27 protein-coding genes and 1 tRNA gene are annotated in these 43,845 nt (G+C 42.5%); 18 read left to right on the forward strand and 10 right to left on the reverse strand.

The features are described from left to right. The first annotated feature begins 471 nt into the window (after positions 1 to 471). The 5 genes from RCH20_RS10995 (at position 472) to acnD (ending at position 8,793) form a co-directional block, all read left to right on the forward strand. Complete coding sequence (locus RCH20_RS10995; protein WP_327193609.1) at positions 472 to 1,518, forward strand: LysR family transcriptional regulator; 1,047 nt, start codon at positions 472 to 474, stop codon at positions 1,516 to 1,518. A 266-nt stretch (positions 1,519 to 1,784) separates the two neighbouring features. After that, positions 1,785 to 3,074 carry an NRAMP family divalent metal transporter gene (locus RCH20_RS11000; RefSeq protein WP_327193610.1) on the forward strand — a complete coding sequence of 430 codons (1,290 nt, stop codon included), beginning with the start codon at positions 1,785 to 1,787 and terminating at the stop codon, positions 3,072 to 3,074. 530 nt (positions 3,075 to 3,604) lie between these two features. Beyond that, positions 3,605 to 4,498 carry a methylisocitrate lyase gene (gene prpB, locus RCH20_RS11005; protein ID WP_327193611.1) on the forward strand — a complete coding sequence of 298 codons (894 nt, stop codon included), beginning with the start codon at positions 3,605 to 3,607 and terminating at the stop codon, positions 4,496 to 4,498. 96 nt (positions 4,499 to 4,594) lie between these two features. Then, a complete protein-coding gene (gene prpC, locus RCH20_RS11010; RefSeq protein WP_209957427.1) occupies positions 4,595 to 5,725 on the forward strand; it encodes a bifunctional 2-methylcitrate synthase/citrate synthase in 1,131 nt (376 codons plus the stop codon). Positions 5,726 to 6,147: 422 nt separating this feature from the next. Then, positions 6,148 to 8,793, forward strand: a complete 2,646-nt coding sequence (acnD, locus tag RCH20_RS11015) for a Fe/S-dependent 2-methylisocitrate dehydratase AcnD (RefSeq protein ID WP_327193624.1) — start codon at positions 6,148 to 6,150, stop codon at positions 8,791 to 8,793. Between the two features lie 226 nt (positions 8,794 to 9,019). Here the strand turns inward: acnD and RCH20_RS11020 are convergent, their stop codons facing one another. Both RCH20_RS11020 and RCH20_RS11025 read right to left on the reverse strand, forming a co-directional pair. After that, positions 9,020 to 9,310 carry a type II toxin-antitoxin system RelE/ParE family toxin gene (locus RCH20_RS11020; protein ID WP_209957429.1) on the reverse strand — a complete coding sequence of 97 codons (291 nt, stop codon included), beginning with the start codon at positions 9,308 to 9,310 and terminating at the stop codon, positions 9,020 to 9,022. Between the two features lie 17 nt (positions 9,311 to 9,327). Continuing rightward, on the reverse strand, positions 9,328 to 9,549 hold the full coding sequence (locus RCH20_RS11025; protein ID WP_209957431.1) for a TA system antitoxin ParD family protein: 222 nt from the start codon (positions 9,547 to 9,549) through the stop codon (positions 9,328 to 9,330). Positions 9,550 to 9,696: 147 nt separating this feature from the next. On the opposite strand from RCH20_RS11025, the gene prpF reads away from it, so the two are divergent. From prpF to RCH20_RS11050, 5 genes are all read left to right on the forward strand, one after another. After that, entirely contained in the window at positions 9,697 to 10,929 is a 1,233-nt protein-coding gene (gene prpF / locus RCH20_RS11030; protein WP_327193612.1) for a 2-methylaconitate cis-trans isomerase PrpF, read from the forward strand. A 215-nt stretch (positions 10,930 to 11,144) separates the two neighbouring features. Then, a complete protein-coding gene (locus RCH20_RS11035; protein WP_209957435.1) occupies positions 11,145 to 12,998 on the forward strand; it encodes an ABC transporter ATP-binding protein in 1,854 nt (617 codons plus the stop codon). A gap of 136 nt (positions 12,999 to 13,134) precedes the next feature. Then, positions 13,135 to 13,728, forward strand: coding sequence for a GNAT family N-acetyltransferase (locus tag RCH20_RS11040; protein WP_327193613.1), 594 nt, complete (start codon positions 13,135 to 13,137; stop codon positions 13,726 to 13,728). Between the two features lie 27 nt (positions 13,729 to 13,755). After that, complete coding sequence (locus RCH20_RS11045; protein ID WP_209957441.1) at positions 13,756 to 14,319, forward strand: GNAT family N-acetyltransferase; 564 nt, start codon at positions 13,756 to 13,758, stop codon at positions 14,317 to 14,319. 227 nt (positions 14,320 to 14,546) lie between these two features. Further along, a complete protein-coding gene (locus RCH20_RS11050) occupies positions 14,547 to 16,061 on the forward strand; it encodes a bifunctional 2-methylcitrate dehydratase/aconitate hydratase (RefSeq protein WP_209957443.1) in 1,515 nt (504 codons plus the stop codon). A 99-nt stretch (positions 16,062 to 16,160) separates the two neighbouring features. Here the strand turns inward: RCH20_RS11050 and RCH20_RS11055 are convergent, their stop codons facing one another. Both RCH20_RS11055 and RCH20_RS11060 read right to left on the reverse strand, forming a co-directional pair. Next, positions 16,161 to 16,901, reverse strand: a complete 741-nt coding sequence (locus RCH20_RS11055; RefSeq protein ID WP_209957445.1) for an SDR family oxidoreductase — start codon at positions 16,899 to 16,901, stop codon at positions 16,161 to 16,163. A gap of 261 nt (positions 16,902 to 17,162) precedes the next feature. Continuing rightward, entirely contained in the window at positions 17,163 to 18,671 is a 1,509-nt protein-coding gene (locus tag RCH20_RS11060; RefSeq protein WP_209957447.1) for a nucleobase:cation symporter-2 family protein, read from the reverse strand. Between the two features lie 604 nt (positions 18,672 to 19,275). Here RCH20_RS11060 and RCH20_RS11065 point away from each other — a divergent pair. Then, complete coding sequence (locus RCH20_RS11065) at positions 19,276 to 20,658, forward strand: DUF2868 domain-containing protein (RefSeq protein WP_327193614.1); 1,383 nt, start codon at positions 19,276 to 19,278, stop codon at positions 20,656 to 20,658. A gap of 288 nt (positions 20,659 to 20,946) precedes the next feature. Continuing rightward, entirely contained in the window at positions 20,947 to 22,731 is a 1,785-nt protein-coding gene (locus RCH20_RS11070; protein ID WP_327193615.1) for a DUF3482 domain-containing protein, read from the forward strand. 80 nt (positions 22,732 to 22,811) lie between these two features. Here RCH20_RS11070 and RCH20_RS11075 read toward each other — a convergent pair whose 3' ends face one another. The 3 genes from RCH20_RS11075 to RCH20_RS11085 form a co-directional block, all read right to left on the reverse strand. Beyond that, positions 22,812 to 23,819: an ArsA family ATPase gene (locus RCH20_RS11075; RefSeq protein WP_327193616.1), complete on the reverse strand. Its 1,008-nt coding sequence runs from the start codon at positions 23,817 to 23,819 to the stop codon at positions 22,812 to 22,814. 134 nt (positions 23,820 to 23,953) lie between these two features. Continuing rightward, positions 23,954 to 24,268 (reverse strand): cory-CC-star protein, encoded by a 315-nt coding sequence (locus tag RCH20_RS11080; protein ID WP_327193625.1) that lies wholly within the window; start codon positions 24,266 to 24,268, stop codon positions 23,954 to 23,956. A gap of 287 nt (positions 24,269 to 24,555) precedes the next feature. Then, the gene (locus tag RCH20_RS11085) at positions 24,556 to 26,235 is read right to left on the reverse strand and encodes a carbon starvation CstA family protein (RefSeq protein ID WP_327193617.1); all 1,680 of its coding nucleotides are present in this window, start codon (positions 26,233 to 26,235) and stop codon (positions 24,556 to 24,558) included. A gap of 693 nt (positions 26,236 to 26,928) precedes the next feature. Between RCH20_RS11085 and RCH20_RS11090 the strand changes: the two genes are divergently transcribed. Both RCH20_RS11090 and RCH20_RS11095 read left to right on the forward strand, forming a co-directional pair. After that, entirely contained in the window at positions 26,929 to 27,600 is a 672-nt protein-coding gene (locus tag RCH20_RS11090) for a hypothetical protein (protein WP_209957456.1), read from the forward strand. A 109-nt stretch (positions 27,601 to 27,709) separates the two neighbouring features. After that, positions 27,710 to 28,273, forward strand: a complete 564-nt coding sequence (locus tag RCH20_RS11095; RefSeq protein WP_209957458.1) for a hypoxanthine-guanine phosphoribosyltransferase — start codon at positions 27,710 to 27,712, stop codon at positions 28,271 to 28,273. Between the two features lie 96 nt (positions 28,274 to 28,369). On the opposite strand, the gene recD is transcribed toward RCH20_RS11095, so the two are convergent. From recD to RCH20_RS11110, 3 genes are all read right to left on the reverse strand, one after another. Then, entirely contained in the window at positions 28,370 to 30,694 is a 2,325-nt protein-coding gene (recD, locus tag RCH20_RS11100; RefSeq protein WP_327193618.1) for an exodeoxyribonuclease V subunit alpha, read from the reverse strand. 99 nt (positions 30,695 to 30,793) lie between these two features. Beyond that, positions 30,794 to 35,335, reverse strand: coding sequence for a UvrD-helicase domain-containing protein (locus tag RCH20_RS11105; RefSeq protein WP_327193619.1), 4,542 nt, complete (start codon positions 35,333 to 35,335; stop codon positions 30,794 to 30,796). 101 nt (positions 35,336 to 35,436) lie between these two features. Continuing rightward, positions 35,437 to 39,930 (reverse strand): exodeoxyribonuclease V subunit gamma, encoded by a 4,494-nt coding sequence (locus RCH20_RS11110; protein WP_327193620.1) that lies wholly within the window; start codon positions 39,928 to 39,930, stop codon positions 35,437 to 35,439. A gap of 674 nt (positions 39,931 to 40,604) precedes the next feature. On the opposite strand from RCH20_RS11110, the gene RCH20_RS11115 reads away from it, so the two are divergent. The 4 genes from RCH20_RS11115 to RCH20_RS11130 all read left to right on the forward strand — a co-directional run bounded on the left by RCH20_RS11115 (position 40,605) and on the right by RCH20_RS11130 (position 43,126). Next, entirely contained in the window at positions 40,605 to 41,114 is a 510-nt protein-coding gene (locus RCH20_RS11115) for a hypothetical protein (protein ID WP_327193621.1), read from the forward strand. Between the two features lie 65 nt (positions 41,115 to 41,179). After that, a complete protein-coding gene (locus RCH20_RS11120; protein WP_327193622.1) occupies positions 41,180 to 42,010 on the forward strand; it encodes a hypothetical protein in 831 nt (276 codons plus the stop codon). Positions 42,011 to 42,074: 64 nt separating this feature from the next. Further along, positions 42,075 to 42,150: transfer RNA gene (locus RCH20_RS11125), tRNA-Arg, on the forward strand. Between the two features lie 220 nt (positions 42,151 to 42,370). After that, entirely contained in the window at positions 42,371 to 43,126 is a 756-nt protein-coding gene (locus tag RCH20_RS11130) for a tyrosine-type recombinase/integrase (RefSeq protein WP_327193623.1), read from the forward strand. The last annotated feature ends 719 nt before the right edge of the window (positions 43,127 to 43,845 follow it).

The following is a 43,845-nucleotide window of genomic DNA, read 5'->3' on the forward strand; positions in this document are numbered from 1 at the left end:
TGATCCTCTGTCGGGTACAGTCTGATTTTATGGGCTTTAAGGATTTGTTTGCTCATATAGAAGTTGTTTGTCATTGGCGGTATAATTATTAATTATTATAACAAATACACCAAATAGTAACCCAAAAATACGCATTCATCCCACTACTTTAGAAGTAGGGGAATTCTGCGCCGAGGTGTTAAAATTACGTTATGATACTGATTTTTTGCTAAAGTGTAACGGCACTGTACTTAGATAATATAATTGGCTGGTCGCTTACCTTCAAGCATAAACAGTATCAACAGCTGTAATTATGCGATAAGCAGCAAAAAATAGTACTAATTATAGTCAATAAAAAATAATATCGATACATGACCTACTGCTGGCATACGTTTTTCTTGCTTGCTGTGCCTACGCAGACAGAGGCTGCAAAAAGCTTGTACCAGCAGTACCGTTGCGTTTTTAAGGTATTTTAACTATAGGTAGTAATACATGGATTTAAAGCAACTTAATGCCTTTATTGCCATCGCTGACTTAAGAAGCTTTAGTGCTGCGGCAACCACAACGGGTTTATCACAACCTACCCTGAGCCGTTTGCTTAAACAGCTTGAGACTGATATGGGCGTGGTACTGGTCGATCGCTATCACAGACCACTACATCTAACAGCAGCGGGGGTTTTCTTCTACGACAAGATCAGCGCGGTACTAACAGAGCTTGAAACTATTACTAGTATGACGCAGAGGCTATCCACACCCAGCACCGTACTAAATATTGGCTTTGTACCATCCGTGCTATATGGCTTACTGCCAGAAATCATTGCAACCTTAAAACTGCATAACGCCAATCAGAACACAGATCTTGAGGTCAACCTCAAAGATATCAGCTCCTACCAACAGATTGATGCGCTTAAAACGGGTGAAATTGATGTCGGTTTCGGTCGTTTTGCACATCAAGATCCCTGGATACAACAAATACTGTTGCGCCACGAGCGCTATGTAGTCGCACTTCCTAAAGCCCATCCCCTTGCCCATGTTGGGGAACAACGTTTGATTGACTTGGCAAATAATCGCTTGATCTTATATCATCAAACGCACTTGCCAGCGCATAGTACGACTGTTAATGCACAGCAAATACAGACCGCTCAGATCAATAGTGCTGTTAATGAAAATAAGCCTAGTCTGGATAATGAGTCAAACATAACAAATACCAATTTAGCAAACGCAGTCACAGAGCCCTTACTGTATTTATTTGCTCAATACGGTATTGCGCCCCTGATGACCTCTAAAGTTAGTGATTTACAAGTCGCCCTTGGCTTGGTTGCCGCAGGTGAAGGCATTACCTTAGTACCTGCCAGCCTACAAACCGTTCGGACAGATCAGATTAGCTATCAGCGACTGGTTCACGAAAACGTCACCTCCCCTATTTATTTACATACCCTAAAGGACTTTGTGCATCCTAAAGTTCCTGATCTTCTCAATGCCATCTACCAGGTATATGAAAAGCGTGGCATTACCTACCGTCAGCAGCAATTTGTTTAACCAATATAAACATAAACTATTAAGTCAACATAAGCTTATCAAGTACTGCTAACAGATACTTTAAACCCTAAAATAACGATTAATGATGACATTAAAAAACGCTAATAATAATGCAAATAATCATTATCTCGAATGGCATCGGTATGCTAAAGTCAGGCCGTAATTAATAGCTCCGTAGCCATTAGTTCATAATTTTGCTGTACTGATTACTGGCGAGCGCTCACAGGTAAGTGACAACATGCCGCTTTAACTATTTTGAGGTATTCATGACCACACAACAGCTCAACAAATCTAATAATAGCGCTGACCACTCAACTGGCGCCGCACAAGAAGGCTTCAGTTGGCGCATTTTTGGCCCTGGTATCTTGATGGCAACGGCTGCTATTGGCGGCTCACATTTGATTTCATCGACCCAAGCAGGCGCACTTTATGGCTGGCAGTTGGCCATTATGATTATTTTGGCCAACCTTTTTAAATATCCGTTTTTTCGTTTCGGCACTGATTATGTGTACGATACTGGCGAAAGCTTGATTGCAGGCTATGCCAAACGTTCTAAAGCTTACTTATGGATCTACTTCATCCTGTCTATGTTGTCAGCAGTGATTAGTACTGGTGCGGTATCGTTAATTGCAGCGGTAATCCTAGGCTTTATGTTACCGGCTTCCGTCGGGCTTTCAACCATTACTCTAGCGCTAATAGTCACTGCCGTATGTTGGGTGTTTTTAATAGCCGGTCATTACAAGCTCCTTGATGGAGTGACCAAATGGATTATGATTGCGCTGACTACCACCACAGTTGCGGCAGTCATTATTGCGGCTGGTAAGCCTACGGTTATGGCGGTTGACTTTGTGGCAGCCTCCCCCTGGAACTTAGCTACTTTAGGTTTTATTGTGGCACTAATGGGCTGGATGCCGGCACCGCTTGAGTTTGCTGCTATTACCTCGATGTGGACCTCAGCAAAAAGAAAATCTGACAATACTACCAAACGTCAAGGTCTACTAGATTTTAACCTTGGTTACTCAATCTCTGCTATTTTGGCGTTATTTTTCTTAGCACTGGGTGTTTTTGTACAGTATGGTTCAGGTCAAGAGATTCAGATTGCTGGCGGTGCTTATATCGATCAGCTCATTAGCATGTATACCAATACCATTGGTGAGTGGTCAAGGTTGCTGGTCGCCTTCGTGGCCTTTATGTGTATGTTTGGCACTACCATCACTTGTGCTGATGGTTATGGGCGTGCCAATGCCGAATGTTGGCGCTTGTTAAAAGGTCAAGATGAGATCAATAAAAAGCAGATCGCTTTTTGGACCACTTATGCCATTGGTGGCGGGCTGATAATCATCACTTTCTTTACTGGACAGTTAGGCACTATGCTCAAGTTTGCTATGATATCGGCATTTCTTTCGGCCCCTATCTTTGGTTGGTTAAACTACTCGTTAGTAAAAAGCCATCAAAAACTTTCGGTAGGCATGAATGCATTGTCAATTGCCGGTTTAATATTCTTAGCGAGCTTTGCGTTATTATTCTTAGCCAACCTTGCCGGGCTGTTTGGTTAAAATTTTTCAAATTAAGTGCTTTTTAGTTGAGCTCTTGTTGGTTGAACAACTGATTTCTTAAAAGCATAACCAACAACCGCATAGTTTAAGGCCTCAATAGCTCGGTTATTGAGGCTTTTTCATTGTCGATATTTCTTTTGAATGTTTTACCTATGAGTCTTGTTTCAGGATGCCAGTTCGGTGTGCGAGTAGAGTCAATTAACCACAAATTCGTTATGGCTATAGATTAATTTAAGGTTATGAAATACGTATTAGCTTTATTTTCTTGCCTCTAATTGTAACCAAATGTAAAAATAATGGCCTAATATAGTGGCTTATTTTATGTATATGAATAATGGGCCGGCTGAGCTACACATTAATGGATATTGCTATTCAAATAATAAATAGTTTAATTATAACTATATTGAGTAATTAATTATAATAATTAGTAGAACTGAAATGCTTCTTTGAAGTTCCAAGTAATTAGGTATAATCAGAGTCAACAAAGAATTAATAACGATAAGACAAACCCTCTACAAAAGGATTTTTACATGACATCGCAATCAGCTGGTGCTCGTTTTCGCAGCGCACTTACCCAACAAAATACTAACAATCAACCGCTACAAATTGCCGGTGCTATTAACGCCTATACGGCCATGATGGCGACTCAAGTGGGTCATCAAGCCTTATATCTTTCTGGTGCTGGCGTGGCTAATGCGTCATTTGGTTTACCTGACTTGGGTATGACCAGTCTTGATAACGTCTTAGAAGATGCTCGCCGGATTACTGATGCCGTTGATACCCCACTATTGGTTGATATTGATACCGGTTTTGGTGGCGCGTTTAATATCGCCCAAACCGTTAGAAAAATGGAAAAAGCGGGCGTTGCAGCAGTACATATTGAAGACCAAGTGGCACAAAAACGCTGTGGTCATCGCCCTAATAAAGAAATCGTTAGTATTTCAGAGATGGTTGATCGTTTAAAAGCAGCCCTTGATGCCAAAGTTGATAAAGACTTTGTGGTTATGGCGCGTACTGATGCGTTATCTGTCGAAGGTCTTGACGCTGCTGTTGAGCGCGCGGTTGCCTTTCAAGAAGCCGGTGCTGATATGATTTTTGCTGAAGCATTAACCGATATTGAAATGTACCGTAAGTTTACAGATGTGCTAGATATTCCTGTACTGGCCAACATGACTGAATTTGGCCAGACTGATCTTTACACCACTGATCAGCTATATGGCGTTGGTGTGAACATGGTGCTGTACCCGCTATCTGCATTCCGTGCGATGAACAAAGCCGCGCTCAATGTTTACCAACATATCTTATCTGATGGCACGCAAGACAAGGTCGTCGATACCATGCAGACTCGTATGGAGCTATATGACTTTTTGAACTATCATGAGTTTGAGCAGACTTTAGACAAGCTGTTCGCTGGTAACAAGTAAACCGTATCTTTTACAGCTTTACAGTTACCTCTATTACTTAGCATCATGGCTTAAAACAATCACTTAACAACACGCTACCACCAAAAGGAATTTATCATGGCAGCAGTACAAAAAGAACTCTCAGGCGCAGGCCTACGCGGTCAAGTCGCTGGCAAGACCGCTTTATCTACCGTTGGCAAATCAGGCTCAGGTCTAACTTACCGCGGTTATGATGTGTCAGAACTAGCAGACAAGTGCATCTTTGAAGAAGTCGCTTATCTTTTACTCTATGGCAATCTGCCTACTCAAAGTGAGCTTGATGCTTATCAAACCAAGCTTAAAGGTTTACGTGGACTATCACAGCCGCTAAAAGATGTGCTTGAACGTATTCCTGCTGACGCACATCCGATGGATGTATTGCGTACGGGTTGTTCTATGCTGGGTAACCTTGAGACTGAAATGAGTTTTGACGAACAAAACGACCAAGCAGATCGTATGTTGGCGGTTTTCCCATCAATCATTAACTACTGGTATCGCTTTACCCATGATGATGTGCGTATCGAAACTGAAACTGACGATGACACCATGGGCGGACATTTCTTACATCTGCTTAAAGGTGAGAAGCCAAATGAGCTACATACCAAGGTGATGAACGTATCCCTTATTTTATACGCTGAGCACGAATTCAACGCCTCAACCTTTACTGCACGTGTTTGTGCCTCTACCCTATCTGATATCCATTCTTGTATTACCGGCGCGATTGGCTCACTACGTGGTCCTTTACATGGCGGCGCTAATGAGGCGGCTATGGATATGATTGAAGGCTTCAGCTCACCTGATGACGCTGAAAAAGAAATGATGGCCATGCTGGCGCGTAAAGATAAAATCATGGGCTTTGGCCATGCTATCTACACTGATTCTGATCCCCGTAACGTGGTTATCAAAGGTTGGGCTGAAAAACTAGCGGCAGATGTTGGTGATGATGTACTTTACCCAGTATCCGTACGCTGTGAAGAAGTCATGTGGCGCGAGAAGAAACTGTTCTGTAATGCCGATTTCTTCCATGCGTCAACGTATCATTTCATGGGTATACCCACCAAGCTGTTCACGCCAATCTTTGTTATCTCGCGTCTAACAGGTTGGGCTTCTCATGTATTTGAGCAACGTGCCAATAACCGTATCATTCGCCCAAGTGCAGAATATATCGGTGAAGAATTACGCTCAGTACCAGATATGAGCGAGCGTTAATATATAGAATTTTATCTGCGCTAGAACAAGCGATTGTTTCACTATAATCTGCTTGTTCTAGTATTTGGTTTGAAAAGTTTAGCCTTGTAGGGTGAACTCTATCATATCAATAATAAAATTATAACCAACGTCAGAAAATCCTATTTAAAGGATTTTCCTTGCAAGTCTAACAAAGCAATGCTTTGTTTTAACGACTTTCAGGTGTGCTCTGCGCACCCTACACTTACTTTCAATTTTCAAAAAGTTTTTTTAGCAAAGCCTGCCAGCGTGACTGATGACTATCACGTTAATGACAGCAACATTTAGAACAACAACGGCATAACAATGATTTTGCTAAAAGAATCACCCTTTCTTATTGAACTTAACCCTCAGTTTAACCAGCTAACCGCCAAAGGTAACCTATGGACAACCTAATTCAGCCCATGAATGAGCAATTTAAAAAGCCACTACCCGGTACTGACCTGTATTACTTCGATACCCGCGAAGCCGTCGAGAATATCGAAGTGGGCGCATATGACAAACTACCATACTCATCAAAAGTACTGTGCGAAAACTTGGTTCGTCGTTGTACGCCAAAAGACTTGACCGCCGCATTGACCCAGCATATTCAGGGCAAGCAAGATCTTGATTTTCCTTGGTATCCTGCTCGTGTGGTTTGTCATGATATTTTAGGTCAGACCGCCTTTGTTGACTTGGCTGGACTGCGTGATGCTATTGCTGAGCGAGGTGGTGATCCCTCTCAAGTTAACCCTATCGTTCCCACCCAATTGATTGTTGATCATTCGTTGGCAGTTGAACATGCCGGCTTTGAAGAAAATGCCTTCGAGAAAAATCGGGCGATTGAAGAGCGCCGTAACGATGACCGCTTTCACTTTATCAATTGGTGCGAATATGCCTTTGATAACGTCAACGTCGTACCGCCTGGTAACGGCATTATGCATCAAATTAATCTTGAGAAAATGTCGCCGGTCGTACAAGTGGCACAAGGTAAAGACGGCTATAAGGTTGCCTTTGCTGACACGCTAGTGGGTACTGACAGTCATACCCCCATGGTTGATGCCCTAGGTGTCATCTCTATCGGTGTTGGCGGTTTGGAAGCTGAAAGTGTGATGCTAGGCAACCCCTCATATATGCGCCTGCCAGATTTCGTTGGGGTTAAGCTCAGCGGTAAATTGGAAAAAGGTGTTACCGGTACTGATTTAGTCTTGGCCATGGCTGAGTTCTTACGCAACGAAGGCGTGGTTTCTACCTATATCGAATTCTTCGGTGATGGTGCACGCCAGCTGACGGTTGGTGATCGTGCTTCTATCTCTAATATGACCCCAGAATATGGCGCCACAGCAGCGATGTTCTATATCGATGAGCAGACCATCGATTATTTACGCCTAACAGGTCGTAGTGAACCGCAAATAAAATTAGTCGAACAGTATGCCAAACAAACGGGCCTATGGGCTGATGGCATGGAAAACGCCGAATACGCGCGCGTGCTTGAGTTTGACTTATCAGCAGTAGTCCGTAATCTGGCGGGTCCTTCGCGTCCCCATGCACGAGTTTCAACCACTGATTTGGTTGCCAAAGGTATTGCTCACGGCGCTGATGACAAGTTACCAGAACCAAAAGAAGGCATGATGCCAGATGGTGCGGTTATCATTGCTGCCATTACCAGCTGTACCAATACGTCTAACCCACGCAACATGGTTGCGGCTGGCTTGGTTGCCCGTAACGCCAATGCGAAAGGCTTATTACGCAAATCTTGGGTAAAAACATCACTGGCCCCTGGCTCTAAAACCGTAAAAATGTACCTAGAAGAAGCAGGTCTGATGTCTGAGATGCAGCAAATAGGCTTTGATGTGGTCGGCTTTGCTTGTACGACCTGTAATGGTATGAGTGGCGCGCTAGATCCTGATATCGAAAAAGAAATCATTGATAATGATTTATTCACTACTGCTGTATTATCGGGTAACCGTAACTTTGATGGACGTATCCATCCTTACGCCAAGCAAGCATTCCTAGCGTCACCGCCCCTGGTTATCGCTTATGCTATCGCCGGTAACATTCGCTTTGATATCGAAAAAGATTCATTAGGCCAAGACCAAGAGGGCAATGAGGTTTACCTAAAAGACATTTGGTTCGACGATGACGAAGTCGATGCTATCGTGGCAGAAGCAGTGAAGCCTGAACAGTTCAATGCTGTTTATATCCCAATGTTTGATGAGGCCAAAAAAGACACTGGTAAAGCCTTAAGCCCATTATATAACTGGCGTGATCAGACTACTTATATCCGCCGTCCGCCCTATTGGGAAGGAAAGATGGCCAAGAAAAATGCGCTAACTGGTATGCGCCCATTAGCGGTACTTGGTGATAACATCACCACTGATCATATGTCACCATCGAACGCTATCTTGGGTGATTCAGCGGCTGGTGAATATCTTGACACCATGGGTTTACCTGCCGAGGATTACAACTCGTATGCGACTCATCGCGGTGATCACTTAACCGCTCAACGTGCAACTTTTGCCAACCCTAAATTGCTCAATGAAATGGTACGCGATGGCAATGACAGCAGAAGTGGTGAGGTGATTCAGGGCTCACTTGCTCGTGTTGAGCCTGAAGGTCAGGTTATGCGTATGTGGGAAGCGATTGAAACCTACATGAACCGCGAACAGCCTTTAATTATCATTGCAGGTGATGGCTATGGTCAAGGCTCAAGCCGCGACTGGGCTGCCAAAGGTGTACGTTTAGCTGGTGTGGAAACAGTGGTTGCTGAGGACTTTGAGCGTATTCATCGTCAAAACTTAGTGGGTATGGGCGCCCTACCGCTACAGTTTGAGAAAGGCGTAAATCGTCATACCTTAAATATTGATGGCTCAGAAGTGTTTGATGTGACCGGTGAAGTGTCTGCTGGCGGGCTTATGACTTTAGTCATTAACCGCACTGATGGTAGCAAAACTGAAGTACCAATCATTTGCCGCTTAGATACTGCTGATGAAGTCAAAATGTACAACGCTGGCGGTATGCTCCAACGCTTTGCCAAAGAGTTTATCGATGGTACGTTAGATATTGCTTAAGCGTTTAGTTTGCTAGTAATGTAAACAATAAAAGAGCTGGCGTTGTATATATGGTTTATATGACACTGGCTCTTTTTTAACTTTAGTTGCAAACAAACTAATGGCTTAATGGAAACACTTTACTTATTAAAGTCGCCTGCTAATGTCGCGCATCTTGCTAAATCTATCGATCAAGCTATTGTACATGCGCCATCTGATATTGACATTAATCATGAATAAATAAGAATCATAAAGATAATTTTAGATCACGATAAAAGTTTTCATGTGTACCTATTAGCAATAGAGTTAACACCAGCTGGCCGTTGTCAATTTGATATGCTAGTAGTGTCAACTGCTTCATCATCTTAAATTTATAGACCTGTACAGTGGATAGGTCACCAGTTTTTTGAATTCCTAAACTAGGATTGCCAGCGATGGCGCGCACGGCATCATCAAGGTCTACTTTTTGATTTTTATGCAGTTTTTTGACTGCTTTTTTGAAGCTGCTAGATTGAACAATACGCAAAGGTTGGCTCATGATTTATCCAAAATAGTCTATCCAAACTCGTAAGGCTCGACCATATCAGCATCAACCTCTGCTTGAGCTATTAATAATTGGCGTACGAACTCATAAGATAGATCAGGATTGTCTTCCATAATTTGGCCGATAGTTGCCCAATGTTCGATTTGTTTAGGGGGTGTTCGGTGATGTGCCTTTGCGATTGCCGATGCTTTATCGACCAATGCTCGGTCAAGTCGAATGCTTGCTGTTGCCATGATGCTCTCCTAAATTAGCTAGGTTAAGTTTAAAAAATAAGCAAATTCAACGGCTTATGCTTTTGTGGTATTTTACCACAGATGTCAATTATTTACGAATCTCATCAAGAAAACAGGTTAATAAACCCATAAAAAGGACTTCTTCTAATGACCCAATCAAATAATAACCCAAACACCAATTTCGCCCCGCAAATATCTGTCTCTGCCACCTATATGCGTGGAGGCACGTCAAAAGGCACCTTCTTTAAACTCTCTGACTTACCTGAGCGTTGCCAAGTCGCTGGCGAGTCGCGTGATAATTTCTTATTACGTGTTATCGGCAGCCCTGATCCTTATGGCAAGCAAATCGACGGCTTGGGTAATGGCAGTTCTAGCACTTCAAAAACCGTCATTCTATCTCCAGCAGATAGCAATGACTATGATGTCAATTATCTGTTTGGTCAGGTCAATATTGCCAAGCCCATGATTGACTGGAGTGGTAACTGCGGTAATCTAACGGCAGCGGTGGGCGCTTGTGCCATTAATATGGGTTTAGTAGCTGCTGACCGTATTCCTGAAAATGGTATTTGTGCAGTACGTATCTGGCAAGAGAACATTGGTAAGACTATTATTGCTCACGTTCCTGTCTATACAGACGACAATCAAAAGGTTCAAGTACAAGAAACCGATGATTTTGTGTTGGATGGCGTGACCTTCCCTGCTGCTGAAGTCAAAGTTGAGTTTATTGATCCCGTAGATGGTGACAGTGCTATGTTTCCTACTGGTAACTTAGTCGATGAATTTACCGTGCCTAATATTGGCAGTTTTGAAGCGACTTTCATTAGCGCCGGTATTCCCACTATTTTCTTAAAGGCCGAAGATTTAGGCTTAACCGGTACAGAGCTGCAAAGTGATGTTAATAGCGATACTGACTTACTGACCAAGCTTGAAACTATTCGCGCCCATGGCGGGGTGGCGATGGGCTTATTTTCTGATATCAGTGAGGCGCAAACTCGTCAGCATACCCCAAAATTAGCATGGGTAGCTCAAGCTAGCAGCTATACGGCCTCTAGTGGCAGTGAGGTCTCTGCGGATGAGATTGATTTAGTAGTTCGGGCGATGAGTATGGGACAGTTGCATCACGCTATGATGGGCACAGCAGCAGTAGCGATTGCAGCAGCAGCAACGACCCAAGGCACCCTAGTCAATCAAGCAGCAGGTGCTGGCCAATCCGAAAAACAGCTGTCTGAAGTGCGCTTTGGTCATCCGTCAGGAACGTTATTGGTTGGCGGAAAAACAGAACAAGTTAATGGGCGCTGGCAAGCTAAGAAAGTCTCTATGAGTCGTTCTGCGCGTCGTATCATGGTTGGACAAGTTTTTGTACCAGCGGACTGCTTCTAAGCTGGGACTAAGTTGCAATAAGGTCTTTTTTATTAGCCAAAAATTCAGTAGGAATATCTAAAACAGGCATTCTTACTGAAGACCGTATTAAATATGATTAATAGAAGATTTTAAACTCTAAATCGAACACACCAGCCAAAAAATTTAACAAGTTTAACGCTTCAAAATCGTTAGATTTGTTTTAACATAACCATCTAATTTTTTATATTACGTTTATGCCAAACTCTAGCCAACCCCGACGTATACATCTAGACAAAAAGCCACCAGTCAAAAAAACTGAGCGGAGGGCCTTGCTGTGGGATATTCTCAAAAAGCTGGCGGTATTTGCCGCGCCTTACAAAACTTTAATTATCTTCACGCTGATTTTGACAGTGCTTGGCTCCTTTACCGCCCAAGTCAATGCTTTTGTATTGCGTTATACCGTGGATACCCTGACTGAGATTGCGACCCTACCCGACCCTTGGGAGGCAGGTTTGCGAATGCTAGGCATCATCAGTGTTGTCTTGCTAACTAAAGAAGTGTTATCAATATTCATCTCTTTTGGACAGCGCTACTTTGGTGAAAAAATTCGTATTAACCTATCACGCGATTTATCACAGCGCATTATCGAGCGCATCCTTACCTACCGCATGGCGTTTTATACCAGTAGCGAAAATGACAGTGGCAAGTTACAAACCCGTATCGATTACGGTGTCAGTAGTCTCACAAGCTTAGTGCAAAACTTCTTTATTGATATGTTACCTTTGTTTGCCAGTGCCTTTGTATCGCTGATTATTATGTTTTCGACCAACTTTTGGATTGGTCTAGTTGGTCTTATTATCATACCGATATATTTCTTTATCAGTCAAAGACAAGCGCGGCGCTTACAAGGCTTTCGGCGGCAGATGCGCGGCTTTAGGGAAGCCAAAAGTGGCTTGGTAATCTCACTTATTAACTCTATCAGTGTGGTTAAATCTTTCGTTCGCGAGGTGATTGAAGCGGATAAGCACTTAAACATTCAAAAAGACATGACTGAAAACCAGCTTAGGATTCGCAGTATTGGTTTCATTTATGACGCGGTAAAAACCTTTATTGAGCAAATTGGTATCGTGGTTATTATCCTACTGACCGCCTACTTTGTATTAAAGGGCGAAATGACCATCGGTATGATTTTATTTCATGTGATACTTTTTCAGAACGTCGCGGCGCCTATTCGCCAATTACACCGTATTTATGATCAAATTAATAATGCTTTGACCTATGCTGAAGGCTTTTTTGAGATTTTAGAAGACGACCAACAAGTTGAAAATATAGCAGGGGCGAGTAGCAAAGGCTTAAAAGGTCACATCGAACTCAAAAATGTCGACTTTACGTATCCTAACGGTACTCAAGCTTTGCAAGATGTTAGCTTTAGCATCAAACCCAATCGTATCACAGCGCTTGTGGGCTTAAGTGGCGCTGGTAAGAGCACTATTATTAGCCTGTTGGTTAAATTTTATGAGCCAAACGCTGGCAAGATATATCTAGATGGACGCGATCTGGCAGAATACGACACCCATGAATTACGTCAGCAGGTTGGTTTGGTACTACAAAAAAATCATATATTTTCAGGTACGATCGCTGAGAACATCCGCTATGGTGACATGCATGCTAGCGATGATGAAATCTTCACTGCCGCAACCAAAGCCTCAATTCATGAGCAAGTCATTAAGTTGCCTGACGGCTATGAGAGCGAGGCCAATTCATTATCTGGTGGTCAACAGCAGCGTATTGCCTTGGCAAGAATGTTCTTAAAAGATCCACCGATTGTGTTTTTGGATGAACCGACGGCTAGCCTGGATGCGATTGCCAGTCAACAGATTAAAAGAAGCCTCGATTTGATTAAAAAAAACCGCACGGTGATTATGGTCTCGCACAATATTGCCCAAATTATTGATGCCGATGACTTGGTAGTAATAGAAAACGGCCAAGTGGTCGAGACTGGAACGCACGAAGAGTTATACGCACAACATGGCAAGTATTTCGAGATATTTAATGCCATGTCTGATAGTTTGAACTTAGATAAAATCACTCAAACCTTAAACGGTTAGCAAGCACTTAAGTCGTTATAATGGCTGCTTATCATATTATCATGCCGAGCTATGTATTCAGTTATATATCTAGCTATGTATATTCTATCTATATCTATTATCCACTATCCACTAAGTCGTCAGAAGCTATTTAACTATGACCTATGAATTTTCTATAAAAACTTTTGATGAGCTGACGTCAGTCGACCTTTATCATATTTTAAAATCTCGCTCGCAGGTATTTGTGGTCGAGCAAAATTGTGCTTATCAAGATATTGATAACCTTGATCTTGATTGTCTGCACTTCATCGCTCATAAGGATGAGGCGCTTATAGGCTATTGCCGGATTATTGCGCCTGAATTTAATACCATGGTTGCTCATAGCTCAGTGAGTGCTCTAGGATCAATGTCTGCAATTGGCAGAGTGTTAGTATTGCCAGAATATCGAGGTGATGGCTTGGCACGCGCAATCATGATCCATGCCATCAAGTATTGCCGTAAAAAATACGCTAAGAAACCGATTGCCATCTCAGCACAGACCTATTTAATCAACTTCTATGAATCTCTAGGGTTCGTTCCCAATGGTGAGTTTTACCTTGAAGATGGTCTTGAACACGTTAATATGACGCTACACCTACTCAAAAAAGTCAAGGTAGAAAAGCCGGGTTCCCCTGTGACCAGCATCTTAACTTTTCTGCTTTTAGTGCTCGCTCTTTCGTTCATCGCAGGTTTGGTTTATTTAATGCTTTAGTCGTCTAATTAGTGAGAACCCAAAGCTATGCCAAGTACTACCACTCCAAACACGAAACCTTTATTACTATCACCACCATCATTATTGTCAGTCGTATGGCAATTAACCTCCTTTGCTGAGCTGAGTGCTTATCAGATCTATAACATCATTCAAGCGCGTGAACAGGTCTTTGTCAAAGATCAGGACTGTTCTTATATTGATGCTGATGGTTTAGATTTTGAGGCGCTGCACTTATCCGCTTATCAAGGTGATGCTGAGAGCGAAAGTATTGCCCCACAGCTATTGGCTTACTGCCGAATACTGATGCCAATAAACTTTGATAACCACGATATACAGCAGCATTCAAACACAAGCCATCCACGTATCGGTAGAGTATTGGTATTAGCGGATTATCGCGGTTATGGGCTGGCACGTGAGCTTATGATTAGGGCAATTGACTATTGTCACCTTCAATTGCCCAAGCAACCGATTCATATTTCGGCCCAAACCTATCTAATCGAATTTTATCAATCGTTGGGTTTTATCTGTGATGGGGTAGCCTTTGAAGAACAAGGCATCGAGCACATTCATATGAGTTTAGACAGTCTATAAGCTTATAAGGCTGAACAAAATGCCTAGCAACTCAAACGCTCACCATACTGCTGGCTAACCGTCAACAAACTGAGCCTAGTTGTACACTCTCCTACTGTTGTTTTATAGCGAGTGTGTTACCTTATTAGGTAGTAATGATTGCCAAGAATGACGGTAAAGTGGTAGCTGTAAATTAACAATCATAAAGCAGTAGGTAGGATACCTCACTTAAGACAAAGGACATGACTATGACAAACGCCCAAAGGACTACTGTAGAAAGTAACGTCCGTCCAGAATATGACGACGAAATTCAAAAAATCGCTGACTATGTCCTAAATTACTCTATAGATGAGGACTCTCCAAACAGAGAGGTGGCATGGAATACTGCGCGTCATTGTCTGATGGATACCCTTGGTTGCGGCCTACTTGCGCTGCGATTCCCTGAATGCACCAAACATTTAGGACCAAGTTGTGCCGATCAAATCACCCCTAATGGTGCGCGTGTCCCCGGCACCTCCCATCGACTTGATCCTATTAAGGCCGCTTTTGATATTGGTTGCATGGTGCGTTGGCTCGATTACAATGACACTTGGTTGGCTGCTGAGTGGGGACATCCATCAGATAATTTAGGCGGTATTTTGGCGGTTGCAGACTATATCAGTCAGCAAAACGTCAGCCAAGGACGTGCGCCACTAACTATGAGAACGGTACTTGAGGCCATGATTATGGCCCACGAGATTCAAGGAATATTGGCATTAGATAACTCCTTTAACCGTGTTGGTCTCGATCATGTATTCTTAGTCAAGCTGGCCTCAACTGCAGTGGTGGCCAAATTATATAACTTGCCACGCGAACGCATTATGGCGGCTTTATCGCAAGCTATTGTCGATGGCCAAGCACTACGCACCTATCGTCATAGTCCCAATGCCGGTAGCCGAAAATCATGGGCGGCAGGTGATGCCACTAGTCGAGCGGTGCGCTTGGTAGACTTTACTAGACGGGGCGAGATGGGAATACCTAGTGCCTTGACCGCACCGCAGTGGGGATTTTATGATGTACTATTTAGCCATACCAATAAGGACCTAGCCCCTAAGTCTGCAAGCGATCGACACTTTACCTTTCAACGAGACTTTGGCAGTTATGTGATGGAAAATGTCTTATTTAAGATAAGTTTCCCAGCTGAGTTTCATGCACAGACCGCCTGCGAGGCCGCCGTAATTTTGCATCCACAAATCGAAGGTAGAATTGATGATATCGATAAAATTGTACTGACCACTCATGAATCAGCAATTCGAATCATCTCAAAAGAAGGCCCGCTAGCCAATCCGGCTGATCGTGACCATTGTTTACAGTATATGGTTGCTGTGCCGTTGCTTACCGGTGATCTTATGGCAGAAAACTACGAGGATGACTATCATGCTCAGCATTCATCAATCGATGAATTGCGGCGCAAAATGTTTGTAGAAGAAGACGCTCATTATTCAATAGATTATCATGACCCCAGCAAGCGCTCAATTGCTAATGCCATCCAGATATTCTTTAAAGATGGTAGCAGCACGGACAAGGTAGCGGTTGAATATCCTCTCGGCCACAAACGCCGCCGTGAGGAAAGTATTCCGATATTAGAAGCCAAGTTTCATGCCAGTCTTGCCACTCGGTTTATAGACAGTCGTTGTGAAGCCATTGCCAGGCTATGTGACGATCAAGCGCAATTAGAGCAAACGCCAGTGAATGAGTTTATGGATATGTTTGTCATTAACTGATTAGTATTCATAAACGCTACTGGCGCACGAGCCACTCTTTGTTTGGTGAGTGTTATGGAATGCTTGGGCTGTATAGACATAGACCCAAGTTATCAACATTTACCAGGGTATCGACTCACCTGACCAATCAACGAAACTTCCTGATTGGTCAGCGGTCATGCTGGCAAGTACTTCTAATAGGCATTCAGCGCTATAGGCTGGCGAGAACAGGTGTCCATCCGCGACATTACTTTGAAAGGGAGCAGACAGCTGGGTATTTACTGTACCTGGTTGCATGACCACTACACAGACATTTTTGAGTGAACGTCCCCATTCGATACTTAGGTTTTTCATACCCATATTTAGCGCCGTTTTACTCATCCGGTAGCTATACCAACCGCCCATTTGGTTGTCACTGATACTGCCCACGCGTGCTGAGATAGTCGCAAATATTGCAGGCTTGTCAGCATCGCGCTCAGCCTTAGTTAATAAGGGTTTTAAATGCTTAGCAATGAGTAATCCAGCTAAAGCGTTCACTTGCATGTTGTATAAGAAAAAGTCAGTCTCAACTTGTCTGAGCGCTTTTTCTGGCTGTGAGTGCTCGGTATGGAGTAGCCCCACGCAGTTAATCACCCAATCAATATGCGGGCTCTGTTGTTTAATAACATCGGCTGCCTGCTTGATGCTGTCTTCATCGCTTACGTCCATTTTTAGCCAATGTAGATTGTCCGCTTCAAAATCAGGGACACTTCTATGATAAGTGGCAAAGACCTGATTACTGGTGCTGTTTACCAGTTGCTTAACCATTGCTTGGCCGATACCGCCGGTACCGCCAATGATAAGATACGTTTTATTGCTCATACTAACTCCTTGTCTTAAAACCAATTATCAATTAGTAACTCCATCAACCACTACTCTCATACTAAGCGTAATAAGCCAACTGACCATTCATTCTAAGTTGCATTAATGTGCTGGTTATTTATTATGGCTACTTTTTTACATCTTTACCAATTTAGTTTAGTCAACTGGCCCATAAAAAAAGCCACCTAATGAGGCAGCTTTTTTGTTCTGAGTGTCGATCACATTTTCATATAATTATTTTTCACTACTGGCAAGCAAAAGTTAATGGTGAGCCGCAGCTTTTGGTGGTATCTCTTCACCTTCTAATGCCACTACCGCAATCTCATTGCCTTCAGCATCATATAGCTTACCTTCAGTGAAGTAATCACCTTCAGTCAAATCTAAGAGCACAGCATGACGTACTGAGCGGTCTTCTGTTCCTGCCACAAATACGGACTGATTTTCTGAATTACCTATCTTTAAATGGTTGAATAATAAGTTTAGGGCGATGGCCATAATCGCAGCAGAGCTGATGCCTGAATGGAAAATAGTCGCAAACCAGTCTGGGAATTGATCGTAAAAAGATGGCGCGGCAATCGGTAACATACCAAAACCGATAGAGGTAGCCACAATGATTAGGTTCATATTATTAGAGTAGCTGACTTGTGCTAACGTACGTATACCACTGGCAGCAACTGTACCAAATAATACAATGCCTGCACCGCCTAAAACAGCAGTCGGAACGGTGGCAATCACCCGTCCCATAATAGGCATCAAGCCTAAGACTACTAAAATAATACCGGCATAGGCTACTACGAAACGGCTTTTAACACCCGTTACCGCAACCAAACCCACGTTCTGTGCAAAAGCACTTTGAGTAAAAGAGCCGAATATTGGGGCAATCATACTTGCTGCCATATCGGCACGTAGACCATTACCTAAACGTTTTGAGTCGACCTTAGTATCAATAATATCACCAACTGCCAAAATATCTGCTGAGGTTTCTACTAAAATAACCAACACTACAATAAACATAGAGATGATGGCGGCCAGCTCAAAGGTAGGTGCGCCAAAATGGAAGGGTGTGGGAAAGGCAAAAATAGAACCGGTGGTAATACCAGAGAAATTGACTAGGCCGAAAGCCCAAGCCGCAGAGGTGCCGATGACCATAGCCAGCAAAATTGATAAGCGACTGATGGCCGCATTACCCAACTTGCTTAGCAGTAATACCATCAACAAGGTAAAGCCTGCCAGACCAATATTAGTCACGCTACCAAATTCAGGTAAGTTACTATTGCCACCCATTGCCCAGCGCGCCGCTACCGGCATTAAGGTCAAACCGATGGTGGTAATGACCGTACCAGTTACCAGGGGTGGGAAAAACTTAATAATTTGGGAGAAAATAGGGGTAATCAAAAAGCCAAGGGCAGAGGCCGCAATTACCGCACCAAATACCGAAGATAGCCCGCCCCCTGAGGTCACAATCGCCACAACAGTCGCGACACTGGCAAAAGACACTCCCTGTACCAGTGGCAGCTGACAACCAAAGAATGGTACACCTAGGGTCTGTAATAATGTTGCAAGACCACCAATAAATAAAGAGGCGGCAATCAATAAGCCAATTTCAGCTGGTAGTAATCCAGCCGCTTGTCCAACAATTAGTGGTACAGCAATGATGCCACCATACATGGTGAGTACATGCTGAAAGCCATAAGCAATATTGGCGACAACACCCAGATTTTCATCTTCTGGCCGTGCAAATGTCGGTTGAGAGGTGGGTTTCATATCCATGAATAAACGTGCTCCCTGCATGTTATATTTTTAATATGTCTGACTGACACATTATTAGTAGTGTAGAAATAAATACGAATAGTTTGAAAATAGCTTAATACTTAATACATAAGAAGAATTTTTTCCGGCGTTACTATAAAAAGAGCAACCGTAGTTCCCAATCAGGAATAGGATGCAACATTGATTGATGATTAGGATTTAAGGTTATAGAGAGTGTAGATAGCCCGCTATTTATGATGCTTTTTCTGTGTAAATGGTCTGAATGTCACGGACAGCTGATACAGGAGCATCAAAACCGTGTGCTACTATTATTGTAAATCTTGAGTTAACACGTGAGTTATTTGCGGTTACTATTTTTTTAGTTATGATAGTCGGCTTATCTCGCACTTTTAGCATAGCGCGTATTTATAATAACTGCTAGTAATTTTTTGACCAAATGGTCAGGTTTTTGTTTTCTTTGTCAAATTACATCCATTTACACATAGGTATTAGCAAAAAATATGGACATTCTGTAATGATTATTTACTTTAGATCTGCAATATTATAGCCGTTAAATAGTCACTTACCATTCAACCTAACGCTTTTATACGGACATTAACCTACCATGCTATCACCCCAAGACCAATTGACTGAGCTGGTACGAGCCCTTGAGACTCAGCAGCATGTCTTTGCCACTGATCCACTACTAATCACTGAAAAGCTGCAAACAGAAAAAGGCACGCCTACCCAAAAGTTGCATCGCCGCGCATCAGGTATTGATAGTAATGGCGCACTGACAAGGGTGCTAGGTAAGATTGATGGGCGTATCAAAGGCATCATAACGGTCATGAGTATCGTATGGTGTGTGTCAGGGTTCTTGGGTTTGTTTACCCTGCTACAGGCCAATGTGATCAACTTTTTTTATGTGTTGGTGTGCTTGCTCGGCTTTCATACGATTATGCTAGTTAGCTGGCTAGTATTAACTTTGGTTAATCGAGGTAAACAATCTTCAAACTGGTTTGCAAGTTTTGTCAGCCCAAGCCACCTTATTCGTGGTAAAGACGATATTACCCAAGCGGCGGTGGGCCTATATGAACGACAACTTCAGCATAGTGGCATGCGCTGGTATCTGGGTAAATTCAGTCATCAGCTGTGGCTTGCCACCCTAACCGGCATGTTGTGCGCGATTATATTTTTGTTGATTGTGCGCCAATATAGTTTTAGCTGGGAATCGACTTTACTATCGGATCGAGCACTGATTACACTTACCCATTTGCTCGGCTGGTTGCCTAATATGGTAGGATTTGATGTGCCGGATAATGCCGCTATTGTACAAAGTCGGTTGGTGACGGATGCCCTGCCTTTATCAGTGGCTAGGCAGTGGGCAAGTTTATTGGTCGGTAGTCTGCTGATGTATGGCATCGCACCGCGTGCCATCGCATGGTTGTTTTGTGCACTAATATTTAGCCGTAAAAAAATGCGTTTAGATATCAAGCTACCCTATTATCAAAAGATTTTGAACTTTTGGCAGCGTCAAGTGGTGGATGCGGACGACTTCACCGAGATCACCGCACCTGTGGCACCAAAAGCGACCGTAAGTGCAGGCGAGAAGTTGGTCGCCTTGCTAGAATATCCTTCTGATATAGAGCAATGGTGGCAGATAGGTGTTGAGCATTTAGATAATAGTGATCATAAAATAGAAGACTTTGGTATCGTCGATGATCGCGATGATATGATGCGTTTAATAACTTATCTAGATCAAAATCCCGTACAAGTACTACTCGGAATTAATAACAAAGCGTTGCCTGATCGAGGTACGTTGCGCAAACTGGATCAAATTGCGACTCATGCTAGGCACGGCCTGATTGTGCAACTACTCAATGATAAAAATACTGATACTTCTGCAGCAGAAGGGTCTCTGATCCCAACCTCACCACCGGCAGTAAGGCAGCAACAATGGCAAACCGTACTCGCTGCTCGGAAAATAGGCTTGGTCAATAATCAATAATTTTTTGATGATAAACTTTTAATTTATTATTAAGTTAGCGCTAAATTGTCGTCAAATGACTGGTATTTAAAATATTATAGACACTACTAAGTAACATGTGCATACAACAAATGTTAATTAATCAAAGCTTTAGCCTTATATTAAGGGAGCGAAGATGTAAAACAACAGCAGACAAGTGACGATAAGTTATGGCAATATCAGATGATAGCAATAGCTCAATGAATTTAGGTGAGTACAGTCAGACCTTAGTTGAATAAAATTTCAATATTAATAACGTAAGACACCATTATGAATCATGATAATAATAAAAATATTGACGTCAATAACCCCAATCTGCAAAAAAGTCTTTTTGCAGATAAAGCTTACGATGCACCCTCTGAACCAAGTCAGGTATTATTGGCATCGGGAGATACAGATACCCTCAACCAAAAGCCCTTTAACCAAGAGCCCTTAAGCCATGAATCGACTGTTAGTATTAACAAAAACCAAGATAAGGTCTATACCATTGATAGTAGTTATTCTTCATCATCAATAACTGAACCTGTGGCGCGCAATAAAAAAACGATTGCCAGTGGTGAGCCATTAAAACTAGCGGTTGTTGGACATACTAATACTGGCAAGACTTCAGTATTGCGCACCCTACTACGTGATGTTTATTTCGGTAAGGTTAAAAATGAAGCAGCGACTACCCGCCATGTTGAACGTGCCCAACTGACTGACAGTCAAACGGGTGAAGTATTGGTGGCGTTATATGATACACCTGGGTTAGAAGATGCTTCCGGTCTGATGGATTGGCTGGAAGATAATACGGCCAGTCGTCGAGACGGTATTGAGCGTTTACAACAGTTCTTGGCAGCCGACATTGCGTCTGGTATTGCGTCTGGGTCTACAGGTATTGATACATTGGATACTAATGACGGTTACGGCTACCACGATTATAGCCAAGAAGCTAAGGTCGTTAGGCAACTGCTGGCGAGTGATATGGCTATTTATGTGATTGATGCGCGTGAGCCGGTACTTGGTAAGTATAAGGATGAATTGGCTATTTTGTCGTGGGCTGCGATTCCAGTGATGCCTGTATTCAACTTCACAGATAGCCAAGACGCCAATATCGATCAGTGGCAGACCATGCTGGCACGTCGTAATCTACATATTTCAACACGTTTTGATTCGGTGGCGTTTGAATTTACCGATGAGATAAGACTGTGGCAAAACTTGGCTGCCATGCTTACCCATGCCGAAATGCTCGAGCAGCTAATGCAACGCCGAGCTGAAGACTGGGCACAGTTATATGATGAGGCCAATATTATCATTGCAGATTTTTTATTAAATATTGCCGCCTTTGTGCGTGAGATCAACAATGACGACGACCCATTACCCGTATTACAACAAATGCAAGAAGCGGTACGCCAAAGCGAGCGTACCATGCAGCATCATTTATTAAATCTATACAAGTTTTATGACAATGCCGCGGCAGCAACGCCGCTTGAATTGCCAGCTTATCAGCAAGACCCCTTTGATCCTGAGTTGCTCAAAAGTTATGGTATTCGCACTACTTCAGGGGCGGCGGCTGGCGCGTTATTGGGATTGGGGTTTGATGCTGCAGCCTTAGGGACTACCTTAGGACTGGGTGCGATATTAGGCGGTATCGCCGGCGGGCTATTGTCCAATACTAGTAGTCTCGCCGATAAAATAACAGGGGTAAAGCGCTTATACATTGACCCTGCTACTTTAACGTTACTGGCCACTCGTGCTATAGATCTACTTACCGCCCTACGTCACCGTGGCCATGCGGCTACTGATGCGACCCAAATGTTATATAGCACTGAGCAAGCTGACGCTCAGAAAACCAGTGGCCATGACGATACTCACTATATTGATGGTAGCGCGACTCAAAAGACTCTCTGGCCAACCCATAAGCTACCAAGTGAGCTCAAAAGAGCGCGCGGCAAGCCGCAATGGTCCTCATTAAATAGCGGTAAATCTGAACAAGCACAAAGCTTACGTATGGACGCGGCCTGGTCGCTATCACACCAGCTAGAAACCTATGAGCTAGAAACTCATGAGCTTTAGACCTACAAAATTGAGACCACTATGTTTGAACGCCCATAAGTTGACGAGTTGATACTAGAGTAATAACCCAGTCCAACACCTTAGGTTAACAGAGCACTTAGCGCCTCAATACCACGCACATCTGTTTGCTGCAAATAAATCGGATATGTGGGGTAGTTGTTAAAAGTTTGTTCAATGTCACCCATGAGCTGCTGTTGTCTATCAGCACGTTGCCGCCAAAACTCGTCTGTTTGTGTTGGGGTGATAAGCTGATTCACTATGATTGCCGCTGGCGTGAGCTTGGTTTCTTCTAACTGCTCTATAGCGCGTTTGGTTTCAGCCAAAGGTAATACATCAGCGGTCATAACCTGTACGATGGCCGTTTTCGTGCGGTCATGAAGCAATAATCCTGCCTGACGAAATAACTCTTTGCGCTTTTCAAGCACGGTAACTGCCTGCTCCCAGCGATCTGGTTTGTGCTTAGCAAACGGGTTTGGCACGTCATTTTTATTATCTGTATGATTGCTGGCATCTAAATGAGTAGCAACTGAACGTAGCTTCGCTTGTCGCCGTTGCTGTGCTAAGAGCCCATCCGTCCACGCACCCATCATTTCAGGTAATACCAGTAAACGTAAAGTATGACCTGTAGGCGCGGTATCAAAAACAATATGATCGTAGCCGGTATCGGCAGCCGCCACTAAATGCTGACACATCGACTCTAGCATTGCTGCTTCCTGTGCCCCAGGAGCTGACTTTGATAGACGCAGATGCTCACGAATCTTGGGCATCATATCAGGATTGGTGTAGCCTGAAATAGTGCGTTCTACTTGTGCAAAGTGAGCATCGACGATGATCTCAGGATTCAACTCAATAGCATCAAGGTACGGGGTGATCGCTGTTTTTTCATTGCTTAGCGCTACATTCAGTACATCACCTAAGCTATGTGCAGGATCGGTCGAAATGATGAGGGTTTTCTTTTTCTGAGCAGCATAATAGCTGGCCAGTGCTGCTGCTGCAGTGGTCTTACCCACCCCGCCTTTACCACCAACAAATATAATGGGCTGCGAGCCCAGTTGCTTAACTAACGAGCTTAAGGGTTGTAGTGCCATATTTTTTCTCAGTATTTTTTTCTCAATTACTGTGTCAATAATTGCTATTTTAATCGTTACTATTTTTGCTAGTCAGTAATACTATTACTATTAATGTTACTGTCTACAGTGCTGGGCTACGATTATAACTATGGTTAGCAGCAGCCAACGTGATCAAACGGGCATCTGTCCATTCCCATACGGGTATGCCACTCATGAAAGTTCTCTAAGAATAACGGCTGTAACTCAAGGGTATAAAAGCTCGCTGGATTATCGATACCTAAACTCTCAGCAAACATCAGCAGCATAAAGAAATCTTCTTCATCACGAGCGGCACGTGCCATCGTTTGTCGATAAGGGGCATGATAGAACTCATTAAGACCCGCTGCAAAACGCTGCCACCATGGTGCGATATTTTGTGCTTGTGCTTGTACCTGGTCATCCTTGCCAAGGTTATCTGGCGTTTTCATTGGAAGCACTGAGCCATCTAATAGCTGGTTTAACAGATTGTTATTACCTTGATTGTCCATAGTTTGACCTAATTTTTTGGTAACACTCATGTGGAACTGATATGGAATGATAGCTAAAACATAGCATACTTAGCTAGTATAGTGATAAATGGGTCACGATAGTTATTGTTTGCTTTTCTTTGCAAAAATCAGTCATCACTTAATGACATAAAAAAACGCCAGCGATTGCTAGCGTCTTCTTCTAATTTAACCGTTAGTTTTAATGATTACTCTTGATAAATGGTCAGTTAAGTTCTATCTTTCCCTTTATGCTCTGACCATTCACGGCGTAAGACCGACAAACTCTCGAAGGTGACCAATATGGTAGCAATCAGGATAATGATATCCATGGTAATGAGCAACCAATTGCCATCAACGTAGAAGGTTTTAAGCTGGATTAATAACGCAAACACCGTCATCACTAATAAGAATGATAAGGGTGCTAAGGTATACCAAACCGGCTTGCCTTTACGCAACAAAATAACAGTCACAATCATTAAGGTTAATGCCGCCATTAGCTGATTAGTAGTACCGAATAAAGGCCAGATAATCATACCACCTGCACCATCGATACCGCCGGCACCAAACGCCAATAGTAAACAGGTTCCTACTGCTAACAGCGTAGCCACTACACCTTTAGTCAATATTGGAATGTTATAAAACTCGCCAAATTCTTGGAAAATATAGCGTTGCAAGCGTACCCCAGTATCCATGGTGGTACCCGCAAATAGTGCGGCCATAACCGTTAGCATGGTTTGTGACAATACCATATCAATACCTACGCCGGCATTCAATATCGCAGCGCCGCCGTCAATAAAGGCACCGATAGAGCCGTCACCGAATTTTTGATAAACGGCTTCCCAATCACCAAGTGTGGCAAAACCTGCGGTCGCCGCAAGAATCGCACCTAACGCTAGCATACCTTCACCAAGCGCACCGAAGTAACCAACGAAACGCGCGTCTTCTTCTTTATCAATCTGCTTAGAGGTTGTACCTGTTGCAACCAAACCATGGAAGCCTGAAATGGCACCACAAGCAATAGTAACAAACAGCAATGGCATGATTGAAGGTGTGTCCATTGGTAAATTGGTATTAATCGCCGGTGCCACAATAGTAGGTGTTGAGATAAAGATGGCGGCATATAATAAAATCAAACCAACGAATAACTGTAAGCCATTAATATAATCGCGTGGTTGCAATAACATCCATACTGGCAATAATGAGGCAACTGCCGCATAGGCAAATAAAATGATAATCCAAATGGCATTATCAGGCAGACCAAAAACCGTCTCAGGAAAGGCGAATGGGAACATAGGGCCAAGGTAAATAAGCCCATATAATGCACTTACCCCAATTATTGACACCCAGACTAAATTCATCTTATAGCGATAAATACACTGACCGATGATAAGGGCAACAATTAACGCGCCCCATACTGGCAATACAGCTGACGGGGTTTTAATCATCATATTGGCAATAGCAACGCCGAATACAGCATTAACCATGAGCAATAGTAAAAAGATAACGACCATCATTAAACTACGTACGCGCGTACCCATAACCGTACCGGCAATGGAACCAATGGACTGACCCCGATTACGCATACTGGCCCATATGGCTGACATATCGTGAACGCCCGCCATAAAAATCGTACCAAAGACTACCCAAATTACAGCGGGTAACCAACCCCAAATTACCGCAATACCGGGACCAATAATCGGTGCGGCACCCGCAACTGAAGTAAAGTGATGCCCCCACAATACATATTTATTGGTGGGAACATAATCTACCCCATCTTTCATGGTGTGTGCTGGCGTGGGACGGCTATTATCTAATGCTAAAATTTTGGTGGCGATAAACTTCGAATAAAAAATATAACCGCAGAGCATCGCGGCGACGCCAAGTAACAATACAATGGCACTATTCATCTTATCTCTCCCTAGATAAAGTGAGCGCGGTCAATACTCTCACCTTGTTATCCTTGTTTTTTATTTCATAGTTTTTGTTTCATAATAAACGCTGGCAAGATACCAGTATTAGTCTATAGTCAAACTTATACAAATCCGCTGTGGCGTTACCCTTGTGTGGCTCAATTTCTGTGCTTGGCATCACATTGAGAGTAATCGACATCAAATGATATGAGTTCGACCCTACTCTCATATTATCTATTTTTAACTGAGGCTTTATATGCTGTTGAATGCAAGCTGCTATCGTCAAACGCTTGCGATTGTGCTAAGTTAGAATACCAAGCAGAAGTTTATATTTATTAAGTGTAAACAAAGAATGTTATGCTTAAGTGATTATAGAACTACCCTAGTGTTATATAAAACTGAGGCATAAGATTTACCTAAAAATCGATGGTCTGCGTCAATTGTAGCTGATTTGACATCAAATGTAACGTTTAATGTCTACTTTGTAATATTTAAGTATCAATACTGGAAAATTGTAAGAAAAACTGATGCTTGTACTTCATAAATCTTTACTATTGTTTATCAGTTTGGCGTATTTATTAACAAATATGCATTATTATCTTATATCTATCAGTAATATTTCAGCGGTAATATTTTTTCTACACTACCATCACTAGTGACAATAAATAAATTTTAAATAAAGAGACTGTAATGGCACACTATTTTGGATTTATACCCTCAGATAAACTCACTGACATGATAGACGAAGCAGAACGCATTATTACCTCAAATGAGAAAATCGACTACTATCCTTATCGTAATGAGCTTACACAACAGATTGCTAGTGAACTTATTGATAGTTTATTGGTCAGCTTAATAGATGTAATTCCAAACCCTGAACGCCAAGCGTCTATGCGTAAAATTATTGGAACTATTGAGCGCGCGACTGAAACACTACTTAACGCCTTGCTTGGTAAAGATACCAATGAGGACGTTATGCCTAGCTTTAACTTTTTAAAAAGCCAGTCGATGTTTATAGATAATGAAGGGCTACGCCGTGTAGGATTTAAACTCTCTAAAGACTCGGCACAAAAAATTAATGAAGGTTTTGCATCAGTCACGCCAGATACGGTTAATAAAGTAAAGTTCAAAACAGCGCTTGAAACTATGAACGAAGAAGCATTAACTCATTTCATTAGCCACTTTACTGAAACACTGAAACTTGGCATGATCAAACGTAAGTCTATTCCTGTTGCCAAAGCGGCTATTAATAAAGGAATGAGTATGGCGATCAATAAACTACTGCCCCAGCTGTCTGATGCAGGACTGAATCGTTTGGCAAGTTTCTATCGCCCTTTTCTTATAGAATTACCGGATGAATAAAGCATTGATAACAATATCAGATTAATTTTGTCTTAAAAGTTATATGGCATTGGGAAAATTTGGTAAAACTTGCTAAAATAAGCAGCAATTTTTACCGAAGGCGCAACCTATGACTCAAATCAGTAATCAAGAAATTGAAAAAACGTTACGTAACTCAGAGTGCCTTATCAGTAGTATTGAAGTGGCCGCTGCTTATGAGCGTCTTGCCGCGCAGCTAAATCTACATTATGCTGGCTTAAATCCAATTGTCATGGTCGTTATGAATGGTGGGTTGATTCCAGCTGGTCAGCTACTTACCCATCTTACGTTCTATCATCGCATGCACTATATCCACGCTTCGCGCTATCGTGACAACGAAGGCACCAATGAATTGGATTGGAAATTTAAGCCCGATGTTAATATCGCCGGCGAGCATGTGTTATTGATTGATGATATTTTTGATGAAGGGATTACCCTAAAAGCCATCGTCGAAGAATTAAGTAAAGAGAAACCCGTTTCTATTGAGTCTTGTGTATTACTCAATAAACAACACGATCGTAAAATAGAAGGCTTTGATGTTGATTTCGTAGGTATCGATGTTGCTGATCGTTATGTTTATGGTTGCGGTATGGATTTCCATGGTTACTTACGTCATTTACCCGGTATCTATGCTATTAAAGAGAGCAAAATATAGTTTTTAACGTTTACTTTACTCTCAATCTGAAATAAAAAAAGCATCCTAGTTGGATGCTTTTTTTATTTCTCTATTTTGCTATAAATAAGTTCCTGACTAATGATTTTCAGAGGCATTATTAAGTGCTAAGAATTGTAGTCCTAGCCCAGTTTGCCTTTTAGTTGGTGTGGACAGTGCATGCGTAAAGGCGGAAGCGGTGCTAAAAATAGAGACTTGTTTCTTAGCACGCGTAACAGCGGTATAGATGAGTTCCTGACTAAGTAAACGTCCATTGTGAGCATCAAAGGCAATCGCTACATGGTCAAATTCTGACCCCTGCGACTTATGAATAGTCATCGCATAGGCGGTTGCAATCATCTCATCATTAAGCATGTTAGTAGCTAAGCCCTGCGTTTTGTTCTCAAAAAATACTTGTAAATGCCCCTTTTCTGTCTGCAGACAAATACCAATATCACCGTTAAACAAACCCAGCTCATAATTATTCTGTAAGACCATCACTGGGCGTCCGTGATACCAAGGAGATTTAGACAATGGTAGCTTGAGCTGCTTCCGATGCTGTTCGCTTAGATAACGATTAATATAATGGTCACCGCAACGGCCATGATGACCAGCAGTAAGCACTCTAAATTGATTAAGCAAAATTATTAGATCGTTAAAGTGGCTGACATATTTTTCTGTTGGCACAGAATTTGCTTTTCCCAGGCTTGCCAATATTTTCCGAGCTTTCTCTATATACCCGTGATATTTACCCGAGAGGTGCTTTAAAAGATCATAACTACTTAGGCTATTTTTTATTGCATTATCAGTAGCAGAGGTTACTTCATTATTATTTGAACTGTCAGGTATATCATTAGTTAAGTGATAAAAATTTAATGCCTCATCATCCTGCAACAACTTCCAAACTGCAGTCATCTCATTTTTATCCGTAGGCCGTTGTAGGTTTTCTTGATTAATCAACCGCGCCAATTTACCAATCCCAGAGTCCTCAGTAAAACGCCGACTCATCTCAAGACGCTTATGAACGTCCTGTAGCGCAGGTATACGGCATAGATCGGCCAGTACCGCTCCAGCATCCACCGCCGCCAATTGATTGGCATCTCCTAATAGAATGAGTCGCGCATTAGGCTTGATTGCGCCGACTAAATAGTTGGCCAATTCCACTCCTAGCATAGACGCTTCATCAATAATGATAATATCTTCACTCAGCGGGTTTTTATCATTATAGCGTGGTTGACCCCCCTGCCCGATACCAAGCAAACGATGAATAGTTTTTGCTTCTGGCAACTGTATAGACACGTCAGCCTGTTGTATCGCTTTTTGTAGCGACTCTTGCATACGCTGGGCCGCTTTACCTGTTGGGGCAGCTAACGCTAAGTTGGCACTAGTTGTGTTCCCTACTCCTGCTTCGTCAGGCTGTGCCTGTTGTAGAGCAATCACTAACTGGGCGACGGTAAAGGTCTTTCCAGTACCTGGACCGCCAGTGATGATACTAAAAGCGGATTGATTCGCCATATGAATAGCATCTTGTTGCTCAGTATTCAGTAGTGGATTAATGGCTATTGGTAGCTCAGTAACTTTCTGATCTCTGATGCGAATAATATGACGAGCGAGCGCATGTTCAGCCTGCCAAGTACGATGTAGCCATAGGGTCATTATGGCATTAACAGAATTCGGGCGACTGTCTAAATGAAAAATAATCGGCTGATCAGTTTTATTTTTAGTGTTGCCGTCGTTCCTTCCAAATAGTGGACGACTAGTCAAAACCTTTGAAAAATTACTTAGGCTATTTTCTTTAGGGCTAGAAGTTGCCGCCATCTGCTGTAAATAGCGATAAAGTTGACTACATACGTTGTACCGCTGCTCTAATATTAGCTTTTCATATTCAGGCAAAGTGGACTGGCGCATCGCTATATCCCATAATGCCCTTTGCTCTAGGAGTTCAGTAGCAGTTACCGACTCCAATGTACCCTCTAATAGTATGAGTAGCGGTTGTAGTAAAGGATGTAATAACTGCTGTTGCCATCCGAAAAGCTCACCATTACTCTCTCTCACATCAGCACTGTCGTACATATCCGTACTAGAGTGATTGCCCTCAAGTACCAATACGGTATGCCCCTCTTCCAAACGCTGTACCAATAGCTCAAATACGGCCTCAAATAACCAATCCTGTGTATCGTCATCTTCAGCATGTACCACGTTAGGTTGTAGTTGAGCATGGTAGGCAAGCTGGGTCTGCTCGCGCCTTTTTACAATGTACTGGCTAACGGTGGTCGCCCAGTTGCTGACCTGATTGGTGGTAGCACTGTCTTGATTACCAGTTACTGCAGGTTGCGGACTTGCTGCATTTTTTATCACTGGCTGGCCTGATCCTTGAATGGCTTTTTTAGCAGCGCCTTTTTCAGTATCACTATTACTATTCATTGATTATCCATTTATTATTTTTGCACGACTGTTATGAAAGAGATCTATAAACACTATAGGTTTATTAGCCCAACTATTTATTTTATTCTTCTTAAGTTACTAAGCGCTGGGCGTACCAAACATTTCATCCAAGGCTTGTACCAATGCGAATGGAATTTGCCATTGTATACGCCCATAATCGTGTGTCCTCTGAGCACTAATGCCCCGTAAGAACACGTACTCTACTGCGCCTAAATATTGCGTTTCATTACCTTCATAGTCAGGCAAACGTAAACCTAGAAAACGGTGTAAAGCAACTTGGTAAATAGCAGCTTGCAACCAGTAGCCTGCTTTATTCATCGCAGCACTTAAATTTTTATCATTATAATCGCTTAGGCTATTTCCTAAGTAGTTGCTTTTATAGTCCACCACATAGTACTTGCCTGCATATTCATAGACCAAGTCAATTTCACCACGTAAATAGCGATAGATATGACCAGAGTATTGGGCGGTGAGCTGAATATGCTTTTCAGGTTCATCAGGCAGATATGTCGTAAAAACGTCATTAATACCTTCAGGGGTAAAGTCTTCTGACAACCCCATATTAAATCCCAGCTCGGCAATACGCTGTTTAATTGGTATTGCTTGTAGTGGCTGGCCCGATGCTAGCAACGGTGCGCTCAGGACTTCTGCTATCCACTCTATCACCTCATTATGGTCGGTTGCTAACTGATTATCGGCAGTCGTTAGTAACTCAGTATCGTTATCTAATACTTCCTCATTCTCTGATAACCCTATTGGTGATGATAAAATCGGCGTTTTATTTTTCGCTAACCGTTGTTGATAGTCAGCACTGCTATAACTAACAGGCAGCTGATATTGACGAAGGCTTTGGTCAATAATGGTTGACCATTTACTCTGGTTAGTGAAATCTATTTTTTCAAAGACTTCATGCAAGAACGTACCAGCATTAGCACCTTTAACAAAACGAAAACGAATGTCATCTTCGGAAATCATATCGTTAATATCATCATCGCCTTGGTAAATAGAAGAGGATCTGTTGTTTAACAATGCCATGCTATCAGTCAAATCCAGCTCGTCCTCGATACCATCATCAAAAATAGCGAGCGCTTGGCTTTGTTCGCCCAGTTGCCGTGACAAGGCGGTAAAGCTGGTCTTTGCCCAACCCTTGAAATAGCGTGATTGAATTTGTGCATAGGCATTTTGATAATCAACCCGTGTCACCATAGCAGTGCTGGGTTCAGACTGAGTACTGATAGTGCTTTTTGACTGTTTATTAGCCTTTATCAGCGCTTCAGCATTGGTTGCAATGGTCTCATATTCCAGCCAGCCAATTTGATTCTGCAATCGCTCTGGCAGCACAAACTTGTGACTCTCACAGCTTAGCCATTTCAAGCTTGGTTTACGCTCAGCATCGGTTTTATTATAGCCATCCTTAAACACCATATATAACTGCTCACTAGCGCGGGTAAATGCGACATAGGCTAACCGTCTAAGCTCTTCATAGTTTTCAATGGTTTCGAACTGGGCATAATAGTCTGTAGGTTTATCACCTTTTACGGACTGACTATAAGGCTTGCCAGCACTAGCCGATAGCCGGCGCTGCGTTTTTTTCACTTCACCTTCAATAGCATGATCATATAAATATAGTTTATGCTTATTACGACCACCGGTTTTAGAGCTGGCATCAGGACTCGCACCGTCCATACCTATGACATAGACTACCGGAAACTCCAAACCTTTAGACTTATGAATAGTCATGAGCTGCACACCAGACTCAGTCGGTAGTGGCTGCTGGCGCGCCCATTCCGGTATACGGCTACTATTCATATTTTTCTTGTACCATGCCAGTAATTCATACTCTCCAATATGCATACCGTGCTGCGCTAGAACATCTAACAAATGGCGCAAATCCATCAGATAACGGGCACCGTCTTCTAAATCAGCAAGCCCCACCCACACGTTTTGGTGCGTGCTCTGCTTATCTTTTGGCTGACTGCCCTGTTTAAAGTTCTCTTTGGCCATGGGATTATGAGCAAACAAGTAATGCAGGGCTGACAAAACACCGTTACGTTGCCAGTGGTCAGCGGCAGTTTTGAGATAAGTTTGGAAGTCTTGGTAGCGCTGCTTGAGTTGCCCTTGTTCAAGATTTAAACTCTCTTGCTCTGTATTACCTGATTCTACGTTTACTGGCGCTATATGTTCGTCATCCGTACTTAGCATCAGTGCTTGCATATCGTTGAGAGTTAACTGATAAAAATGACTGGTCAATACTCGGTTAATGATATCGCGGCGATGCGGTTTTAGCATCGCTTCTAATAAGGCTGCTAAATCACCAGCAATAGGCGTGTCAAAAACATTGTTTTCTGCAGTCTCAAGCGTAGGCACACCAAGTTTACTCAGCATATCTTCAACTTGCTTTAACTCATGCTTACGGCGGCCCAGTACACCGATATCACTTGGCTGTAATGTTCGGCCCTTTATGGTTTGCTGACTGGCCAGCAAGGCGGCAATATGCAGCGCTGTCAGCTCATAAGCATCGTATTTTGCTTGTTTGTCATAAGGCAGATGAATAATGCTGACCGGATTATTGGGTAAAATACTGGGTAAGATATCAGGTAAAATCGTAGTCGTTTCCGCTAATACCGCTGCGGATACATTAACTGGCTCTGCTATCGTTGAATCCTTTGTAATGTCTGATACTACTTGCTGCCACGATGCCTGGTTGTCAGTATTTTTCGCAGTGATGTGCTGATAATAAATATCCTTACCCAATTGCGCTAATTGGTCCGCACTTTGTGAGTTTGACGGATCATTACCATTAACCACTGATTCAGCTCTACCAAACCAATGATTTAACGCGGTAATCAATCGCTGATTTGAGCGCCAATTAACATCAAGGCTCATCATATGCCTATCATCAAACAGCGCTTTCATGGCATTATAGTTGGCAACATCTCCACCACGAAAACCATAGATTGCTTGTTTGGGATCTCCTACTAGCAACAAAAATCCACGATGGGTATTTTTAACATTAGAGTCTTTACTGCCTTTAGTATCCTTAAGATAAATCCGCTCAATCATGCGTGCCTGTTCGCCATTGATATCTTGCGACTCATCAATCAGTGCCACCGGATAATGATGACGGATATAACGTGCCAATCGCTCGCCTTGTTTACCTGATAGCGCTTGGTTTAAGCGCACCATTTGCAACGCAAAAGTAGTCTCGCGCCGTGCCTCTAATATCGATGGCAACTTTTGACGGACTTTGATGGCAATATCACGGTTCAACTTCTCATTTAGTGCATCGAGATAAAGTTCAATCTGTTCGGCATAATCACGCAGCGTCTTTAGTGCTTGTATACTATCAAGGTTAATAAATACTAAACGCTCGGCTTCTTTACCTTTATTAAAAACCTTTCCACCCTCTTCTTTACTAACAAAAGCATTGGGTAGTTCGGTGTATAGAATGTCAGCCTTGCCCTCTAAGTGGGTAAAAAACGTGGCACCATACTGGCGAATAACTTGTTGAATCGTGATGATAGATGCTATGTTTTTACCGATCTTACCTGCTTTGCCAAACCCTTGCGCCGTACGGTATTCAATATCAAAATAAGGCTCAATATCTTTTAAATCACACTTTGCAAAATTATCCAACGCCTGCTGATAAGCGCCAAAATCAATTGCTTCGCCCAGCTCAACATCTGCAATCGAAGTTGATATAAACTGTAAGGCCTTTTGCGCAACAGATAAATGATCAGCAGGGGCAGTTAAGCGCTTGGTATGCTGTAATAGGGCATAAATCTGTGGTTGCTGGTAATACATATGACTTTGATGCGCGCGCACAGCATCGTGAATGATACTTTCTATGACCACTTGCTCATGATCGCTGATTTGCATACCTTGCTGATGACCAGTCTCGGCACTGTACTCAGACAGCCACTTCTGTGACAGACTGTCTAAGGTACCCACGAACAGCTTATCCAAGGTAGTAAGCACCAAGGCACAGCGCCTAATAGCATCAGCTAATGGATAGTCTGTCGTGTTATCTAACAAATACACCAGCAGATAGCTATTAACCGGATCCTTCATGAGATCGGCATTACCTGCCAGCTGCGCTTGCTCATCAAGCCACTCTTGTCGTTTTTGACGCTGCTCAGCGGTTATCTTATTGTTGGGTAATTCAGGTTTCTTAGCACCTTTATTGTCTTTAGCAACTGTATCTGTATCTTTTTTAACACTATCAGCGGTTTTATCTTCAGAGCTTTTGACACTATTTTTTAACTGCGGGTAAATAATATCGTGGGTAATAGGATTAACGGGTAGTTTATTAAACCATTGTAATAATTGATAAAAGTCAACCAAGCGTTCATTGATACGTTGACGCATCTCAGCAGCAGCGGCACGAGTAAAGGTTGTGGCAATAATCTGCTCAGGTGGCCGCTTTGCTTCAATTAATAGGCGCAGTACAATACCGGTCAGTGTCCAGGTCTTACCTGTACCCGCTGAAGCCTCAATCAAATATTTACCGTTTAACGGTACACGTATCGCCGGCGGTTGCTCGGTCTTGTTAATCGCATTGACAGGTGGAACTTTAGCCGTACTACTGGCATCAATGCTATCGTTATTAGGCTGATCCATAAACTTATCCATAAAAGGCACTTGTTCAAAGTCGTACAGTTTGCATATTTTTTATTGCTATTTAGAGCAAAGCTCACTTAAAAAATAATGACTAATGAATCTTATAACGGCTTTAAGGCGTCATTCATTGTTCCAAACAACGGCTTGGCCAATGCTGGTAAAGCATCCATCAACTTAGTAAAGACGTCTTGTTTATAAAGCATGTATTGCCATAACTCATGTTGTGAGCAGGTATCATAGATCACATCGCTGTTATACCCTGACCACAGCCAGCTATCAAAATCACTGCGTTTGGGCTGATAATTGGACTGGCTGGCGTCATGATTATGGTTATGAGTATCGACAGCAACGTCACTATCATTATTTTTAGGATCGTTTACTTTATCAAGATACGTCATGGCATGAACCGGCAATATCGTCATTGGGGTCTTGCCAGCGATATGAGAAAATCTAATCCATTTAAGCAACTCAGTCAAAGCAGCATCATAAGCGATGGGCGCTAGTGAAAAAGCGGTCTTACCTTTATATTTACTGTGTTCATCGCTAGGCTTATTAAAGCGCCAAATACTCTTACCGTCATCAGCCGCTACTTGCGCTTCAGTGGTACGCCGCGCTACCTGCCAATAGACATGTGATAACCAAAAACGTAAAAGGTACTGCGTGCGTGCACTATTTGGCAGGATGTTTAACCAAAGCTTAGGTGATGTTAGTTCTGACTCTGATTCCAATGGTGGCGATATTTCTAATAGCGTTGACTTAGCACTATTGACTGGATTACTTTCTGTTGGAACGGTCCCTTTAATTTGTAATTGACCATGAGTGTTAATATCAGTAGCACAAACAGTAATCATGGTCTCAGCACAGGGTGTCAATAACATGCTGGCGCTATTTTCATTACTATTACTATTATTATCGATATCAATACCCAGCTCAGACAGCTGTTCGGCAAACTCTTGGCACTGCTGGGCCATTTGAAGCTGTTGATAATGCAAGGTTGATTGACGAGCGACACCTGCTGGCATGACAGGGTCATACAAGAGAGCATTTAGCAGGTCAGTCTGTTGATTGCTTACGCCTTTCTCAATAACTTCGACGTTGTCTGCAGCATCAACTTTAGAGCTATTTTTAGAATTGGTTTCAGTATTGGTTTGTAGTTCACTGAGCAGCTGCGCATTTACCTTGTAAGCACCCAAACCTGATAAGGATAAAGGCTCTTGTTGGACCGTGTCCTCTTCAGGTAATACGATATGCACTTGCTGTTCTTTTAAGAAGTGCTTCGCCGGATGACGGACTTGATAATATAAAGACTGCATATCGACTTGAGTGATATCCAAGCGAGCGTCAGCCTCATGATCTGACTCAATCCGCTGAGCAATATGGGCATAGTCCTCTTTGCTCGGTAGCTCGACTTTAACAGGGGGCGATATATCAGCACCATCTTGGGCTTGCAGGCGCTCAAATACATCATGCCAAACTCTCGCTGGGGCATTGGTTTGTTTCTGACTTAGTTTTTCTTTTTGCATGGCACGGCCTAGTAACCGTATCATTTCTTGTCCACTATCTTGTTCGCTATTTTTCTCAGACTCCGAGTTCTTTGAACTCTTAGCTGCTGGTGCACTCGACCCTTCCGACACCTCATGTTGAATAAATATTTCGGCTGCAAATGGCAGTGCCGAGTGGCGGGTGACTAACCACTGTTCGATAAGTTTGGGCAAATAACGCTGTACTTGGGCGGTCAATACGTCACTGCTGTCAAGACTGTTAGCATGTTGCTTACTATCTAAATCATTTAAATCATCTAATTTTTTTTGCTCGTCTATTAATGGATTCCATTGCCACGTCACTTCACCTTGTAAAAAGTGCAATAACTCACTCACAGGATTGGCAGGCAGGTGCTCATGGGTATCGGTTAAACGTTGCCCATTATAAAAAATCCAGCAGGCATTACGCGCGCACAATAAAGCGTCTAAAAACGCCCCATTATCATCATCTTCACTAAACCTGTCACCACGTTGTGCTAACCCGGCTTTCATCAAGTCATAACGATTATCACGGTCGCGACTGGGAAACTCAGATAAGTCCATATTGAGCATAACCACTAAGCCAAACGGTACGTTACGCAGTGCACCAAAACGCCCAAAAGTAATCACCCCAGTGGGCTCGGCACTAACTTGTTGGCTCTCAAGTTCATCCTCAATGCTGTCAAGCATAAAGCTCAGCTTGAGCGGTAAGGTACTGACTTGCGACAGCTTGGACTCAACTTGGTTGGCCTCGTTCTGCACTGCAGTCAATGAATCAAATGCATCATTCGGCGTAGAATTAGCCTGAATATCACTGTCCGCATGATAACGCTGATAATGACGATTGGCGCGTAGACTACTCTTAAAGCCGTTCATCGCATTAAAAATAGCACGCATAGGCCGTGTCTGATCAAGTGCGCCAAAATAAGGATGGATAATATGATTCTCAATATTATTTAGCCAATCCTCAGCCTTATAACGGGCTTGATACTCATTCCGACACCCATCAAGCCCAGTATGAACACGGCATAGCGCCTCAATAATCGGCGCATCGCCCAAGCTAATCGCTGAGATGGGCACTGTTTTTTCGGCTAAGGTATTATCCTGCCAATGCTCAGGATACAAACAATCACTAATACCCGCTTCTGGCATTACCAAACCTAACGCCATTTGATCTAAAGCATAAGCAAAGCTAAAACGATAATCATAATCTTGTGGGTCAAGCGTCTGCTGTAGATGCACCTCATCAAATCCACGCACAAAACCTGCTTGCTCTAACAAGTCGCAAGCCCGACGCATCTGTTCATGGGTCAACCCAAGACTTTCGTACAGTGGCGGTAGCATCAACCAATCCAACACTTCAGCGACCTCAAATCGCGCCGTGTCACTACCTAGCAAGCCATAAAAACCACGTATCGCTTCCCATAATTGTCGAATAGACTTATCGACCACCCCTGTCACCTTCGCCGGTAACGTCAGGCCGTCCTGCCCTTCTCCGTTGACAAATACCGAGTTAATCAGTTCATGGTGACGATCAACGTCAGGTAATAGCACGACGATATCAGACAGATGACGCGGTCTACCGCTATCACTAGGCTCGTTGAGCCAACGGCCAATCATGCCGCGCAATACTTCAAGTTGGCGTTGTAAGTTATGACAGGAATGAATACTTAGGCTATTATCATATTGCGACAATCGCCATTCACGGGATTGTTGGTTACGCTTACCTTCTAAAGTAGCATCTTCGTACCAGTCATTATCTTTATTTTCATTATTGCTTAGGCTATTTTTATCCTCTAACTCTTTTGGTGATTCCTTGGAATTAGGTGACATCTGCGCGCCCAGCGCTGCACTCAATCGTCCAGCAGTCGTTTGCTGGGTTGCGCTCTCATCCAGCATCAATACATCCTGCTGTAAATGTGCGAGTAGACTAAGTGGTTGAGCACTATTTTCTGAGTCAATATACTGAGCATCTTCATCGAACTTATCTTGCCAAACCAGTTCAAAGTCGTTTTGGCTTTCGTTACCAGAGAGACCTGCCAGCATCGCAAAAGTCTCACGCGATTGCTTGCCCAGACGTGACAGCAAGGTATGTCCATGATCTCGTAAAAACACGCTTTCAGGATTAATCACCTGTTGCCGCTGCAGCCACTGCTTATCGACAATATCTGCCCAGAATAATTGCGAAGGATTGTAATGGAGTAAGGTAATATTAATGTGCGTTGATAGGCGCTGCAAAAACGTCAGCTCATTTGGCGGCAACTGCTGAATAGTAAAAATATGCAGCTGGCTGGGTAATATGGCTTCAATATCTATCGCTGCGTTGTTAACCTTGTCCGACATAATCTGCCAAAACCGAGCCTCAATAGACGCGCGATGCTCATAAACAGCAGCAAATAAAAGGCGCCATAGGTAGCGTTGTGCAGCTTCAAGCTCAGTATAATGAGCGACCAGCCAATCCGGGGTATCAGTAGCATATTTATCAAATTTCTTAGAGAGTTCGTCCTTTGCCGCCACCAATACCTCTACCTCTACTGCTTTATTTACCGACCACAGATCTAACCAATCTTCACGGTGGTTCAGGTAACGGCTAAATACTCGTGAGAAATCAGTGGCCAACGACCACAATCGTACATCTTGCTGGCTACGATCCGCTTCTGCATCCAATAACGCTGACAGCAGTGGATATAAGGGGTGGCTGTCATTCGCCATAATGTCATTTTGGTAATAGGTAAAATAGCCAAATAACCGCCATTGCATGACTGAACCCGTTAGCACGGCGACCTCAGGTACGGTGATAGTCTCTTGTTCACGCTGTACGCTTTCAAGCCACGAATTATACTCAGCCAAAACTTTTTGCATCAATGTCCACTGATACTGCCCCCAAAACTTGGTGGTGACTAAGGTACTAATACCGGCTTGGCTAGCAATAGACTTATCCAACCAATCACCCAATACCATTGAAGGTACAATGACAATAAACTCTTCAAAAATAGGCTGATTTTTAGATTTATAAGCAATCAGTAACTGCTCAACCAAGCGTTCGGTACGGTGCGACTGAATAATCGTAAACATAGACAATAATCTGATTAAAATAGCGAGGTGGAAGAAAAAATGACAAGTACTATAGTTAAAATACCTTAAAAACGCGACGGTACTGCTGCTATAAGCTTTTGCAGCCTCTGTCTGCTTAGGCACAGCAAGCAAGAACAACTTATGCCAGCAGTAGGTTATTTATCGATATTACTTTTCATTGACTATAGTGGTGATAGGCTTAATGACAAGCGTTGTTATTTAATAATTTTGTTAGAGTAGATAATAAAATTCTACAACACGCTAGATAATGCTAACAAAAACAAACTGGTTTAGATGGCCTTAGAGTAATCATCAAAGCAATTCTCAGGAATATATGAGTAAAATCATTGCGGATACAGCTAGCTTTAGAGCAAAAAGACGCAGACAACAACTATCAATTTATGTTTATCATTCGTGCCTGCCCATTATTTCTGCTAAAATAATAATTACAAATTAAATGATAATAGTGGCAACTAAAAACAAAGCTTTACTTAATTATCGCAAGATTATAACTAACGAGTGTGCCATTGATTAATCATGTTTACCAGCATATAAGTTGCAGATGCAATCTTTTGCGTCAAACAGTGTCGCCCCACCGCAACACTTATATCAACTAAAAGTAAGAGCACCCATGCGTAGATATAATCCTTTTGGCAAGGAGATAATTTAACATTATGCCCCTGCGCCCCATCGATGCCATTTTTGTTCATCCTGAACAGCGTTTGTATGTCGTATACTATCGTGGAGCGCTGTGGCAATTACCACGTATGAAAATTGATAATACTTCATGGCAGCGCCGACAGCCTTATAATGGTTCAAAAAATGCACTTTATCTCAGTAGTCATCAAGCTATTGTTGATCCTATATTGGCACTCAAACTGCGAACATTAGACCTACCTGCTGCGATACGCGGTATCACTGTGCCACGCTTTGAAGCCTGGTGGGAAACACATGGTTTTGACTGGCTCAAAAATAAATTAACTGCAAGCCAATCACCACTAGCCGCACATGCAAAAATGTCTGGCGAACCATTTGTATTTAATCTAACGCACAAACCCAACCTACCTAGTAGCGATAACAGTCATACCAATAGCAGTCAAACAAGCGCTCAAGTCGTAGCCACAGATATCTTTACCGATATGCTGGCAGACTTAGCGGATGAAGTGATGCAGCAGCCACTCTAATCCAAATAAGACCTCACAACTATTTAAATTTCTAACTAAACTGATTAAGAAACGAGCCGTTAACTATGAAAGATTATAAGGTGCTGTTGATTGGGCTGATCTTATTGATGCTAATTATCTCTAACAGTGTCTTCACATGGCTATGGCAAAGTAATCGTAAAAATGTAGACCCATTACCGATCGTTGCCAACGAAGCTACGAACAGTCAGCTGTCTGCCAATACCTCAGAAGACCTAGATACAGCTATCAGCAATGTTTTATATGTACAGGCAGAGGATAAACTACAAGTTCCCCTAGATGATGTCATCATAAGCTTTGAATCGCGCTATCCAAATGTACAGGTCTTAGCCCGCTACGTTTCCAATAGCATGTTACTTATCTTACCCGATAGCCGTATCTCTGGTAACGAACCTTCGAAATCTATGGTCAATGTTGACCTCATTATTGCTGATGATGGTCTCACCCAAGCTCAACTATCTTCCCTACAAACTTTAATTAATGATGCTCAAACCAAGCTGGAGCAGAGTAAAGTCAATGCTGATGCTGATGCTGATGCTGATGCTGATGCTGATGCTGATGCTGATGCTGATGCTGATAGTATGGCGCAGGATGACACTGCTAATAACGAAGCTCGCAATCTGACTTCATTTAGCTATGGGATAAAAGAGTCACAAGCAGTTGATGGTGTTGTCTTAACGGATAATCCTATTGCCATTAGCTTTCGTAATTTTTTATTGTCAAGCGCTGGGCAAGACGTATTAAAAAAATATGATTATGGCAATATCGACGGTTATAGAAATAACATGGACGACTTGTTTAATACTAAATCACAGGCAAAATCAGCAGTAGATGAAGGCTCAGTGAAGGTTGCTGATGCGCTCAGCAATGGAAAGTAATCGCACCTGCCTTTCATTGATTGCTTTTTTAAGTATTTTTTCTTACAATGGCATTCCTTATAATGCGCCTATAGCTCAACAGGATAGAGCAGTTGCCTCCTAAGCGATCGATCCGAGTTCGAGTCTTGGTGGGCGCACCAATCATTGTATTTAGCAGTAACCTCGCATTACCTAAACCCTCTCAATCCCTTCTGTACAATCATTATACGTCTTCTGATATTACTTGTCATTACCTATCATCACCTTTACAATGTTGTACATACTGATGTACATACATGAAATTATCATTATTTTGTTGTACACAAATCGCGTTATTGTTGTACATGGTAATTATTAATCGTGGCTAATCGAGGTGTGGCAATGGCTGAGCGCAAAAACTACCTATTAAATGTTAATGGCATAAAAGCTATTGCTAAGCTTGCACCACCGGCTAAACGTAAAAGATATAGCGATGGTGATAGCCTTCATCTAGTCCATGACCCAAAGGGTTCGCTGTACTGGGTAATGACTTACCGTTATCAGTCAGATAAAGATATTAGGCCCAAACAAAAAACCTTTCACATTGGAACATACAAGTCATCAAAGCAAGATGTTGACACCGTGTTCAAACCTGATGTTAGTCTTAAACAAGCTCGTTCTTTGCGTGATAAAGCTAAGGCATTACTTGCTGATGATATTGACCCCGCCATTGATAAGAACAAGCACAAGAATAGCGTTGAGCAAAAAGACTTATTCAATGTGATAGCGCAAAGCTATATCAATGATAAATCAGACACCACACCCAAAAATATCCAGAAGCTACAAACCTACCTTGATAAGCATGTAGCGCCACATATCGGTGACTACCCTATTCAAGCTATCACAGCTCAAGATGTGATTAAGACAGGTTTAGCCGTACAGATCTACTTTGAGCAGCAAGGTAAATTGACGACGGACACCGCCCACAAGAGCGTGGCATTTATAACGTCAGTGTTTGAGTATGCTATTAATACACTAGGCTATGACATTATCAATGTCGCTTATGGGCGCAATAAAGCGTTAAGGACACATAAAGCTGAGCGTATGAAAGCTATTGAACAACATCAGTTTCCCGAACTATTAGGTATTGATAGGTAGGTTTTTTTCAACCACTAAATACCTATCATACCAGCACATAGAAAGCCGTAAGGTACTGACTACTTCCACTCATGAGTTTGGAGGTATTGGATAATGGATACTTAATATCCGTACAAATAAGCCAGTGTAGTACGACCTAGACGAAACAACCAAGTTCGTGGATGTAGTCTTTAGTCACTACCCCAAATTAGGATTATTACATAATTACATCGATTAGCCAGATAATTGCTAACCGTCGATAAGCGGTATTGATATATTTGCATACAAAGCAGCTTTATTAAGGGTCTAATCTAAATGGCAGTTACACAGAATGTGGGATACTCTCAAAAAATATTTTTATTTTAATCTATATTCTAAATAACTAGGTAAACAATCTCTCATTATCATGGGCTTCAAAATATTAGCAATTTTTTTTACTCTAAAGACTACTGTTACTTAAAACCATCAACGAATCCCTTAAAGCCATGGAATACATAGCAAGAGGAGATTTATTTATAATTGATTCTCCTTAGGTAATGTTGTCATTATTGGGGTTTTGATGTTGTGGGACTCAAAATTACGGAATGGCTGTATATTTTTGACAACTATTACAGTTTTTTATATTAAGAACCTCTCAGTGCTATATTATACCAAACCCAATAACTAAAGTTGCGCCCAAGTCCTAGTAGTCAAAGAGCGAACCCTCTCTGGCTGCTCAAGCAACTTATTCCAAGCAGAGC

The sequence above is a fragment of the Psychrobacter sp. PL15 genome, assembly GCF_035984995.1.
Lineage (GTDB): Bacteria > Pseudomonadota > Gammaproteobacteria > Pseudomonadales > Moraxellaceae > Psychrobacter.

Excerpts from the sequence above, each read along its gene's own strand:
- prpB (WP_327193611.1), top strand. The coding sequence starts at position 3,605 with ATGACATCGCAATCAGCTGGTGCTCGTTTTCGCAGCGCACTTACCCAA.
- recD (WP_327193618.1), bottom strand. The coding sequence starts at position 30,694 with ATGAATAGTAATAGTGATACTGAAAAAGGCGCTGCTAAAAAAGCCATT.
- RCH20_RS11090 (WP_209957456.1), top strand. The coding sequence starts at position 26,929 with ATGGCACACTATTTTGGATTTATACCCTCAGATAAACTCACTGACATG.
- RCH20_RS11000 (WP_327193610.1), top strand. The coding sequence starts at position 1,785 with ATGACCACACAACAGCTCAACAAATCTAATAATAGCGCTGACCACTCA.
- RCH20_RS11095 (WP_209957458.1), top strand. The coding sequence starts at position 27,710 with ATGACTCAAATCAGTAATCAAGAAATTGAAAAAACGTTACGTAACTCA.
- acnD (WP_327193624.1), top strand. The coding sequence starts at position 6,148 with ATGAATGAGCAATTTAAAAAGCCACTACCCGGTACTGACCTGTATTAC.
- RCH20_RS11105 (WP_327193619.1), bottom strand. The coding sequence starts at position 35,335 with ATGGATCAGCCTAATAACGATAGCATTGATGCCAGTAGTACGGCTAAA.
- RCH20_RS11115 (WP_327193621.1), top strand. The coding sequence starts at position 40,605 with ATGCCCCTGCGCCCCATCGATGCCATTTTTGTTCATCCTGAACAGCGT.
- RCH20_RS11070 (WP_327193615.1), top strand. The coding sequence starts at position 20,947 with ATGAATCATGATAATAATAAAAATATTGACGTCAATAACCCCAATCTG.
- RCH20_RS11120 (WP_327193622.1), top strand. The coding sequence starts at position 41,180 with ATGAAAGATTATAAGGTGCTGTTGATTGGGCTGATCTTATTGATGCTA.
- RCH20_RS10995 (WP_327193609.1), top strand. The coding sequence starts at position 472 with ATGGATTTAAAGCAACTTAATGCCTTTATTGCCATCGCTGACTTAAGA.
- RCH20_RS11080 (WP_327193625.1), bottom strand. The coding sequence starts at position 24,268 with ATGAAAACGCCAGATAACCTTGGCAAGGATGACCAGGTACAAGCACAA.
- RCH20_RS11025 (WP_209957431.1), bottom strand. The coding sequence starts at position 9,549 with ATGGCAACAGCAAGCATTCGACTTGACCGAGCATTGGTCGATAAAGCA.
- RCH20_RS11020 (WP_209957429.1), bottom strand. The coding sequence starts at position 9,310 with ATGAGCCAACCTTTGCGTATTGTTCAATCTAGCAGCTTCAAAAAAGCA.
- RCH20_RS11060 (WP_209957447.1), bottom strand. The coding sequence starts at position 18,671 with ATGGATATGAAACCCACCTCTCAACCGACATTTGCACGGCCAGAAGAT.
- RCH20_RS11130 (WP_327193623.1), top strand. The coding sequence starts at position 42,371 with ATGGCTGAGCGCAAAAACTACCTATTAAATGTTAATGGCATAAAAGCT.
- RCH20_RS11085 (WP_327193617.1), bottom strand. The coding sequence starts at position 26,235 with ATGAATAGTGCCATTGTATTGTTACTTGGCGTCGCCGCGATGCTCTGC.
- prpF (WP_327193612.1), top strand. The coding sequence starts at position 9,697 with ATGACCCAATCAAATAATAACCCAAACACCAATTTCGCCCCGCAAATA.
- RCH20_RS11110 (WP_327193620.1), bottom strand. The coding sequence starts at position 39,930 with ATGTTTACGATTATTCAGTCGCACCGTACCGAACGCTTGGTTGAGCAG.
- RCH20_RS11075 (WP_327193616.1), bottom strand. The coding sequence starts at position 23,819 with ATGGCACTACAACCCTTAAGCTCGTTAGTTAAGCAACTGGGCTCGCAG.
- RCH20_RS11050 (WP_209957443.1), top strand. The coding sequence starts at position 14,547 with ATGACAAACGCCCAAAGGACTACTGTAGAAAGTAACGTCCGTCCAGAA.
- RCH20_RS11040 (WP_327193613.1), top strand. The coding sequence starts at position 13,135 with ATGACCTATGAATTTTCTATAAAAACTTTTGATGAGCTGACGTCAGTC.
- prpC (WP_209957427.1), top strand. The coding sequence starts at position 4,595 with ATGGCAGCAGTACAAAAAGAACTCTCAGGCGCAGGCCTACGCGGTCAA.
- RCH20_RS11045 (WP_209957441.1), top strand. The coding sequence starts at position 13,756 with ATGCCAAGTACTACCACTCCAAACACGAAACCTTTATTACTATCACCA.
- RCH20_RS11065 (WP_327193614.1), top strand. The coding sequence starts at position 19,276 with ATGCTATCACCCCAAGACCAATTGACTGAGCTGGTACGAGCCCTTGAG.
- RCH20_RS11055 (WP_209957445.1), bottom strand. The coding sequence starts at position 16,901 with ATGAGCAATAAAACGTATCTTATCATTGGCGGTACCGGCGGTATCGGC.
- RCH20_RS11035 (WP_209957435.1), top strand. The coding sequence starts at position 11,145 with ATGCCAAACTCTAGCCAACCCCGACGTATACATCTAGACAAAAAGCCA.